Raw genomic sequence first — 57671 nt, 5'->3', positions numbered from 1 at the left:
TATCGTACTCTTTAGTCTCTAAACCACCGTCAACATGAAAATCGGCTTCAAACTTTTCCCGTAGGTCATTTACTTTATCTTCTTCCATGGATAAACCACAAGCAAAATCATGACCTCCAAATTTGGTCAATAGACTTTCTTTTAACGGATTAAGAGCATCAAATAAGTTAAAACCACTGAATGAACGACCTGATCCCTTAATCTCCCCTTCATCGTTTTTAGTTAAAACAATTGTTGGTTTATGCAGTTTTTCCACTATCTTGTTAGCAACAAGCCCCAAAACTCCTTCATGAAAATCAGGATCATATAAAACTAAAGTATTTTGCTTTTGCCAACTATTTTCACGAACTAATTCCATGCAGCAATCGTAAACCTCAGTAGTTAGCTCTTTACGCTTATTATTTAAGTCTTCAATCTGATCTGCGATCTTCTGTGCCTCAAGATCATCATCACTAAGCAAAAGCTCTACTGCCAGATTAGCATTAGCCAAACGTCCAACAGCATTAAGTCTAGGAGCAATATTAAAGCCTACATCTGTCTCATTAATCGTTTCTAGCGTTAAACCGGCATTTTTGATAAGCGCTCTTAAGCCCGGTCGTTCGGTTTGATTAAGAACATCTAACCCACGTTTTACAATAATATGACCTTCACCAGTAACTTTAACCATGTCACCAATAGTACCGATCATTGCTAAATCTAGCAATTCTGGTACAGGATCCTGCATAAGCTCACGACAAATCGTATAAGCTACACCTGCACCACAATAATCATCAAAAGGATATTCTTGACCAGGATAATTACAGTGAACAATTGCATAAGCATCTGGCTTATTTTCTTGAAAAGTATGGTGATCCGTAATAATAGTATCAACGCCATGTCCTTTAGCGTATTCAACTTCTTCAATCCCCGTTACACCATTATCTACGGTAATAATTAACTTTGTGCCATCAGCTACTATATCCTTGTAGCGATCAAGATTAGGGCCATATCCGTCTTTAAAGCGATCTGGTATAAAGTAATGAACATCCGCACCCAAAATGCTTAAGGCTTCAGTCATAATTGTAGTAGCAGTAATCCCATCAGCATCATAATCACCATAAATAGTAATTTTTTCACCATTATCGATCGCTTGATTAATCCGATCAACAGCTTTGTCCATATCATGCATCAAAGCCGGATCAGCTAAGTTTTCTTCGGTCGCATTAAACCAAAAATCCAATTTTTCATCAGTATTAATACCACGTAACGCAAAAAGCCGTGCTGAAATAGGGCTAAGTTGATACTTTTCTACTAAATCTGGCGCTAATTCTTCAGCTGTTCTTTGTTGCCACTTCATTACTTAAAAAACACCTTACATTTCATAAAAAATTAAAAGGCACTCACAACTGAGTGTCTTTATTGAAAAATCTAATTCTTATTTTAACGCAAATTTTGTCTGCATAAAAGTTCGGGGATCTTATTTCATTTTAAAGACCCGCAGGTTATCAGCGGTTGCTTTTTCTGTTTTGATCAAATTTCCGCGAATAGCCCAACGATTGGCACCCCCATCGGCACAGGTAATTAAAGTTACTATTTTCTTCTTAGTATTATTAACTAACCAAACAGCTGATGGATCAACAACCTTTTTCATATAAATTCGGTAAACATAAACCTTCTTTAAATTAGTAAGGTAAATTAATTCACCTTTTTTGACATCTTCTAGTGGTGAAAAGAGAATTCCTTTAGCAGTCATATAGTGACCAGCTAGCGGATAATTGCCTTCTCCCATTTTTTGATCTGCACGCATCGTACCGCCACCAGTAGACATAGCATCATCTGACATCCCTAACATTACAGGTAAATGCATGTTTACATCAGAGATAGCTAAAGCGCCAATGGCACCCGATGTCTTTTTTATTTGCGATCTTGTAGCTTGGGCCATATCCATCGACTTTACTTTGCTAAAATCATACATCCCTTTTTTACGTTGATTCTTTTCAACTTCTTTTTTAGTCAAGCTAGTTAAAGTCGATTGCTGGTTATGACTAATCATGTGATTGCTAATTTGTTTATTGGAGATTAGAACCACACCAACAATTAGCAAAATAACCGCAAGAATTCTAATGACGATTGTACTAACACTGGTTTTACGTTTATTTTTTGCCATTTTTACTTACCTTTAATATCGTCGTCATTCATCTTAAGTACAGCCATAAAGGCATCTTGAGGTATTTCTACCCTACCAACTGCCTTCATCCGTTTCTTACCACGCTTCTGCTTTTCCAAAAGCTTAGCACGACGATCTGGGTCACCAGTATGAATCTTCCAAGTAACATCCTTACGGTATGGCTTAATAGTTGCACGAGAAATAATTTTGGCACCAATAGCACCCTGGATATCTACTTCAAAGTTTTGACGTGGAATCAACTTCTTAAGCATAGAAGTCATTTGACGTGCACGATCTTGTGCTTCCGATCTATGAGCAATGAAACTTAAAGCATCAATTGGTTCCTTGTTAAGCAAAATATCAATCTTAACCAAATCAGTTGGACGGTATCCGGTAATTTCATAATCAAGAGAAGCATAACCCTTAGTTGAAGACTTCAAGTCATCAAAGAAGTCAAAAATAATTTCAGCCAATGGCATATTGTAAATTACATTAACACGATACTTATCAAGATAATCCATAGTGACAAATTCACCACGTTTGCGTTGGCATAATTCCATTACTGGACCAACGAAGTCATTCGGTACCATGATTTCTGCTTTAACATAAGGCTCTTGTACTTCTTGATATTCACCTGCATCTGGTAAATCAGATGGGTTATCAATTACCTTTGTAGACCCATCATTCATAATTGCATGATAGTCAACACTTGGAGCAGTCATGATCAAGCCCAGATCAAATTCTTGCTCAAGTCTTTCTTGCACAACATCCATATGAAGCAACCCTAAGAAACCACAACGGAATCCAAATCCTAACGCAGTTGAAGTTTCAGGTTCGAATTCCAAAGCTGCATCGTTTAATTGCAGTTTTTGCAAGGCTTCTTTTAAATCATCATAATCTCGGTTATCAACTGGGTACATACCGGAATAAACCATTGGTGGAATCTGACGATAACCTTCAAGTGGTTCTTCAGTTGGATTAGTTGCATCAGTAATAGTATCACCAACACGAGTTTCACGAACTGATTTAATATTGGCAGTGATATAACCTACATCCCCAGCAATTAAAAGATCCTTCTTAACTGGATGAGGGCTTGAAACACCTACTTCGGTTACTTCATATTCCTTACCCGTGTTCATAATTTTAATTCTATCGCCAGGCTTAACCACACCATCTTCAATTTTGACAGACATAACTACACCACGATAATCATCGTACTTGGAGTCAAAAATTAAGGCTTTAAGTGGCGCTGTAATATCGCCAGATGGTGCAGGAATATCCTTGACCACCTTTTCCAACATATCTTCAATGCCTTGACCAGTCTTACCTGAAACTTCAGCAGCTTCTGAAGCATCTAACCCCAACATTTCTTCAATTTCTTCCTTAGTTTTAGGAATATCTGCAGAAGGCAAATCGATCTTATTAATGACAGGTAAAATCTCCAAATCATCATCGATGGCTAAATAAGTATTGGCCAAAGTCTGGGCTTGTACACCTTGAGAAGCATCAACAACCATTAAAGCACCTTCACAGGCTGCTAGTGATCTTGACACTTCGTAAGAGAAGTCTACGTGTCCTGGTGTATCAATCAAGTGGAAAATGTAATCTTCTCCATCCTTAGCATGATATTTAACTTCAACAGAGTTCATCTTAATAGTAATACCACGTTGCCGTTCAAGTGGCATATCATCAAGCATTTGATTTTTAAGTTGGCGCTGACTTACTGTATCGGTTAATTCTAGAATTCTATCAGCGATCGTAGATTTACCATGGTCAATATGGGCAACTATGGCAAAATTACGAATATGATTTTGATAATCTTTTAATTTTTCTAAATCCATAAATTTATTCACCCTTTACTATCCCTAATATTATAGCAAAGGTCCCTAATCTTATAAAACGAATAGGTGTACAAAAATCAAATCTATTATATAGTAAATTTAGTGAGATTATATTATGAAGGTCAAATTTGAAAAGGGTTGTAAATCATTTTTAAAAAAACATTCCCATATGCAAAAAATAGCTAAACAAAAAATTTCAACCGCCATTGAAAAAGAAACTAATACTGGTATGACTAAAGTAAAATTAGCAATCAGAAATGAAGTCAATGGTTTACCATGTTACGAGTTTAGATTGAATTTAGGAAAAATAGGTTCTGTTAGAATTGCATTTACTGTTTATAATGATTTAGCTACTATATATTTCATTAATCAGATTTACAAAAATCTACCTTTACCGCAGAGGTTCAACGAATATTAGCCTAAAACAAAAATGACATTGCGAAATGCAATGTCATTTATTTTAATCTTCGCCACTTAATTTATCTTTAAGTCGTTCAAAGAATCCTTTTTCTTTTGGTGTAATATCTCCACCACCATCATGAACAAAGTCAATTAAATCTTGCTTTTGCTTTTCATTAATATGCTTTGGAATAACGATATTAACTGTAACGATTTGATCACCATTACCATTTCCACGAAGATATGGTACACCTTGACCACGAAGGGTAAATTTCTTATTCGGTTGAGTACCAGCTGGGATAGTTAACTTTTGGTCGCCATGAACAGTCTTAACAGTAATCTCATCCCCCAATGTAGCTTGAGCAAATGAAATTGGAACATCCGTATAAATATTTTGTCCACGACGTTGGAAAACCTTAGATGGTTTAATTCTGTAATTAATATACAAATCACCGTAAGGTCCGCCATTTACACCGGCTTCACCTTGACCTTGATAACGAAGCTGTTGACCATTATCAATACCTGCAGGAATATCAACTTCAATAGTATTTTTACCTTCAACAGTACCTTTACCGCCACAAGTCTTACATGGGTGTTCAATGATCACACCACGACCATGACATTTATCACAAATAGTTTGACGGCGAATCATTCCTAACATGGATTGTTGAGTAACAGTCATATAACCTGTACCATGACATTTATCACAGGTAATTGGATGAGTACCCTTTTCACAACCATTACCACCACAAGTACCACAAGTTTCGCTGCGAGTATAGCTTACTTGTGTCTTCTTGCCTTTAATTGCGTCCATAAAGTCAATAGTCAAAGTATAATCTAAATCTTGGCCACGCTGTGGTGCAGTTGGATCTACCCTTTGTTGTCTACCTTGACCAAAGATATCACCAAAAATATCGCTAAAATCACCAAAACCAGAAGTATCAAATCCGGCACCGCCAAAGCCTTGGCCAGCGCCACCAAAACCACCTTGGCCATTTACACCAGCGGAGCCAAATTGGTCATATTGTGCACGTTTTTGTTTATCATGCAAAACTTCATAAGCTTCGTTAACTTGTTTATATTTTTCTTCAGCACCAGGTTCATGGTTCAAATCTGGGTGATATTTTTTAGCTAACTTTCTATATGCCTTACTAATTTCTTGGTCACTGGCGTTACGATCTACGCCAAGCACTTTATAATAATCTTCTTGTGCCATTAATTGAACTCCTTATATTTTCAAAAGAAAAGAACTACTCAATGGGTAGTTCTTTTCTCCTTTTGTTTAATTATAAACCCATTACTTGTTTGGATCTACCTTGTGGAATTCACCATCTTGGGCACCACCATTGTTACCACCTTGTGGGCCATTTTGTGGACCTTGAGGACCTGCTTGTGGGCCAGCTTGACCTGCAGCACCTTGTGCTCCACCATTTTGTTGGTAAAGCTTAACTGCCAAATCTTGAGCAGCCTTTGACAAAGCATCCTTCTTTTCCTTCATTTCGTCCAAGTTGTTGTCCTTTTGTGCCTTCTTCAAAGCTTCAAGGGCATCTTCAACTGGCTTACGGTCACTATCAGAAAGCTTATCCTTAGTATCCTTCAAAGTCTTGTCAGTAGTAAAGATTAATTGGTCGACTTCATTTCTCAGGTCAACTTCTTCTTTACGTTTCTTGTCTTCTTCGGCATGTTCTTCAGCGTCTTTTTGCATACGCTTGATTTCTTCATCTGACAAACCGGAGGAACTCTTAATGGTAATCTTTTGTTCTTTGCCAGTACCCATATCCTTAGCAGATACGTTTACGATACCGTTCTTGTCGATATCGAAGGTAACTTGAATTTGAGGAACACCACGTGGTGCTGGTGGAATATCAGTTAATTCAAAGCGGCCAAGAGTCTTATCATCGGCAGCCATTGGACGTTCACCTTGTAATACGTGAATATCTACAGCTGGTTGATTATCTGCAGCAGTTGAGAAGATTTGGCTCTTTGAAGTTGGAATAGTAGTGTTTCTGTCGATTAACTTAGTGAAGACACCACCCATGGTTTCAATACCAAGTGACAATGGAGTAACATCAAGCAAAACGATATCCTTAACATCACCTGAGATAACACCACCTTGGATAGCTGCACCCAAAGCAACAGCTTCATCAGGGTTGATTGAGTGGTCAGGTTCTTTACCAGCCCATTCTTTAACAGCCTTTTGAACTGCAGGGATACGAGTTGATCCACCGTTTAAGATAACCTTATCGATATCATTTACAGTTAAACCTGCATCCTTTAATGCATTATCAAATGGAACCTTAGTCTTTTCAACTAAATCACTAGTCAATTCATCAAACTTAGCACGAGTAAGGTCAGCTTCAAGGTGCAATGGACCAGCTTCACCAGCAGAAATGAATGGAAGTGAAATATGAGTTGAAGATACACCTGATAAGTCTTTCTTAGCCTTTTCAGCAGCATCCTTTAAACGTTGCATAGCCATCTTATCCTTAGATAAGTCAACGCCATTTTCATCCTTAAAGTTCTTGATTAACCAATCCATGATACGGTTATCAAAGTCATCACCACCAAGGTGAGTATCACCGTTAGTTGATAATACTTGGAAGACACCGTCACCTAATTGAAGAACGGAAACATCGAAAGTACCACCACCAAGGTCGTAAACTAAAACCTTTTCATCTTGGTCTTTGTTTAAACCAAAGGCTAAAGCTGAAGCAGTAGGTTCATTGATAATTCTTTGTACATTCAAACCAGCGATCTTACCAGCATCCTTAGTAGCTTGACGTTGTGCATCGTTAAAGTAAGCAGGAACAGTAATAACTGCATCGGTTACCTTTTCACCTAAGTAATCTTCTGAGAACTTCTTGATGTATTGCAAAATGAATGCAGAAATTTCTTGTGGTGTGTATTCCTTGTCACCAACTTTAACCTTGTAATCAGCTTCACCCATGTGACGCTTAATTGAAACAATAGTGTTAGGGTTAGTAATAGCTTGACGCTTAGCTACTTCACCAATTTGAATTTCTCCATCTTTAAAAGCTACTACAGATGGGGTAGTACGGTTACCTTCTGGGTTAGTAATAATCTTTGGTTCTTTACCTTCAAGAACTGCAACTGCTGAGTTAGTAGTTCCGAGGTCAATACCAATAACTTTTGACATATATAAACTTCCTCTCCTATTGAGCAACTACAACCATTGCTGGTCTTAGTGTCCGATCTTTATATTGATATCCTTTTTGTAAAACCTGAACAACGTGATCTTTTTGATCATCATTTTCAGCTACCACAGTTTGAACAGCTTGATGCAATGTCGGATCAAATTTTACGTCTTCAGCTTCAATCTCAACGATCCCATGATCTTTTAATGCTTTAGTCAACGAATCAAGCGTCATCTTAACGCCTTTCTTCAATTGCTTAGATACATCATCATCGGCTTCTACGCTTAAAGCTCTTTCCAAATTGTCTACAGCAGGCAAAATATCTTTAGCTAAGCTTTGAGATTCATATTTAATAAGTTGAGCTCTCTCTTTTGAGTAGCGATTTTGCATATTTTGAATTTCTGCCTCGCTACGAAGATATTTATCTTCAAGCTCCTTATTTTTATCTTTTAAATCAGCTATTTCTTTAGCTAATTTTTCGTCATGATTATCTTTTTTGGCTTCCTTATCTTCAGTTGCCTTTTTCTTGGCAGCTTCAGGTGTTGAAGCAGTTTCTTTTTCATCTAAATTTTTTTCACTAGGAAACTTTTCTTTACTCACGGCTAACCTCCTCTATTATTGAAATTTACCGTAATAATCAAGCAACTTCTTGGCTAACTCATTTCTAAAGCATTCAAGAAGCCCTATCATTTGAGAATACGGCATATTCGTTGGCCCAAGTAAAGCTATTGTTCCTTTACCATGGGAGCCGACGCTATATTCAGCTGTCAGCAAACTATAATTTTTTAATAAATCATTTGGCAATTCAGATCCCAATTTTACCTTAACTGGATATTTTTCAGTTTTAGGATCAGCCTTAATATCCATCAAATTAGAAAACAAATTGTCTCGATCGATTAATTCATATAATGAACGAATATCATTTACATTGTTTTCAGATGTATTATTAAGCAAATTAATTTGCCCATCTACATACATTTGTTCACTAGCAGCATCTTTTAAAACATCTTCAACTAAACTAAATAATTCACTAGCATGATCACTGCCCAATTCATTCTTAGCAAGTTCACTTAATAATGAAACATTAATTTCTTTTAAGCTCTTGCCAACTAATTGGTCATTAATCATTCGTACTACTTTCTCAATTTCTTCACCATTAATATTATGTGGTAAAGCATAAACTTGATTTTGAACATTACCATCACTAGTAACCAGAATAGCCATCACTTGGCTAGAAGACAAAGGAACGATTCTAAAACCGGTGATTTTAACATCTCTACTCTCAGGTCCTTCAGCAAAAGCAGTATAATTAGTTAAATCGGATAAAATACGTGCTGCTTCCTGTACGATTTCATTCACTTGATGAAAGGGTCGATTCAATTGTGTTCCAATTGTGTTATAAATAGACTCTGGTAATTGAAGTGGCTCAACCAAATTATCAAGATAGTAACGATAGCCATCACTTGATGGAGTTCTACCACTAGAAGAGTGAGTCTTTTCAATTAATCCTCGCTCTTCTAACACTGCCATTTCATTACGAATAGTAGCGCTTGATACTTTAATTGGCAACTGCTTCATTACCGTCTTCGAGCCTACAGGCTCATGCGACTGTGCAAAGTCTGTAATAATTGTTTTTAAAATAAGCTCTTGACGTTCGGTCAACATAATAATCGCCCTCACTTTTTAGCACTCGTAATTCTAAGGTGCTAACAATTAATATGATACTATAAATTAGCAGAAAAGCAAGAGGAGTGCTAAAATTTATTAAAATTATTTATGAAACTAAAAAGCTGAAAAACTTAGTTTGATTTTTCTAAGTTTTTCAGCTTTTTAGTTATACATTACTTTGTGCTTCTTGAGCAAAATAATGTTTTATTTCTTTTTGGTCCTTCTCTAATTGTTTCTTTAATTCATCAAGACCGCTAAATTTAATTTCTCCTCTAGTGTATTTGTACCATTTGATTTTAATTGGTTGGTCATATATATCTTCTTTAAAATCAAAAATATGTGATTCGATAAAGATTTTTTCAGGCTGACCAATTGTAACATTATAGCCAACACTAGTCATAGATTCATACCATTTTCCATTAACTTGAGTCTTAGTCGCATATACTCCTATTTTTGGAATTACCTTGTGACTAGCCCAAACTAAATTAGCTGTCGGAAAGCCAAGTTTATGACCATTTCTTTTACCATGGCCAACAGTCCCGCTCATCACATAATGGTGACCCATTAATTGAAAAGCCAAGTCCATCTTGCCTTCTCTAATCGCTTGACGAATTTCAGTTGAACCTATTTTTTTACCATTAAACATCTGCTTAGGCATTACTACAATTTCAAATCTGCCTTTAGCAAATTTAGGCAAGTTTTTCATATTAGCAGTCTCTTTAGGACCGTAGGTATAATCAAACCCAGCTACTACCGTATCTGCGTTGAGTTTAATAATTACATTATCTACAAAGCTCTGTGCATCTATCTCGCTAAACTTTTTAGTAAATGGCATCACGGCTAGATAATCTACTCCTAATTCTGCCATTTTGTCTGCCTTTTCATCTAAAGTCTTTAAATACTTAAAATCTTTTTTATCGGCATATATTTCCTTGGGATGACGATCAAAAGTTAACACTACTAATGGTAATCTTTTTTGATCAGCAATTTCTTTAGCTTTATTTATTAAGCGTTGATGACCAAGGTGTACGCCGTCAAAAAAGCCTAAGGCAAGAATAGTTTTTGAAGATATGATATTTTCGCTAACTGGATAAGTTAAATGAATGATTTTCACAACTAATCCCTTCATTTCAGTTATTCATTTTGAAGCAACATTAAACTTGGGCGATATAATTTACCTTTCTTTTCATAAATCGCCTTGACTTTTTTATTGTACCTTAATGCAACCTTTTTAGCATCTATTTCTAACGAAATACCTGCACCGTTTTTTACTTTAAGCCATTTTCCCTCACTTAAATCAATTTGAGGATAGTCTTTAAAGAAAGCATCAATTGGCTGAATCAATTCTACCGCTTTTTCGGGATTGGCCTCAATTTCACTTAATTTAACTGCTTGAGAAATATCAAAACCAGAACTAGCTACTCTTCTTAAATAAGTCATCACTGCGGGACAGTTCATTTTTTCGCCTAAATCATTTACTAATGATCTGACATAAGTACCTTTACTACACTTAATTCGAAAATCAAATTTCTCTTGTCCTTCTGTTTCATTAAATACGGGTTTATCTGTCAAATCATATTGCAAAATATCAACTTTACGTTTAGGTCGTTCTACTGCAATTCCTTCTCGAGCATATTCATATAAATGCTTGCCGTTTACTTTTACTGCTGAATAAATTGGCGGTACTTGTTCGATTTCACCTAAAAATTCATTCATATGACTTTGAATATCATCGGAAGTAAAAGCTTGAGTTAGCTTAGTCTTTTTTAAAACTGTACCTGTTGAATCATAACTATCTGTAGCATACCCAAATAAACCACTACCAATATATTCTTTAGGTCTAGTATGCATAAGTTCAATTAACTTAGTTGCTTGTCCGATTGCGATAGGCAATACTCCGGTTACTTCGGGATCAAGTGTACCAGCGTGTCCAATTTTTCGAATATGCAAAGCTTTTCGCAAATGATATACTACATCAGCACTAGTCATCCCTTTGTCTTTATCAATAACTAAAATTCCATTTAACATAAATAATCCTTCTTTAATTCAAACGAAAAAAGCGCCTAAACGGCGCTTTTTTTATTTACTTGCCCGTTCAGCATCTTGCTTTTTAACTTCTGCAATTAAACGGTCAATTTTACTACCATATTTTACTGAATTGTCTCGTTTAAAAATTAATTCAGGGACCTTATAAACGGTTAAAGTTTGTCCTAGCGAATGACGCATCATTCCTTTAGCCTTTTCAAGTCCTTCTTGAACTTCTTTTTCTTTATTAGCATCTTCAGTTAAAAGACTGTAGTAAACAGTTGCATATGAAAGATCATTCGTGCATTCCACCGCAGTAATAGTTACCTCACTCAAACGGGGATCACGAATATTCTTTTGTAAAATTTTGGTTAACTCGCGAAGAATTTCTCCTTCTACACGACCAATTCTATGCTTCATGTTTGCCTCCTAAAAATAATTACTTAGGTTCAACTTGTTGCATTTCGTAAACTTCGAATTCGTCGCCAACTTTAATATCGTTGTAGTCCTTAATAGTTAAACCACAATCGTTACCTTGCTTAACTTCTTTGACGTCATCCTTAAATCTCTTAAGTGAAGCAATTTCACCATCGTATTTAACAATACCATCACGAATAACTCGAATCTTGGCATCATTCTTAACCAATCCCTTATCAACAAAGGAACCAGCAATGGTACCAACCTTAGATACCTTCCAAGTTTCACGAACAGTAAGGTTACCAATAACCTTTTCTTCGTAAGTTGGTTCAAGCATACCCTTCATGGCTGCAGTAACATCATCAATTGCCTTGTAGATGATACTGTACAAGCGAATGTCTACGCCTTCGGTTTCAGCTTGGCTCTTAGCAGTTGCAGTTGGACGAACATTAAATCCAATGATAAATGCGTTAGAAGCACCAGCCAAAGTTACATCTGATTCATTAATAGCACCTACGCCAGAGTGAATAATGTTTACACGAACACCTTCAACTTCAATCTTTTCAAGAGATTGTCGCAAAGCTTCAACGGAACCTTGAACATCTGCCTTTAAGACGATGTCAACTTCCTTCATGTTTTCCTTCTTCATAGTATCAAAGAGGTTATCAAGAGTAACATGTTGAACATTTTCACGAGATTTTTGCAAAGCTTGTTGTGCTCTAGCTTCACCAACTGAACGTGCTGTCTTTTCATCCTTAAATTCAACTAATTTATCAGCTGATTCAGGAACATCATTTAAACCAGTAATTTCAACTGGTTCAGATGGAGTAGCCTTCTTAACTTGACGACCACGATCGTTAGTCATAGTACGTACACGACCAAAGGTATCACCAACAACAATTGGATCACCAATATTTAATGTACCTTGTTGGATTAAAACGTCGGCTACAGGTCCACGACCACGTGACAAACGAGCTTCAATTACAGTACCAATTGCCATTTCAGTTGGGTTAGCCTTAAGTTCCATCATATCAGCTTGAAGCAAAATCATTTGCAATAAATCATCGACGTTTTGACCAGTCTTAGCTGAAATATTTACAAAGATAGTGTCACCACCGTAATCTTCAGGAATTAAATTATACTTCATTAATTCTTCAGTTACGTGTTGTGGGTTAGCACCTGGCTTATCCATCTTGTTAATAGCAACAATAATTGGAACATTAGCGCTTTTAGCGTGGTCAATAGCTTCAACAGTCTGTGGCATAACACCATCATCAGCTGCAACAACCAATACAACAATATCGGTAATTTCAGCACCACGTGCACGCATATTGGAGAATGCGGCATGTCCTGGAGTATCCAAGAAAGTAATCAAACGATCATCAAGACGAACTTGGTAAGCACCAATCTTCTGTGTAATACCACCAGCTTCATGAGCTGAAACATGGGTATGACGCAAACGGTCAAGCAAAGTAGTCTTACCATGGTCAACGTGACCCATAATAGTAACTACAGGTGGGCGCTTAACTTGGTTCTTAGACTTCTTAGAAGCTTCCATTCTCTTATTGTAAAGAGTGTCAATATCAGAAATATCTTCATGAACTTTTTGTTTAGCATTAATACCATATTCAGCAGCTAAAAGTTCAATCGTATCTTTATCCAATGATTGGTTTTGATTGGTCATAACTCCAAGCATGAACAGCTTCTTAACAATTTCAGCTGGTTCACGGTGGATCAACTTACCAATATCTTGAGCATTCATACCTTTTTCATATACTAAAGTTTCTGGTAATGGACGTTCCTTACGCTTAGTAATTTGCTTCTTTGGCTTTTGTTCTTGTTGACGCTTCTTATTCTTGCGACTATTCTTGCGACGTTTTCTTTCTGAACGATCTGAATGTTCACTATGATTATTAAAGAATTGGTTCTTCCCTTTATGTCCTGGCTTTCCCACATTCTTACCACGACCATTATTGCGTTTTTCCTCTTTAGGAGGTTCAGGGATTGAAACCTTAACTGCGGGCTTTTCATTTGTTGAAGGTTGATTCTTCTTCAAACGTGCAGGAGATGGCTTCAAAATCTTAGGACCAATAACTTTTTTCTCTACTTCTTCTGATTTCTTATTGTTGCTTTCTTTGTTAGTTTTCTTTTTATTATTAACTGGCTGTTCTTTTTTCGGATATTTTAATTGTTCATGATATTCTTTTTTAGCTTTTTTTGCTTGTTGGTTAAGTTGACCTTCCTCTGCACGTTGTTTTTGCTTAAATTGTTGCAATAAAGCTGCAGCCTTTGGTTTACCTGAACCTGAATTTGCACTATGATCACGATCATTTCTATTCTTATGATTGCGATCATTATTTTGACGACGTTTGTTATTACGTCTTCTAGGTTTCTTGGAACCTGCATTATCTTCTTGTTTCTTTTCATTCTTACGAATTGAAGAAACAAATATCTTGATTTTATTGTTCTTCTCAGCGGGGGCGGAGTTTTGGAAACTACCTTTTAATTTTGCAACTTGTGCATCATCTATTGACGACATATGATTCTTTACATCGAAGCCCAATTCCTTTGCTTTTTGGACTACAACTTTATTATCGACGCCTACTTCTTTTGCGACTTCATAAATTCTTTTCTTTGCCATCCAATCACACTCCTTCATTTATTTTTTTAATCAATGCCTTGGTAAAACCGACATCGGTTAATCCTAAAACTTTGCGTTTTTTACTGATAGCATGTGACAGCTCATCAGCTGTAAACAAGTTTATTATAGGAACATTAACTTTTCTGGCAGCACGATCAACCTTTTCTGCTGTATTAGATTGTATATCAGAAGCCATGATGACCGCTTGAATTTTTCCTTTATTAAGCTCAGTGATTACAGTCTCTGTACCGGTAATTAATTTACCTGCCCGCTGTGCTAAACCTAACAAATTAATTGCTTTTTGACTATTTTTCAAATTTATTTATCACCAAATAATTCTTTTCTTGCTTTTTGATGATCAACGTATGAGTAAAGCTCATCGTAAAAACTATCTGGAACTTTAGCTCCTAAGCTACGATCCAAAATATGCTTTTCCTTAGCAGCTTCAATCTTAGTTGGATCAAGTGAAACATATGCACCACGTCCTGCTTTTTTACCAGTAGGATCAACAGCAATATTCTTTTCTTTATCGATTACAATACGTACTAACTCTTTTTTAGGTTGCATTGTATCGGTTAATAAATCCTTCCGCATTGGGATTTTTCTTTTTTTCAAAAAATCACCTATCCTTCAGTATTATCTTCGCTTGACTTTTCTTCTGCTTGAACAGTTGTATCTTCATCTGCTGTGTCTGTATCTGCTGAACTATCTTCTTCAGCTGTAGTTTCAGTAGATTTTGCTGAATCATCTGACTTTTCGTCAACAAATTCTACTTCAGATTCTGGACGAATATCAATCTTATAGCCTGTTAAACGAGCAGCAAGACGTACATTTTGTCCCTTCTTACCAATTGCAAGTGATAATTGATAATCTGGCACAATTACTAATGCACTCTTTTCTTCTTCATCATCGCCAAATTGAACAGCAATTACTTCTGCAGGATTCAATGCATTAGCAATAAAGTCAGAAGGATCTTCTTCGTATTTAACGACATCGATATTTTCGCCGCCAAGTTCATTAACAACGTTTTGAACACGGGCACCTTTTTGACCTACACAAGTACCAACTGGATCAATATTAGGATCATTTGATTTAACAGCCATCTTAGTACGATCGCCAGCTTCACGGGCAATTGATACGATTTCAACAGTTCCATCATAAATTTCAGGAACTTCTTGTTCAAATAATCGCTTAACGACATCTGGTGCAGTTCTTGAAACGACAATTTGAGCACCCTTAGAGTCTGATCCAACATGAGTTACAAGTACACGAATTTGATCTTGTGGATTGTAAACTTCGTTTGGCATTTGATCACGTTGAGGCATTATAGCTTCAACATTGCCGATTTTAACATATACGAAGCGATCATCGCGTCTTTCAACAGTACCTGTGACTAACTCATCTTCATATTGAGAGTATTCATCAATAATATGACTTCTTTCTGCTTCACGAAGACGTTGCATAATAACTTGCTTAGCAGTTTGAGCAGCAATTCGACCAAAGTTCTTTGGAGTAACTTCAAATCGAATTTCATCCCCAACTTCATAAGCACGGTTAATTGCCAAAGCATCCTTTAGGCTTACTTCAAGACGATCATCTTGTACTTCATCAACAACTGTCTTAACAGCCATTACCTTAAAGTTGCCTCTTCTTTCGTCAAAGTCAACTTCAACATTTTGTGCTTGATTATAATTTTTCTTGTATGCAGCTACCAAAGCGGCCTTAATTGCATCAACAATAACATCTTGTTTAATGCCCTTGGTCTTTTCCAAGGTAGCAAACGCTTCTAGCATTTCTTTAGACATAAGTTTTTGATCAACCTTTCTAAAATTCAATTGCAAAACGAATCTTTGCAATTAACTTACGAGGGATAGTTATTTTCTTTCGTCTTGTTTTATCTTTTACTTCTAATACAATCTCATCATTATTATAGTATTTAAGTATACCTTCATACACTTTTTTGTCCTCAATCTTTTGATAAAGACCAATATGAACATAATCATTCAGCGCTCTCTTCCAATCGGCCTCAGTCTTAATAGGACGTTCTGCCCCTGGAGAGGATAGCTCTAAAACATATGGATCAGGAAGTGGATCAGGATCAATCGTATCAAGTTTTTCAGAAACTAATTCACTTAAAGCCGCAATTTCATCAATATCGATACCATTGGGTTGACGATCAACATAAATTCGTAAATAGTTTTGACCCTTTTCCTTAACGTATTCCATATCAACTAACATGTCACCATGCTCATCAATAATTGTTTCGACAACTGGTCGAACAAGATCTACAACTTTAGACAAAAAATTTCCTCCGTAATAAAAAGAGTGAGCAGTACTGCTCACTCGAATTTACCTATTCGAACTTCTCTATTAGTATAACATGTTTTGCAAAACAATGTAATAATAACTCCTAGAAAGTAAGTGTCAATATTTTTGCGGTAGGCTATTAGCCATTAGTCTGACCTTAATTTCTTAAATATTTATTTGATTTATTTTTCTGCTAAAATCGTTTAAATAGCTATGTCCTGCTGTTAAGCTTTCAATGGCGCCGTGATGAATGCCCAGATGAGCTTCATGCGTCTTTCTTAGGCTGGCACGAACTGCACCTTTCAATTCTTCCTGATCACCAATATCGAGCTGTCCACCTGCAAACTCACTGCTAAGCCAGTATTCCAGCTCTTTGTTTTTAATGCAAGTCAGTACACGCAGAATTCCTTCGGCACCATCTTCTGACCAGTATTTTCCTTGCCCTTTGACGCGATAAGTATATTTACGGTGATTGCTTTCACAGCAGCCAATTGCCTTAATTACGGACAAATGACGCATTTTGAATGGCTTAATATCCACCCAGCGACGATGAAGATAGCTGCGCAGGCGCCTTAAATTCTCATGATTTTCTGGCGTATTCAGCTCATCAATCAGATTGCTTTCAATCGTGTCTAAAATCACGTCAGTCAAGTGACGGTCATATTTAAACTCAACTGCACTGATCAATTTGCCTTGCATGGCCGGCATGAAGCTTAGACGATCTTTAATCTTTTTGTTCAAGTGAAAGACATCCAAGAAGTGTTCGTGCTGCCGGCAATAGCCAACTATTTCATCAAAGTCTTTCTTGGCATAGCCAGCACCGCCATCGGCATTACTGATGATTAAAGTATCGCTTAAGTCATAGGTATTGGCTAAATAAGCTTTAATTTCTTGCAAAGCATCCAAGCGGCTTAAAGAAACAAACTCTTTGGCCTGTACTCTCTTTCTGCGTGTCTTGCTTAAATTAATAATATCCTCGCAGACTTGATAGCGATGAAATTCCAGTCGCTTCTTGGTGCCTTTAATCACAACGCCATCGCCTTCAAGATAAAGCACTGGCACCTTTTTCTTTTGAGCAATACCATCGTATCTTTCCTCAGACTGCTGCTGTGCTTTAATCTGTTTGCCTGCTTGCACAATCAGCTTGCCAACTTGACTATGGCTAATATTGAAACAGGAGAGAGTATTAACAGCTAAAGCAGTATTGCGGTAAGTTGCCACGGCGCTAACCTGCAAAATATCCTTCACTGCCAAAACACTGTAACGCTTATATTTGTCATAGCCCATCAGCTTATCCAGTGGATATTTAGCCTTTTTGCCAGGACAAGCATATCTTCTGCGCCAATAGCTGATTTCACCAAAGGCAGTCACAACTGAACGCTTATTTTTCTTCTCGATCTGATAGCCTTGCTTTTTAGTCTCTTCAACTAGACCAGCATCAACTTCTTCTAGTGCTGCTGTCATCAATTCTCTAATCAGATCAAAGAAATAGCACATTAATGCCTTTTCACGGGCAATAACATTATTTTCAGACTTAATAATTTTTACGATATCAGCTATAATAGATTCCATAAAAGACCAGCTTCTAATGTGTTTTTTTCGTTAACATCAGACTACTGGTCTTTTTGTTTTAGCTCAAGTCCAAATTCAAAGGATTTGAGCTTTTTTAATTAATTATTCAACTTACCGCAAAAAATTATACACTTAGTCCTAGAAAAGTGATAATTGGTTTTCATCTGGCATACCTTCTAGTACACCATTATCTTCAAAATAATTCATGATTGTTTGAGAAACTTTGCCACGTTTTGCTAAATCTTCCTTAGATAAGAATTTCTTTTCAGCACGAGCGGCCACAATTTGCTTAGCTGCATTATCACCTAAGCCAGGTACGGCATTAAATGGTGCCAAAATAGTGTGCTTATCTAAGATCTTGAAGTCCGTAGCTTCAGATTGGTCAATATCAACCATTTTAATCTTGATGCCACGTTCAAGACATTCATTAGCAATTTCTAAGACTGTTAGCAAACTCTTATCTTTTGCTGAAGCATCGTTTCCCTTATCTTGAATCTCTTTCATTGCCGCCTTCACGGTGTTTTTACCATGACTCATTGCAACTAAATCAAATAAATCAGCACGCACTGAGAAGTAAGCAGTGTAATAAATTTCAGGATAATATACTTTAAACCAAGCAATACGCAAAGCCATTAAAATATACGCAGTAGCGTGAGCCTTAGGGAACATATACTTGATCTTCAAACATGAAGGAATATACCAATCAGGAATATTTTTATTTTTCTTTAAAATAGCCATATTTTCATCACTGATACCACGGCCGTGACGAACAGATTCCATAGTTGAAAAGGCAACTTCAGGCTTAACTCCCCAGTGAATCAAGTCCATCATGATGTTATCACGACAACCAATAACATCCTTCAATTTGCAAGTACCATTATTGACTAAATCTTCAGCATTGCCTAACCATACGTCAGTACCATGTGACAAACCCGAAATCTGCAGTAATTCCGCAAATGTTGTTGGCTTAGTTTCTTCAAGCATCCCTCTAACAAAACGAGTACCAAATTCAGGCACACCTAAAGTACCGGTTTCTGACTGAATTTGTTCAGGTGTAACCCCTAAAATCTTAGGACTTGAAAATAGAGACATAACGCCTGGATCGTCTGGAGGAATAGTCAATGGATCAATTCCCGAAAGATCCTGTAAGTGACGAATCATAGTCGGATCATCGTGACCCAGGATATCAAATTTCAAAATGTTATCGTGAATGGAGTGGAAGTCATAGTGCGTAATCAACCATGCTGCATTAACATCGTCGGCTGGATAAGATACTGGCGTAAAGTCATAAATATCCATATCATCAGGAACTACAACAATACCAGCCGGGTGTTGACCAGTAGTTCTTTTTACACCACGAATACCGCTAGCTAATCGATCTAATTCCGCATTTCTTGCCTTCAAATCACGCTCTTCATCAAAGTGTTTTGCGTAACCATATGCAGTTTTATCTGCAACAGTGGCAATTGTACCGGCACGATAAGAATTATCTGGACCAAACATTACTCGAATAAAGTTATGGGCTACAGGTTGATAGTCTCCTGAGAAATTCAAATCGATATCAGGAACCTTATCCCCATGGAATCCTAGGAAAGTTGCAAATGGAATATCTTGACCATCTTTAACCAATTGAGTGCCGCATTGAGGACAAGCCTTGTCTGGTAAGTCAAACCCGGAACCATATTCACCATTTTCAAAGAATTGCGAGTATTTACACTTAGGACATCGATAATGTGGTGCAAGTGGATTAACCTCAGTAATTCCTGACATAGTAGCTACTAAACTAGATCCTACAGAACCACGTGAACCTACCAAATAGCCATCTTTATTAGACTTAGCTACCAAACGCTGAGAAATTAAATAAATAACCGCGTATCCATTTGAAATAATTGAATTTAGTTCTAGATCAATTCGATCCTTAACAATCTTAGGTAACGGCTTACCGTAAAGCTCATAAGCCTTATCATAAGTTAATTTCTTCATTTCTTCATCAGCATGAGCAATATGCGGTGGATACAATCCATCTTTAATTGGCTGAATCTCAGAAATTTCATCAGCAATCTTATTGGTATTGTCTATAACAATTTCTTTAGCTATGTCTTCACCTAAAAAACTAAACGCATCAAGCATTTCTTGTGTTGAATAAAAATGCAAGTCAGGTTGCGGCTTATTTCTATTTGGATTAGAACGTTGAGCTGAGATTAAAATAGTTCGATAAATAGCATCATGAGGTTCAACATAGTGTGCATCCCCGGTTGCTACAACCGGCTTATTTAATTCTTTACCCAGCTTATAAATATTTCTAATAATATCTTCAAGCTGCGCCTCGTCTTTAATTAAACCATCTTCGATTAATTGAGAATAATTTGCAGGTGGTTGAACTTCCAAAAAATCATAAAACTTAGCCTTTTCTCTAGCTTCGTCATAACCCTTTTGCATCATTGCTATGAAAACATCGCCTTGCCAACAACCTGAACCATAAAACAGCCCTTCATGCAAACGAGCTAAATCAGATTTAGGTGTACGCGGAATTCGATAAAAGTCCTTGGTACTTGCGATTGAAACCAGCTTATAAAGATTCTTTAATCCTTTCTGATCTTTAGCTAAAACGGTCATATGAGATGGACGAGCACGTTTATAAACTTCACCATGTGCGGCATAGCCATTCAAATTATTTAAATTGTCTTCATTGTACTTTTTCTTAAAAGCATCTAACAGTTTATACATTAAATAACCAGTTGCTTCCGCATCTTGATTAGCTCTATGGTGATGCTCCAAAGAAACATTATATTTCTTTGCCAATGAATCCAGAGTATGACGGTTCTGCTCTGGGTGAAGCAAACGAGAAACCTCTAGCGTATCAACAACTGGCTGAGTAATTTCACTAAGGCCCGCTCTTCTTAATGCTGCATTAACAAAACCAACATCAAATTGAACATTGTGTCCACATAGAGGACGATCACCATAGAAATCTTGGAATTGCTTAATAACTACATCTTCATCATCAGCGGCACTAACCATCTCGTCGGTAATTGAAGTTAAGTTAATAGTTTGTTCACTCAAAGGATGGTGCGGATTAATAAATTTATCAAACCTTTCAATAACTTCACCATTCTTCATCTTAACCGCACCAATTTCAATGATAGTGTCATAAACTGATGATAAACCGGTAGTTTCAACGTCGAAGATAACAAACTCACGATCTTCATATGTCATTGGAGCAGGATTAATAACCAATAATGCATGGTCATCAATCATATTTGCTTCAACACCATATAAAATCTTAGTACCAGTAGCTTTACCTGTACTATAAGCTTCAGGGAAAGATTGCACATCACCATGATCTGTTATCGCAATGGCTTTTTGACCAAACTTCTTAGCAGTTTTAATAAAATCACTTGGGGCGTTAGTTGCATCCAATTGACTCATATTGGTGTGCAAATGAAGTTCTACCCTCTTTTGCTCACCTTCATACTTTTCCGTTCGACCAATATGTTCTACTGTTTCAAAACTACTAATATTGAATACTACATCATGAACCCATTGATCATCCATGGCTGATCCCTGCATTTTAGCCCAGGTACCAGGCTTAATAGCAGCCATTTGTTCAATTTGTTCCTTATTTGAAGCAAACTTTTTAAAAGCGATCGAATTAGTATAGTCCGTAATTTCACCTGTAAAAATTACTGAACCATTTTTCAACTCTCTGCTTTCAATATTAAAAATGTTACCTTCGATTACAACATTTCTTGTGCCGTCTTCAACATCTTGAATTTGTGTAATCGGAGCTTTTTCATCTAATTTCCGACTGCCATAACTAGTACGCTTGGTTTGGTATTGCTGTTTTGGTTTCGGCTTCGGTTTTTCTGGAGTATTATTAAAAGCTTCTTGCATGCTCTTTTCATGTTCCTGCTGAAGTTCCTGCAGACTCTCTAAACTATTTTGCAAATTAGTCTGATCCACTTCAGTTATAAATTTCAAATTAAAGAAACCGAAGTCACGCATTTTCTCAGCTAGATCATCTAAAGCCTTCTGTTCAATTAATCCATCAATTACATTATTATCGACTGGAATGACCCAACGACCATTCTCTTTTTTAGGCTTTTGTCCAGCTAAAAATTCTCTTGCAACTGGGGATAAAATATTCGAATTTTGTACTGCATAATGCCAGTAATCAGGCAAATATTTATCAGACCCATCAAATGTACCAACAAAAAATCTTACATTTACAAATGCAGAAAAAGTTTCTTCTATTGCTTTTCTTAATGCTACATACGTGTCATATTTCAAAGGAGTATCAAAAAAAACATGGATATCCCACCTATGTTCTTTAGCGTAAACATCCACGTTTTCAACCTTTCCCTTTTGAAGAAGATCATTATCTTCAAAACTATTTGGAAAATGAACTTGTTTGAGCAATTTTAAGAAAAGATCATTTTTATTTGCCACAAAAATTATCCTAACTCTTGATTTACAAACTTATCTAATTCATCAATTAACATTTCGGTTGCCTTGTCATCAGTAGGTCTCTTAACCTCAACGATACCATCAGCAGCCTTTTTACCAACCGTAATTCTAATAGGTGCACCTACTAAATCTGCATCAGCAAATTTAACACCAGCACGTTCCTTACGATCATCGTATAAAACATCATACTTTTCACTGAACTTCTTTTCAAGTTTTTCAGCTAATTCAGTTTGATCTTCTTTGTTCATCTTCATTTGAACAATATGAATTGCAAACGGAGCGATTTCCTTTGGCCAAGCAACACCATGTTCAGTCAAGTGTTGTTCTACAGCTGCTGAAAGCATTCTAGTAACACCAATACCATATGAACCCATGATAACTGGCTTAGCCTTACCATTTTGATCTAAGAAATCGGCACCCATGGTCTTAGTGTAATAAGTTCCAAGCTTGAAAATGTGACCAACTTCGATTGATGTTGTGAATTTAAGTGGTAAATGATCTACAGGATCTGGTTCACCTTCATTTGCTATTCTAATATCAACAAATTCATCAACCTTAAAGTCACGATCTAAGTTAGCATTTTCAAATTGGTAATCTGTTTCACCAGCACCAACAACTACGTTGTAAAGATCCTTAACAGTTTCATCAGCAATAATCTTATCAGCCCAATCAGCATTAACTGGACCAACGCCGCCCTTTTCACTGCCAGTAATTTCTTTCAAATCAGCTGTATCTGCTTCATGAACTTCATCAGCATCAAGAACGTGACCAAGTTTTACTTCATTAATTTGCTTATCGCCACGAATTAAAACTAAAACTTTTTGATCATCAGCAATGTAAAGAATGCTCTTAACAATTCTAGTTGCTGGAACGTTCAAGAACTTAGCTAATTTTTCAATTGTATCGCAGCCTGGAGTTGCAACCTTAGTAAGTTCTTTAGCATCTTCTGGTTCTTGCTTAAAGGTATCAATACTTTTAGCCATTTCAAGGTTAGCAGCATATGTACCCTTTTCATTAGTAGCAATGGTGTCTTCACCGATAGCAGCAGGAGCTTGGAATTCAGTTGAATTCTTACCACCCATTGTACCTGAATCAGCAATTACAGGGTGCACAGTTACACCAGCACGCTTAAAGATACGCTTGTATGCACTCTTTTGATCATCAAATTGTTCATCCAATTGGTCACGAGTTGCAGCAAAACTGTAACCATCAAGCATTACAAATTCACGACCACGAAGCAAACCAAAACGAGGACGGTTTTCGTCACGGAACTTAGTTTGAATTTGGTATAAAGCTAATGGCATTTGCTTGTAACTCTTAAGATTCTTAGCAATGATTTCTGTAAAAGTCTCTTCATGAGTAGGTCCAAGCAAACTTTCACGACCATGGCGGTCCTTTAACTTGAACATTTCAGCACCGTATTTTTTGTAACGGCCTGATTCTTGCCATAAAGTAGCTGGCAACAAGTGAGGCATAATCATTTCAGGAACATTGATTTTTTCCATTTCATCTTCAATAATTCCTTCAGCCTTACGCAATACTCGATAACCTAATGGAAGATAAGCATAAACGCCGGCTGTAACCTGACGAATATATCCCCCTCTAATCATTAGCTTATGACTTTCTGCCACAGCATCTGATGGAGCTTCCTTTAAAGTTGGCATAAAAAATTTCGATTGACGCATTACTTTCTCCTAAAGTAAAAAACAAAACTATATTAATTAATTATTATTTTATGAAATAGCGATAAATATCATTGCCTGTAACTGCAATAATCAATACTAACAATAAACCAAAGCCAATTAATTCAACAATTGCTTCATGTTCTTCTGAAATTGGTTTACCGCGAACTAATTCAATTAAGTTCAATAAAAGTTTACCACCATCTAAGCCTGGAATTGGAATTAAATTAACAATTCCTAAATTAATTGAAATCATTGCTAAAAAGGCTAACACATACGTAAAGCCCATTTGTGAAACCTGCGAAGTTTGAGAATAAATTCCTACTGGTCCAGATAACTTGTTAAGACTGAAATGTCTAAACAAATTTCCTACTGCGTTAAAAATCAAACCCGTCGTGGAAACTGCTGTATCCCAACCTCTTTTTAATTTCACACCAGCATTTTCGTTGCTTTTAGCAACAATACCAATTTGATAAACTTTTTGTTTTTGAACAAGGTGAGCCTTCGGTTTAATCACTACAGTTCTAGTAGAACCATCTTTACTTAATTCAAACTTAAGACTTTTGCCTTTACTTTGGTTAACTTTTTCAGTTACTTGTTCAAAATTATTAATCTTTTGACCATTAATCACTACAATTCGATCACCTGACTTAATTTTAGCAATTTGGGCAGGTGAACCATTAGTAGTAGATTGAATAGTAGTTGTTGCAGGGCCTGGTACTGTAAATGTCCAAATTAAGAACACCACAAAGCCCAGCAAAATATTCATGAAAGGGCCAGCAAAATTAGTTGCTAATTTTTGCCAAACCTTTGCTTCATTAAATTGAGTATCACGAGGCGCAATAATTAGCTCTGTACCATTTTTTTCAATGATGGTTGCATCATGGTTAACATGGTAAGTTACTGGCTTGTTTTCATCGCCATTCTCATATCCCTCAATTATTAAGTCATCTACTAAATCTGCTTTAGTAACTTGTACAGGAATACCTTCAATTGGCATATCAGACTCAGAAGCATCTATTCTAACGACTTCATCCTGATCATTTAACTGTAAAATCACAGTCATGCCTGGATCTAGTTTACTTTCATCATCAGAACCTGCTAATCGAACATAGCCACCAAGTGGTAACCATCTAATCGTATAAGTAGTAGGATTCCTTCTAATCTGAAATAACTTAGGTCCCATACCAATTGAAAACTCTTGAACAAGTATACCGGATTTTTTGGCTACAATAAAATGTCCAAATTCATGAACAAAAACTAATAGACCAAAAACAATTAAAAAGATTAGTATACCTTTCAATAAATTTCTCCTAGTGAACAATACCTAAGATAGCTGCTACTACAGGTAAAACAAATAACATACTATCAAATCGGTCTAAAATACCACCATGTCCTGGTAAGATCTTACCAGAGTCTTTGACACCGTAGAAACGCTTATATGCTGACTCAACTAAGTCTCCCATTTGGCCTACGATTGAAAGGAAGAATGCCAAAATTACCATAGTTAATTCGGAGACTCCAAAGACAATGTTAAAGTGACGCAAAATAGCTAAGTAAATTGCACTACAAATTAATGCACAAATAACTGCACCAATGGATCCTTCCCAAGTTTTATTAGGACTAATTACTGGCCACAACTTATGTTTACCGATTTTGCGACCAATCATATAAGCACCAATATCAGTTGACCAAACAACTACAAATACATATCCCAATAAAGCCAAACCATTTTGTGGGTAAGCTCTAATAGCTGCCATGTAGTGGAAGCCAATTCCAATGTAAAGGGATGCTAAGATATAAACACCAACATCATCAAAAGTGGTCTTATTTTTAGAAAGTACTGTCCAAGTTAAAAACAGCATAATAATTCCAAAGAATACTCCAAACTTAGTTATGTTAGGTGGAAATGCCTTAAAAAATGAATCAGGCACGGTCCAAGTCAATGTTGCAAGCAATGCTAACAAGAAATCAAATGAGACCAATATTTGCTTTTTCATTAAAAAGATTTCACTAATGCCAACTGCAGCAAATAATACAGTCAACCAATCCATCCAAAGGCCACCTGCAAGCACAATTGGAATAAATAAAATCAAGGCAATAACTGCCGTAATTACACGTTGTTTCATATTAACTATCCGATTCGTCTACCTTACCAAAGCGCCGATTACGGTGCTTATAATCATCTACAAATTTTCTTAAATCATCTTCATCAAAATCTGGCCAATTTTTATCACTAAAAGCTAATTCTGAATATGCTAACTGCCATAATAAAAAATTAGATATTCTTTGTTCGCCTGATGTTCTAATTAATAAATCAGGATCTTGATATTTACCAAAATTCTTAGTCATCAAATGTTGTGAGATCATTTTTTCAGTAATATCTTCGCTTTTTAATGCACCAGCTTCAATCATGCCACCTAATTCTTGCATTGCAGTAGTTATTTCTCTTCTAGAACCATAATTAAAAGCAAAATTAAGGATTAAGCCAGTGTTATTAGCAGTTTCTGACATTGCTCGTTGTACTATTTGATAAGTTTTTTCTGGCAGCTCATCTAAGTACCCCATAATGTTAACTTTAACGTTATTTTCCATTAAAGTAGGCATGTATTTATCAAAGAAACGCACAGGAAGATTCATTAGATATGCAACTTCCTCTTTAGGTCTGGCCCAATTTTCAGTAGAAAAAGCATATAAAGTTAAGACTTTAATTCCTAACTTATCTGCAGCTAATGTGATTCGCTCAACATTATCCATGCCCTCACGATGTCCTACAAAGCGAGGCTTATGTCTTTTCTTGGCCCAGCGTCCATTGCCGTCCATGATAATAGCTAAATGATTTAATTCATTATCTGTCTTGCTCATGCTTAACCTTGAGTAATTTCCTTACGCTTTTCATCAGCAAGTTGATCGATCTTCTTGGTAGAATCATCAGTTATTTTTTGAACTTGCTTTTCTAAATTGCGTTGTTCATCTTCGGTAATGTTGCCGTCTTTTTGTTCTTTCTTCAAAGCATCCATAGCTTCACGACGAACATTTCTGACAGCAATTTTAGCATCTTCAGCATACTTTCCTACTTCTTTGGCGATTTCTTCTCTTCTTTCACCAGTAAGTTGTGGAATAACCAATCTAATTACTTTACCATCGTTAGCTGGAGTTAAGCCTAAATTTGAAGCCAAAAGTGCGTGTTCGATATCATCCAAACTATTTTGATCATATGGAGTAATGAGTAAAACACGTGGTTCAGGAATAGTAATACTTGACATTTGAGTTAATGGGGTTGGAGCACCATAATATTCAACTTGAACATTGTCAAGAAGAGCTGCGTTAGCTACACCTGCACGAATTGAAGCTAATCTCTTTTGATAAACCTTAATAGATTTATCCATATTATCTTGAGCTTTTTTAATTGTTTCGTTATTCATTATTTGTCACCTCTAATAACAGTACCAATATTTTCACCCATAACAACCTTCTTAATGTTGCCTGGTGTATTTACATTAAATACAATTAATGGGATTTCAGTATCCATTGAAAGTGAACTTGCGGTTCTATCCATAACCTTCAAGTTCTTTGAAATTAAATCAAGTTGAGTTAATTCAGTGAACTTAGTAGCTGTTGGATCAGTCTTAGGATCAGCTGAATAAACACCATCTACGCCATTTTTGGCCATCAAAATTACATCAGCACCAATTTCAGCAGCACGAAGAGCTGCAGTGGTATCAGTTGAGAAGTATGGGTTACCTGTACCACCACCAAAAATAACTACGCGACCCTTTTCAAGATGACGAAGTGCTCTTCTTCTAATGTAAGGTTCAGCAATTTGTCTCATTTCAATTGAAGTTTGCATTCTGGTAGGAACACCAACTTTTTCAAGACCATCTTGTAATGCTAATCCATTCATAATAGTAGCAAGCATGCCCATGTAATCAGCTTGTGCACGTTCCATACCTAACTTAGCGCCAGTTTCACCACGCCACATATTACCGCCACCACATACGATGCCGATTTCAACGCCTAAATCATAAACAGACTTAATTTCCTTAGCTAAGTGACCAATTACAGTTGGATTAATTCCATTTCCTTTATCACCTGCTAAAGCTTCACCTGATATTTTTAAAATGATACGTTTATATTTAACTTGACTCATAGTGACCTCCTCTAATAGCTTTAATTATTCTACCATATCTAACTCAACAATGTCTTGATAGTAAAAGCAAACAAAAGAAAAAATAAAAAGGAGAAGCACTTACTGTACTCCTCCTTTCTACATATTTTGTAATTAAAATTACTTCATTTGTTCGCGAACTTCAGCAGCAAAGTCTTCTTGCTTCTTTTCGATACCTTCACCAACTTCGAAACGTTGGAAAGCAACTAACTTAGCTCCCTTTTCCTTCAAGAATTCGCCAACAGTCTTGCTATCATCCATAATGTAGTCTTGTGATAAAACTGCAAAATGCTTATCTACTTGAGTGTTGTCATCGATAAAGCGTTGCATCTTACCAGGAATAATTCTGTCCCAGATCTTTTCTGGCTTACCTTCTTCTTTAAGTTCAGCCTTGACGTCTTCCTTAGCCTTAGCTAAAACGTCATCAGTTAATTGCTTTTCTGAACCATAAACAAGGTGTGGTAATGGCTTCTTGTGTACCAATGCACGACTTTCATTGTCTTGGTCGATCTTGTGGTTCATTACAGCTAATTGATCAGTAATAAATTGATCATCTAATTCTTCAGGTGAAATAACCTTTGGCTTCATAGCTGCAATGTGCATTGCCAAGTGCTTAGCAGTAGCTGCATCGGCACCTTCTAAAACAGTAATAACACCGATTTGGCCACCATTGTGTTGGTAAGCACCAAATTCTTGGTCATCATTCTTCTTTTCCAAAGCGAAACGACGTAAAACAATCTTTTCACCAATGGTAGCAGTTGCATTAACAAATGCTTGATCTAAAGTTGAACCATCGTCCATCTTTAATTCCTTAGCTGCTTCCATATCAGCAGGTTGACCTTCAGCAATGGTCTTAGTTGCATCCTTTACTAAGTTAACAAACTTATCATTTGAAGAAACAAAGTCAGTTTCTGAGTTAACTTCAGTAATAGCTGCAACATTACCATTAACGTAAACACCAGTCAAACCTTCAGCTGCAACACGGTCAGCCTTCTTAGCAGCTTTAGCCATACCCTTATCACGAAGATATTGGATAGCTTTGTCCATGTCACCGTCAACTTCTACCAATGCCTTCTTAGCGTCCATAACGCCAGCACCAGTACGTTCACGTAATTCTTTAACTAATTTTGCAGTAATTTGTGCCATTAATAGATCCTCCTACGGAACTAACAGTAAAAACTAGTCTTCTGGGTTTTCTTCAGCGCTAACGATTTCTTCTGAACCATCAGCATTTTTCTTAAAGTCAACCTCAACAGATTCGTCATCTTGACCTTGCTTACCTTCTACGATAGCGTCAGCCATAGCACCAGCAATTAAGCGGATAGCACGGATAGCGTCATCGTTTGATGGGATAACTACGTCAATTGGATCTGGATCAGTGTTAGTGTCCACCATAGCTACAACTGGGATACCCAAAATGTTAGCTTCGTGAACAGCGATCTTTTCCTTCTTAGGGTCTACTACGAACAATACATCTGGGATTCTTGGCATATCTTCGATACCACCTAAGAATCTTTCAAGCTTGTCCATTTCCTTAGTTAAAAGTGCAACTTCCTTCTTTGGAAGAACATCAAAGGTACCGTCTTGTGACATTTCCTTTAATTGCTTTAATCTCTTAACACGGCTTTGGATAGTAGTCCAGTTAGTCAAGGTACCACCTAACCAACGTTGGTTTACGTAGTATTGACCTGCACGAGTTGCTTCTTCAGCAATTGAGTCTTGAGCTTGCTTCTTAGTACCTACAAATAAGAATACGCCACCGTCTTCGGCAACAGTCTTAATAAAGTTGTAAGCATCATCTAACATCTTGATAGTCTTTTGCAAGTCAATGATGTAGATACCATTTCTTTGAGTGAAAATGTAAGGAGCCATCTTTGGGTTCCATCTTCTAGTTTGGTGACCGAAGTGGACACCAGCTTCAAGCAATTGCTTCATTGTAACAACGTCTGCCATATTTATATTCCTCCTATGGTTTTATATCCTCTCAAGCGTTCATTTCATCATCAAACCACTACCTAGGGCACCACGATGATGATCGCTCTTGATGTGTTTTAAAATTATATGCTCACACAGCATACTCGCATATTTTACAAAAAATCTTTTTATATTTCAAGCTAAAAATCAATATTATGTTCTCTTAAGAATTTTTCTTTCCAAGAACGGGAATGATACTTAAACCAATACTCTCTCTTCAAAGCTAAACGCTTATCATCGAATTGTTCATGATAGATCATGCGAACTGGTCGTCTTGACTTGGTATATTTAGCCCCTTTACCAGAATTATGCATTTTTAATCGATGGTCTAAATCATTAGTAAAACCACCGTAAAAACTGCCATCATTGCAAAGCAAAACATAAAAATAATACTTGCCGTACGCGTCATGTTTAGCCTTATCTTCAGGAGTTTCTCGAACAATTCTCTGAATCAATGGTTTAAACTCATCATTTTTATCATGAACTTCAATTGCATCCCTAAGTTCCGTTCCATCGGTCCCAGTATGCTTGACAGCTTCCACAATAATCAAATTTGCATCATCTCCGCGGTGAGACACAAATGGCTGCACTAACTTTACACTTAGATCATGTTTCATGCAGTAGTAACAGATCTCGCCTAATCGTTCAGGACGATGCACCATGAACATCTTCCCTTTCATTTTTAATAATCCACTGGCAACTTCAATAATCTGCTCTAAATTAATTAGTAATTCATGACGGGCAATTGCCTTTTTTCTATCAGGATTAACTTCATGTCCCTCAGGTGTCTTAAAATATGGCGGATTAACAGTGACTACATCATAGCTATCTTTACGCAAAAATTTTGCGGCATTCAACACGTTATCCTTATGCACTGCTATGCGATTTTCCATTCGGTTGAGTTCAATAGAACGTTTAGCTTGAGAATATATCTCATCTTGAATCTCAATTGCATCATAATGTGCTCGATTAAAATAAGCCATATAAATAGTAGCAGCACAATTTCCTGCACATAAGTCTACAACTTTGTCTCGATCACGAATTTGATTCTTAGCCCAATAAGCTAAAAGCAATGTATCCATAGAAAAGCTAAAGGCAGTTTTATCTTGGATAATCCGCAAATCATCACTATACATATAATCAATTCGTTCATTATCTTTAAGTTCTACCATAAAAATATTTGCCTTTCTTGTCTATCTATTTTTATAATATTACAACAATTGGAGGAACAAAAAAGATGTTTTATAAAATAATCCGTCCGATTGCCCGTTTTATTGTATGGGTATTAAATGGACATTTACACATTCATCATAAGAATCGTTTGCCTAAAGGCAACTATATCTTAGTTGCACCTCACCGTACTTGGTGGGAACCTATTTTATTTGCTTTAGGTGCCAGTCCAATGGAATTTATGTTCATGGCGAAAATAGAACTGTTTAAAAATCCGGTTTTACGTTTTATTTTAGATCATGCCCATGCCTTCCCTGTTGACCGGAAGAACCCTGGTCCATCTGCATTGAAGATTCCAGTTAAAGGGTTAAGAAAAGGTGAACTATCACTCATCATTTTTCCATCTGGCACAAGACATTCAGCTGAATTAAAAGGTGGTGCGCTTTTAATTTCTAAAATGTCACAAAAGCCAATGGTTCCAGTGGTTTATCAAGGGCCTTTATCCTTCAAGGGTTTATTAAAACGAAAAGGATTAGAGGTTAATTTTGGTGATCCAATTACTATTGATCGCAAAACTAAATTAACCCATGAAAATGAAAAAATCATTTATCAGCAATTAGAAGACGCTTGGAAGAAATTAGATGATGAACTTGATCCTAATTTTCACTATGTTGCCAAGTAAAAGATGCTTAACTCACTTATTGAGTTAAGTATTTTTTATTGCTTAAAAATTTTAGTGTTAAAATAAGTAATTAGGTTTAATAATTAGTGGAGGAAATTACATTGTTAGAAAAAACATTTTACAAAATGATGCTCAGTAAGTCCTTCCCTTTTCCCGTTAAAGTAACTTATTGGGACGGTAAAAGCGAAGTATATGGTAACGGTACCCCAGAAATTGAAATGGTTTTCAATGAAAAAATTCCAATGGGCGACATTACAAGAAATGCATCCCTAACACTTGGTGAAGCATACATGGACAAGAAAATTGAAATCCATGGCAGCATTCAAAAATTAATTGACGGCGCATACGAAAGTGCCGACAGTTTCATGCGTTCATCCAAATTCCGTAAATTCTTGCCTAAAACTAAACATACTGAAAAGCAAAGTGAAGAGGACGTTCAAAGTCACTATGATATCGGTAATGATTTCTACGAACAATGGCTTGACCCAACCTTGACTTATTCATGTGCTTACTTTACGGACGATAATAAAGATGATCTTGAACAAGCTCAGATCGCCAAGGTACATCACATTTTAAACAAGTTACACCCACAAAAAGGAAAGACTTTGCTTGATATTGGTTGTGGCTGGGGTACTTTGATGTTCACTGCAGCTAAAGAATATGGTCTTAAAGTTACCGGTGTTACTTTGAGTGAAGAACAATACAAGTTAGTTCAAAAGAAGATTTATGACGAAAACTTGCAAGATGTTGCCGAAGTTAAACTTGAAGATTATCGTGAATTAGGTGATCAACAATGGGATTACGTCACTTCAGTTGGTATGTTTGAACACGTTGGTTCTGAAAACTTGGGTGAATACTTCAATGATGTAGCTAAATACTTAAAGACCGATGGTGTAGCCTTAATCCATGGTATTACTCGTCAACAAGGCGGTGCCACTAATGCTTGGATTAACAAATACATCTTCCCAGGTGGTTACATTCCAGGTTTAGTTGAAATTATTTCTAGAATTGAAGAAGCTCACTTGCAAATTAGTGACATTGAAATGCTCCGTCGTCACTACCAAAGGACTTTGGAAATTTGGGACAAGAACTTTAACAATGCTCGTCCTGAAATTGAAAAGAAGATGAGCGAAAGATTCTGCAGAATGTGGGATATGTACCTTCAAGCATGTGCTGCCAGCTTTGAATCAGGCAACATTGATGTTGTACAATATCTTTTAACTAAGGGCCCATCTGGTAAGAACTTGCCAATGACTCGTGATTACATGCTTAATAATAAATAAGTGCAAACCAAAAATGGCTACTGGAAAAATCCAGTAGTCATTTTTATTTTGTCTAAATTACCAAATAGTAATTCTATCTTCAGGATCAAGCCACATGCCATCATCAGGCTTAACATCAAATGCAGTGTAGAAATCGTCTTGACATTGAACTGGGATATTTACACGAGTTGGTTGTGGTGCATGAACGTCAACTTGCACTTCAGTTTTAATTGCTTCTGGACGTTGCTTTTGCATCCAGCTTCTTGCATAATTTTCAAACAAGTCTTTCAAATCAACATTGTCGTTCTTACCAGCTTGAACAGCACAAGCAAGCCCTGCCAAGTCAGCAATATTTTCTCCTACTACTTGCTTACCGTTAATCTTAGCTGGACCGTATTGCAAGCCATCAAAAATATCAACCATTTGGCCAATCCGCTTATTGAATTCAGCGAAGTCTTCATCAGTCCACCAGTTATTCATATTTCCGTGTTCATCAAATTTAGCACCACTATTATCAAAGGCATGAGAAACTTCATGACCAATAGTTGCACCGATACCACCGTAATTTGCACCACGGGATTGATGAATATCATAAAATGGCGCTTGCAAAATACCAGCTGGGAAAGTTAAATCATTTCTTTGTGGATCATAACAAGCATTGTTCAAGTTTCCTGGCATGAGCCATACTGAACGATCTACTGGCTGAGTTAATTTATCGAGCATATACTTGGTGCGTACCGTTGCCATTTGAGCTTCATTTTCATAAAGACTCCTTTCTGGGTCAATTTGCAAAAGATCATAAATCTTTTCGATTTTTTCTGGATAACCAATCTTAAGTACTAAAGCTCTTAATTTAATAATTGCCTTTTTCTTAGTATCTTCAGATAACCAATTATTATCATTGATTCTTTGCTCATATACTTTAAGCATATTGTGGATCATATCTTCGACATCGTGTTTAGCTTCTTCACCAAAGTATTTCTTACCATAAAAAATACCAACAACTTCATCAAAAGCACCATTAGCTAAACGATAGGCTTGCTTAATTTGAGAAGGCAATTCTGGCGTACCTGAAATTGCTTGGTTAAATGGAAATGCAGCGTCACGGAAATCTTGTGACAAGTACTTAGCTACGCTATTAATATATTTAACCAGCATCCAGCCTTTAATTTCATCAAAGTTTGCCGGATTAATTAATTCATCAGCATGGTCAAGGAAACGTGGTTCCATTACAATTACTCGTTCAACTTTTTCAGGCAAAATTGTCTTTAAAAAGTCAGCCATATCAAATGACTTAAACTTAGCTAAGAATTCAGTCAAAGAAACCGGATTATAGATTGCAGCATAATCTGACCATTCTTCAGTAGACTTGACGACCTTGGATAATTTTTGATCAAAGGCTAAAGCATTTTGAACATAAACACGTGCTTCTTCTTTACCAATACCTGCCATCTCTAACAAGTTGATACTTTGTTTTTCTAAAATATCAAGTAATTTTTTAGCTTCAGGTGTCTTATAAGTAGTTGTATCTGGTAAAAATGTGCTTGGACCACCAAAATGCAAGACATTAACATCTGTATTTTTCATGTCAGCATCTACATCAAATACAAAAGGCAAGGCATATGGACCCATGAAGAGCTCTGTTGCATTATCCTTAAATTTATCAAAGTTAGTTAAATCAAGGATCTTTTGTAAATCATTTTGAATTGGGTTTGCCTTTTCAGCATCCCTTTTATCAAAATTCTTCGCAATCTTATACAAGGCAATCGCCTTATCGAAGTCACGAATATCTGGCATCTTTTCCTTACCAGACGCAATATCCGCAAAATCTTTCATCATGCGTTTTTCAATTTTAATATCTAATTCAGTATTTACTCCGGCAGAAGTTTGATCTGCAGGAATTTCTGCTTTAGACAACCATTCGGAATTGACGGCTAAATATAAATTATCTTGTGGCTTAGCGTTTAAATCAGGTTCAGCAACATCCCCTGCACCGCCACGTACAGCTAAATATCTTCTCATATTTGCTCCTTATAGAAATATTCATAATTATTTAATCATTCAAATTCATTATAGCAAAAAGAACGTCTGAGGATTAACCAAACGTTCTTCCGCATTAATTTTCGCCTTCATTTTTTTGCAAGGTATATAAATTGTAATAATAGCCTTTCTTGGCAAGCAGTTCTTCGTGATTACCTCTTTCAACAATTCGACCTTGATCAAGTACAATAATTTGATCAGCATCTGCGATAGTCGAAAGTCGGTGTGCAATTGCCAAAGTCGTACGACCTTTACGGAGTCTCTTTAACCCTTCCTGAATTAAAGTTTCCGTTTCTTTACCTACATTTGCGGTTGCCTCATCTAAAACTAAAATCTTAGGATCTGTTACCAAAGTTCTAGCAAAAGAGATCAATTGCTTTTGACCTTGACTTAATTCTGCACCGCCTTCAATTACCTTGGCGTGATATTTACCAGGCATCTTTTCAATAAATTGATCTGCTTGAACAGTCTCAGCTGCCTTTTTAATCTGATCATCTGTAATTTCTTGATTATACAAACGAATATTAGATGCAATATCACCATAAAACATGAATGGTTCTTGTAAGACCAGGCCTAATTTTTTACGTAATTCTTCTTTAGGATATTTTCTAATATCAACGTCATCAATTAATACTTGCCCTTTTCCAAATTCGTAAAAACGCATCATTACATTAATAATTGAGCTTTTGCCCGAACCGGTGTGTCCCACGATTCCAAGAGTCTCACCCGGATTAACTACAAATGATACATCATGCAAAATCTCATGCTTGCCATCATAAGAAAAGCTAACATGCTTAAATTCAATTTTCCCTCGATTGATAGTTAAACCTGCTTGAGCATCTTGCTGTGGTTCATATTGTTCATCATCTAAAATTCTAAAAATTCTTTTACCTGCGATAATCCCATCTTGGAAAAAGGTCATCTGATCCATCATAGTAGAAATAGGATTAAATAATTGTGAGATATATTGTGAAAATGCATAAACAACACCTGCAGGTACAAAAACTTCTCTTAAAGGAAAGCCAAAATACATTAATGAAACAGCTAATGCAAGCGAATAAAGCAAACTTGTTAAAGGTGAAAGCAATAATGAATTTACCCGGATCATATTAAACCGCGTCTGCATTAAACCACCATTTTCACCTTCAAAATGGTTAGTCATTCGCTTTTCTTGATTAAACTGCTGAATGATTGATACGCCTTCGATTGATTCATTCAGATTCGCATTAATTCTACTTAAACGTTCTCGATAATTACGATAAAGACGGGAACTTTTTTGTGAATAAAGCCAGATCACAAATAGCAAAATAGGTACAAAGACCAATACAATCCAACCCGCAACCACATTAGTAGTAAACATGGCCACTAGCGCAGTTACAACTGAAAATAGACCAATTACTACTGTTGATAAAACAGTTAAGAAATTACTGAGAGTCATCGTATCATTGGTAACTCTAGAAACGATTGAACCAGCTGGTGTTTGATCAAAATAACGCATTCCCAATTGATGCAATTTTCTGTATAAAGCTCGACGTACACTCTCCAATGTTTTTTCCGAACCTAACGCAAAGAAATACTGATATGTAAATTGAATTATTGCTTTAAGAAGCGAACCTATCGCATACAGTAAACCCGCAAACAAAATAATTTGAACTGAGGTACTTTGATGAAGCAAAAAATGATCTAAAAAATACTGCAAACCTCTAGGCAATAAGATATTGATGACACTTACTAAAAATGCACCACATAGAGCAATAATCATTTCAGTTTTGAATTGCTTAACAAACTTCATCAAGCGTTTAAAAATGGTCACTTGTTCTTTAAATGGGACTGCCTTAGCCCAGATTGACTCTTGTTGTTCATCATTCATTTATATCTTCACCTCCATTTTCTTGTCTGCGCCACATTTCTGCATACCAACCGTTTTCAGCTAAAAGCTGTTGGTGATTGCCTCGTTCAACAATTTGCCCATTTTTCAATACTAGAATCAAATCCGCATCCATAACTGAAGTCAAACGATGAGCTGCAATCATAGTCGTCTTATTTTCTCTTTCTTTTCTCAATGCTGACAAAATTTCCGTTTCAGTTTTTGCATCTACAGCTGATAAAGCATCATCTAAAATCAAAATCTGAGTGTCTTTTAATACGGCACGAGCAATTGACATTCTTTGTCGTTGTCCACCAGACAATGATAGTCCATTTTCTCCTACTAGAGTTTGATAGCCCTTAGGCATCTTTAAAACATCTTCATGCAAATCACTCTTTTGTGCTGCCAAAGCAATATCTTCTTGATCCGCATCCTCTGAAGAAAATGCAATGTTTCTTCCAATACTAGTAGAAAATAGGAAATTATTCTGTGGTACATACGAGATTTGACTAAGCAACAATTTTAACGGAATTGTTCGAATATCTTTACCATTCAATGTAATTTGACCATCATACTGATCAAATTCTCTTAACAGCAATTCAATAATTGTTGTCTTTCCTGCGCCGACTCGGCCAACTAAGCCAAGTGTTTGTCCTGGTCTCAATTTAAAATCAATATTCTTCAAAACAGGAATATCTTTTTCATCTGGATATGCAAAGGTCTTTATTTGGTAATCCAAGTCTCCCTGTAAATCTTCCGCGGAAAGCGTGTTATCTGCATGTGCATCCGTAATCAATGGCTTTTCTTGCAAAAGCTTTTCTACACGATCATAACTAGCACTACCACGCTCTAAAATATTGAACAAATAGCCAATGGCAAACATCGGCCAAACCATATTAGAAATATAAGCAATGAATGATACCAATTGTCCAATTGATAAAACATGGTGAGTTACTAGTAAGCCACCATAAATAATTGTGATTACATAAGTAGCTCCAATAATTGCCGTACCTAAGGGATCAAATAATGAATCCCACACAAAAACTTTTTTATTGATTTTAATCGTATCATCGACCATTTTATCGAAAGCAGCTGTATCTTCTTTGCCTTGATCAAATGTCTTTAATACTTTAATCCCAGTAATTGATTCTTGAGTTTTATTATTTAACCGTGAGAATGCTGCTTGTGATTTATCAAATGCATCGTGTAAATGATCACCTAATTTCCAGGCACCAAGAGCCAAAAATGGCAAAGGCAACAATGCAACGATCGTTAATCGCCAATCCACAAAAATAATCATGGCAACCATTGTCGATAAACCCATGACTAATGAGTCAACTAGAGTCAACACGCCATCACCAGCTACATTTTGAATGGCACTCACATCATTGGTGGCATGAGCCATCAAGTCTCCAGTTCGGTGTCTCTGATAAAAAGTTCGATCCATGATCATGAAATGATCAAACAGTTTTGAGCGCATTTGACGTTCAAGCTCAGCAGCTCCACCCCAAATTTGCTTTCGCCAAAAGTAACGCAAAATATAAAGAGTAAAAGCAGCCGCTAAAACGGCAATAATTAATGCAGCATATTTGCTCCAGGAAATGTGACCCTTGTCTAATTGGTCTGCCGTTAAGCCTAAAACTCTCGGAGGAATTAAGTTAGCTAGTGAAGTCAACGCTAAAAAAGTAATTCCAATAATATAGCGCTTCTTTTCCTGTTTAAAAAACCATCCTAATTTGCTAAAAATACCCACTTTTTAACCTAATTTTCCTAAAAAAGTATAAAAAAAGAGTAAAGGAAAAACCTTTACCCTTCAATCCAACAAAAAATCAAATTATTTTTGTTGGTGTTTCATCATGTTCATTACTTGGTGAACCTTCTTGTTAGAAGGCTTTTGTCCCATTTGAGACATCATAGCAACAATCATGTCTTCACTAATTGGAGGATTTTCCTTAAAATATTTCTTCATGTATGCTCTTGCACCATAAAAACCTGCAACAGCGCCGACCAAAAGTGCAATAATAATCAAAAAAATTGCTAAACCTAAATTCATATTAATCCTCCATAACTAACAATAATATCTTACATAAATTTTCATCTTTTTTAAAGACTTAATTAATCTTTTCTAAGACCTTTTTTGCGTTGTGCACGCTTGGCTCTTTCGGAAGTTACTTCTTTGCCATTCTTATCAATAATTACCATATTTTCAACATCTTGCTTAAAGGCAGCTCTGAAGTTGGCAAGGAATTTTTTGTGAAGTTCTTTACGTTCTTGTTCCTCTTCAGGAGTCAAACCTTCCTTTTCTTTCTTATGGTAAAGTTCGTTAATTCGATCTGTTACCTTTTTTTCCTCTTCTTTACTCATTGCATCTTTATTCATATATATTCACCTCGCATTAACAATCTTTAGTCTACAGTATTTTATACAATAAAAAAAGATACTTTTCATAGAACATTCGTTTGAGACTATGCTATTTTTTTGTTAAAATAAGCATAAATAAAATCTTTTTTACAATAACGGAGAAAAATTATGTCTAAGAAAAACAGTGATACCAAACAACTAGAAATTTTACGCTATATTTATGATACTGTCGACCATCGTGGCTTTCCACCAACAGTTCGGGAGATTTGTGCTGCAGTTAAGCTATCTTCTACGTCTACCGTTCACGGGCATTTGGCTCGATTAGAACGCAAAGGCCTTTTAATCAAAGATGCAACTAAACCCCGTGCACTCGAAATTACCGATGAGGGTAAAAAAGAATTAGGCATCAAGCCAAAGAGAATTCCAGTTGTTGGCGTTGTTGCTGCTGGACAACCAATTTTAGCAGTTCAAGACATAGATGAATACTTCCCACTTCCACCAGATCTTGAAAATGATGCTGGTGAACTCTTTATGTTAAAAATTCACGGTGAAAGCATGATCAATGCCGGCATTTTAAACGGCGATAATGTTATCGTCAAAAAACAAAACATCGCTAATAATGGCGAAATCGTAGTAGCTATGACTGCTGAAAATGAAGCCACTGTTAAACGTTTTTATAAAGAAAAAGATCATTACCGTTTGCAACCAGAAAATGATACAATGGCTCCAATTATCTTACCTGAGGTAACTATTTTAGGTAAAGTGGTTGGTCTTTACAGAAACAATATCGATTAGTAATCAAACCTAAGCTAATGGCTTGGGTTTATTTTTTTTGCCAAAATTTTAGTTAATTCATCTTCAAAAACTGGCAGCCATTTTTCTAAATATCCTGCTCGCGTTGGATGAATTTCATCAGCCATGTAAAGAGCTGGTTGGTCTTTAAAATCAGGATTATTATATAAATCCAAGACTTCAATATTCCATTTTTGAGCCAATTGATGTGCTGCTTTTACCATTTGTTCATATAACTTATTTTCAAAATATGGATTAGTATAAATCATAATTGGACAATGCCATGTAGCTTGAGCTTGACTGATGATATACTCCATCGCACCGATGATTGTTTGCGTATCAAAATGGTCATCATCACTAACTTTGCCTAATTTCTGGTTGGTACGTGCATCATTAGTAGAAAGCTGTAAAACCAACATATCAATTGGAGTTTTAAGATTTTCCTTGAAACGAGCAACATAGGAATCACCATGATAACTAGTGTCTTGATCTACTAATGTAGTTCCATTTTCCGCATCTTTAATGGCCGCAATGCCATCTTTTTTCCATAAATAATCAACGAAAGATTCACCTAAAGCCCCGAAGCCAAAAGTTACAGATGAGCCCAAAAATAGAATCTTTTTATTTCTAAGTGGGCTATCAATCGTTTTGACATTATTTAGGCTATATTTGCGACTGTTACCTGGTAAATATGCTAATTCTGTATAGGCTCTTTGATGCAAGGGATGCTCATCTAAGTCCATACGTAATTCATTAAGAGCGATATCGGATAGATCATTATTTTGTCTAATTGGAATTAAAAAAGTTTCGTTACTCATTGTTTTCCCTTTCTTTATCGATATAAGGTTTTATTACTTCCCAATCTTTTACAATATCATCGCTTAATTTACGATTATAAAAAACTGCTGCAGGGTGATATTCCGGAATGACCGTGTACTTCTTTTTTGACCAAACATAGCCATCTTTAGCTGTATTAAGTTCAAGGATTGGTGTGTTTTCAATAACTTTGCCATGTTCAGCCGAAATTTTGTGACCTGGGCCAAGTAATCGTTCTAAGCCAGTGTTTCCTAAAGCAACAATAATCTGAGGATCCGCATAAGATATTTCATAATCAAGAAATGGTGCATGCGCGAGTACTTCTTTTTTAGTTGGTTTACGATTAGGTCTTTTAATTACCTCTTTATTTTCTCGTTTGCTGAAAACTTTTTTCACGCTAAATGGACGGCTACGAACCGCACTAGTGATATAAACCTGATCTCGTGATAAACCAGTTTGCTTCAAGGATTTATCCAGTTCTTTGCCGGCATCACCACTAAATGGGATATTGTTAACAATCTCATTACGTCCTGGTGCTTCACCGACAATCCTTAACAAGGGATGCTTTGGTCCACTACCTGAATTTATTCCTTCCAAGCGCATGCCTTTAGACCGTTCTTTTACTTCCTCTAATAATTTCTTAGGATAATCCATCATCTCACCTGATTTCTTTTTTAATATATTTATTATAATATTAATCAAAAATATTTTACATTTAAAAGAAACATAGTATAATATAATCAATTTAATATAAATTAAAAGCCGCCATTGTGGATAAATGGCGGCTTTCGCTTTAATTCCACACTTAGCATCTATCTTTGTGAAATTCACTTCACAATAGCAATTTATTGATATAATGGCATTTTTATCCCATTTAATCAGACATTGTGATATATTTTTGATGTTACACAGAAGTTTCACCTAGCTGCTTTTCACAATTTGTAAATATAATAACAGTTGTATAAAATTAATATATAAAATTCTTGTAAAAACAAAAAAGCTAGTTCCAAATGGAACTAGCTTCTTCATATCGACGTTATGATTAACGACGTGCTTCAGCAATTCTTGCTGACTTACCGTGACGTTCACGTAAGTAGTAAAGCTTAGCACGACGTACACGACCATGACGCTTAACTTCAACCTTAGCAACACGTGGGTCGTTAACTGGGAAGGTTCTTTCAACACCAACACCTGAAGCAATCTTACGAACAGTGTAAGTAGCACCGATGCCAGTACCCTTCTTCTTAATTACAACACCTTCGAACAACTGAATACGTTCGTGAGTACCTTCAACAACACGTACGTGAACAGTAACAGTATCACCTGCACGGAAAACAGGAATATCGTCACGAATTTGTTCTTTAGTCAATTCTTGAATTAATGGATCCATAATATATTTTTCTCCTTCTTCGGCATTCATTCACGCACCAGCGCCAGCGGAACACCCATAACTTTATTTAATGGCATTTGCCACGAAGAATAGTTTAACAAATCAAGCCAGCTTAATCAAGCTCTGACTTAATTTCTTCAAGCATTTTCTTTTCTTCATTAGTAAGCTGGCGATCTTCTAGCATGTCTGGACGGTGAAGATAAGTAGCCTTAAGTGCTTCTTTATGACGCCACTCGGCTATCTTTTGATGATTTCCACTAGTTAATACTTCAGGTACTTTCTGCCCTTCAAAATCAGCTGGGCGTGTATATTGCGGATATTCTAATAAACCATGTGAGAAACTCTCTTCAACTGGGCTGGCAGCATTACCTAAAATGCCAGGCAAAAGACGTACAGTAGCATCAATCATGCTCATGGTTGGAAGCTCTCCCCCAGTTAACACATAATCACCAATTGAAACAGTCTCATCAGCTAAGTCGTAGACTCTTTGATCAAAGCCTTCATAGTGACCACAAATAAAAGTTAATTCATCTTCTTTGGCCCAATCTTGAGCTATTTGTTCATTAAAAGTCTTTCCCTGAGGGGCAGTGATAATTACCTTGCCAGTAGAAGGTAAAGAATCCAAAGCCTTTTTTATTGGCATAATTTGAAGCACCATGCCAGCACCACCACCATAAGGAGTATCATCAACATGATGATGTACATCTGTTGTGAAATCACGGAAATTAACTAAATTTAGATCCCACTTGCCATCTTCTAGACCATGCCCTAACATTGAGACCTGCAAAGGCGTAAACATATCTGGGAAAAGTGTTAATACATTAATCTTCATCCCGTAACCCCTCCATTAACTCTACATAAACCTTTTTGGCAGCTACATCAACTTTTTTAACGACATCGGCAATATTGGGAATCCAATATTCTTTACCGTCATCTTCATGCACAAGCCAAATATCATTTGCACCAGGAGACTGGATATCAACAATTTTACCGATTCTTTTACCAGTTTCTTCATCAATTACATCACAATCAAAAATGTCTTTATAATAATAAACGCCATCAGGCAATTCGCCGCGATCTTCTTCACTTACTACTAAAATCTGGCCACGCAATTTTTCTGCCTGATCAATATCGGTAATCTCTTTAAATTGAATCAACCAAGATTGTTTAAAAGGGCGACTTTTTTCAACCGTTAATGTGCGGTTAGTGTCACTTCTGAGTGATAGGTGCATCCCTTCAGTAAAACGCTCTTCAGGGAAGTCTGTAATCACATTAACCTTAACTTCTCCATTTAGTCCATGAGTCGTCAAAATTCGCGCGACATCAAAATATTCCATATATTTCTCCTTTTTAAGTAAGAAAAAAAGCTTGAGCACTTAGCATCAAGCTTTTAATCATCACAAGATTACTTGTTGTATTTTGCGTCGTGCAACTTAGTCATCAAGCCTGCACCTGAAAGAAGTGATCTTACAGTATCTGAAGGTTGTGCACCCTTTTGTAACCAATCAAAGATCTTGTCTTCATCAAGCTTCAATTCCTTTGGTTGTGAAACTGGGTTGTAGTAACCAACTTGTTCGATGAAACGACCATCACGTGGCATACGTGAGTCTGCAACAACGATTCTATAGAATGGCTTTCTCTTGGCACCAGCGCGGTGCATACGAATTTTAACTGACATAAATTAATTTCCTCCTAAAACTTAACAATTAATAATATACCACCAAAACAAATAGGTGTAAAGTGTTTTTCCTTAACACCCTTTATTTTTTATGAATGGAATCTCTTAATCTTACGCATACGCTTCTTTTTGTTCTTCTTAAAGTTCTTATTCAGGCGTCTCATAGCCATCTTAGCCATTGGTGAATCCATACCTGGCAAGTTGCTTAACCCCTTCATGTTTCCTTTAGTCATCTTGCTCATCATATCGCGCATTTGCTTAAATTGCTTAATCATGCGGTTAACTTCTACAACAGGACGACCAGAACCAGCAGCAATTCTTCTTCTACGACTTGGATTCAAAAGATCAGGATCTTCTCGCTCTGCTTCAGTCATTGAATAAACAATGGCAATAGTATGGTCGATTTGTTTTTGATCAACATTAAGATTCTTTAATTGAGGATTATTTGCCATTCCAGGAATCATCTTCATAATTTGATCAAGTGGACCCATTTTTTGCACTTGCTTCAATTGATCAACAAAGTCATTGAAGTCAAATGTATTTTCACGCATCTTTTCAGCGACTTTTTCAGCTTCCTTGGCATCGTAATCTTGTTGTGCCTTTTCAATTAAGGAAAGCATGTCACCCATACCAAGAATTCTGGAAGCCATTCTATCTGGGTGGAAGATATCTAAATCACTTAATTTTTCACCTTGACCAGTAAACAGAATTGGCTTACCAGTAACTGCACGAATTGAAAGTGCAGCACCACCACGAGTATCACCATCTAACTTGGTCAAAATTACGCCAGTAACGTCAAGACGCTCATCAAAGCCTTTAGCAACATCTGTAGCTGCCTGACCAGTCATTGCATCAACTACCAAAAGAATGTTGTCTGGTTGTGCAACCTTCTTAACACGCTCCAATTCTTCCATCAATGGTTCATCAATTTCCAAACGCCCGGCGGTATCGATTAAGACATAGTCATTCTTGTTTTTATCAGCTTCAGCTAAACCATCTTGAACAATTTTAGCAACGTCTTTTTCGCCATCTTCACTAAAAACAGGCACCTTTAATTGTTCACCAATTTGCTTTAACTGATCAACAGCAGCAGGACGATAAATATCTCCGGCAATTAAAAGTGGACGAGCTTTTTGCGTCTTTTGTAAATGATATGCTAATTTACCAACGGTAGTAGTCTTACCAGTACCTTGCAAACCAACCATCATAATAATAGTTGGAATATGCTTAGACTTATTTAAAGGAACTGCCTCTTCACCCATCATCTTCGTCAATTCTTCATTAACGATCTTAATTACTTGTTGACCTGGGTTTAAGCTTTCTTGAACCTCTTTGCCGAGAGCTTCTTTCTTAATAGTCTTAATAAAGTCCTTAACAACTTTAAAGTTAACATCGGCCTCGAGCAATGCTAGTCGAATTTCACGACTTGCCTTATTAATGTCTTCTTCTGAAACTTTACCTTTACCAGTTAAATTTTTTAATGCTTTTTGAATTCTTTCACTTAAATTTTCAAAAGCCATGGGTTTACTCTCCCCTCAATTGATTTAATAAATTGGTTATTTCTTTTTTAGCAGTTTTACTATCATTATTATCTATCGACAAAAGTGCATCCGCCAGCACATCCTCAATATGATTATTATCGCGCCGCATATGCAATTTTGCTTCATAATTTTGCAAAATCTTGCTCGAGCGCTTTAAATTATCATAAATAGCTTGTCGAGACACATCATGATTGACCGCAATCTCACCTAATGATAGATCATTATAATAATAATCTTCAAAATAAGATTGCTGTCCCTTAGTTAATAAAGAACCATAATAGGCATATAAGTCGCCTAATTCTTCATTTTTAGTTAATTCATCCATTAATTTTCACCAGTCTTTAGTATATCAAAAAAATGATACTACCAAAAATGTTAATTGCTATTTATGCTATATAAAGGAAATTTATCTTTTTTCTCACTAAAACACAAAATTTTAACTACTTTCAGTTGATTTTTTAACTTATTTTTAATTATAATTAAGTAATCTTATTTTAAACATAAAGGGGAGTTGTATTGTGAATCTTTGGCAACGAATGAACAAAAAAGAAGATCCACGTGTTTATGAAAATAAAGATGGACACTTGGTTCGATCATTAAAGGTTAAAGATTTCTTAGCCTTAGGGGTTGGGACTATCGTCTCTGCCTCAATCTTTACCTTGCCTGGTGAAGTTGCTGCCCTACACACCGGACCAGCGGTTGCAATTTCATTCATTTTGGCTGCAATTGCTGCCGGTTTGGTAGCTTTTGCTTACGCTGAAATGGCCGCTGCCATGCCATTTGCAGGATCCGCTTATTCATGGATTAACGTAGTATTTGGAGAATTCTGGGGCTGGGTAGCCGGATGGGCTCTTTTAGCTGAATACTTTATTGCTTCGGCGTTTGTTGGATCTGGTCTTTCCGCCAACTTTAGAGCATTGATCGCGCCTATGGGATTAAAGCTACCAGCTTCTTTATCCAATGCTTTTGGTACCAATGGTGGAATTATTGATGCAATTTCACTTATTTCTATCCTATTAGTAGCACTCTTAATTAGTCATGGGGTATCAAGAGCTGCTCGTGTAGAAAATGGATTAGTTGTTCTTAAAGTTTTAGCTATCTTGCTCTTTATTGTAGTTGGTTTAACTGCATTAAAGGGTGCTAATTTTACACCATTTATTCCTAAATATCGTCCTACTGCCCATGGACCATTTGGTGGTTGGCAAGGAATCTATGCTGGTGTATCAATGATTTTCTTGTCTTACATCGGCTTTGACTCTATTGCAGCTAATTCTGCAGAAGCTATTAATCCGCAAAAAACAATGCCTCGTGGTATTTTAGGTTCATTGGCTATTGCTGTTACGCTTTTTGTAGGCGTAAGTTTAATATTGATCGGTATGATGCCATACAAGATGTATGCTAACTCTGCAGAACCTGTTGGTTTGGCTTTGCGTTATGCTGGGCACCCAATTGTTGCTGTAGTTGTTCAAACTATCGCGGTTTTGGGAATGTTCACTGCATTGATCGGAATGGGTATGGCAGGTTCAAGATTAATCTATTCATTTGGTCGCGACGGGATGCTACCTAAATGGTTAGGTAAGTTAAATTCTGACCGTCGTCCTAATAATGCACTTTGGACTTTGACCATTGGCGGTATTTTGCTTGGTGCTTTCTTCCCATTCTCCATGCTGTCTCAATTAGTTTCAGCAGGTACTTTAATTGCTTTCATGTTTGTATCATTGGGCATCTACAGATTACGTCCACGTGAAGGCAAGGATATTGATGATCCATCATTTAAGATGCCATTTTACCCAATATTGCCCGCTTTAGGATTCTTAGCTGCATTAATCGTCTTCTTAGGTTTAGACTATCAAGCTAAACTTTACGCCGGCATTTGGTTCATATTAGGTTTAATTATTTACTTCTGCTATTGCATTCATCACTCAGTTTTAGATAAGAAAAAATAATTTCTAATAAAAAAGGCTCTTTGTCAAATCCTGTTGATAGAGAGTAAATGAATAGAATCAGGCAGTCATTAAAAGGCAGTTTGGTTCTTTTTCTACCTTAAGTCAAGTAATATCAATAATTTAATAGATTATTTTATTAGAATTATTGGTACGAATGAAGCTAATTGAAACTGTCAAATCTTTTGTGTAAATAGATCTTTCTCATAGATTGATTTTTTATTCTTTATTTAATCAAAGTAAGATTCTAAGGTGTCCTGAACCTGACCAAAGCCTTTGTGAATTCGGTTGAAGTAGCGGTCATTGTAACTCATTGCTTGAATGCCAATAAAAGTATCAAGCGACTGTTCAGTCGGAAACTCTGCTTTAGGCTTAGCCTTGCGCTTAATGACGCTGTTAAAAGATTCAATCATGTTGGTAGAGTAAATTGAAGCTCTGATCTGCTTAGGATAATTATAGAAGACCAGCAGGTCCGGCTCGATGTCTTTCAGGTTTCTTATGACATGATTATAACTCTTGTCCCATTTGGCATAGAAGGCATGCAATACATCAACAGCAGCTGCTTTATTGGCTTGCTGGTGAATCTGCTTGAATTCGTTCATAATTGCCTCGCGATCCTCCACGCGTACTTTAGCGCAGATATTACGCATGACATGAACCAAGCAACGCTGGAAATGAGCTTGAGGATAGGTCTTTGCCAGTGCTGTCTTCATGCCCACAACGCCATCTGAAAGAAAAAGCTCTACTTGCTCTAAGCCGCGAGACTTCATGCTTTGGAGCAGCTCCGTCCAGACTTCAATGTTTTCATTGGGCGCAATGCAGTAGTCGATAACTTCCTTTTGGCCATTAGGTTTGATGCCAATGGCAATATAGACAGCTTCACGTTCAAAAGTTTCTCGGCGCAGAGGAACGTAGGTAGCGTCTAGATAAACGCAGAAGAACTTATCGCTAAGCTTACGCTTGTGATAGGCCTCTACCTTGGGGATCATCTGCTTAGAAATATTGGATACTTGAGCGGGGCTGTAATGGCTGCCATACATTTTTTCAATCAAATCAGCTATCTCTCTGGTAGTTACACCTTTAGAGTAAAGCTTGATGATCATGTTTTCCAAGACATCGGAGTGCTGCTTGTAGTCAGGCAGCGTGTGCTGATGAAACAGGCCGTTGCGGTCTCGTGGCACCTGGATTTCAATTTTGCCAAACTGCGTATCCACCTTGCGAAAGTAAGCACCATTGCGTGAATTGCCGGTATTCCAGCCGTCTCTTGCATAAGGATTATAACCTAAAAAGGCAGTTAATTCAGCTTCTAACAAGTCATTAACTGCTTGTTGTAATTCTTTACGCAATAAATCATTAATTTTGTCTTGATTGAATAGAGCTTGAGCCATATTTTTGGTAAAATCATTCATGAAGGAGTTCTTCTTTCTGTATGTGTTTTTTGTTCAAACCAATCATACGAGAAAGGAACTCCTTTTTCTAATATTTTAAGAAATTAATTTAAGGAATCATTCATCCTTACACAAACTATTTTACAGTCTCAGCTAATTAAGTTAGAAAACTAAATTTATTAATAATTATATGTAACACAAATAAGCCTATGAGTACTTGTAGTTTTTTCATAGGTTGTTATACTGAAGTTGATCATTTGATTTCAACTAAAGTCTTTGGTTATGTGTGGCTACGTTGTAATCATATAATTGATCATGTTTGATAAGAGCAAACATTGTACGTATCAGTTTATGAACTGATGCAATGGCGATTTTCTTATAGCCCCGGCTATTTGAAGATCGTTTTTTCTTATCATAATAATCAGTGATATGACAAGGCTGAGTAGCTTTGACAGTTTCCATTTGAGTAATTGTTCGATAAAGAATCTTTCTAGCTAAGTGATTGCCATGTTTGGTTATTCCTAAATGACTGTCCTTTTCACCTGATTGATAGCGGCCTGGATCAATGCCAACAAAGGCATCAATTTGGGCTGAAGTATCAAACCGTCTTAAATCACCTAATTCGGCTACCAACCTAACAGCAGTAGTTTTGGCAATGCCAGGAATACTCTCATAGATATTCAAAGACCGTGCATTTGCTTGCATAGCAAGCTTTTCCATATAATTGATCACATTATCTCTTTCGGCACTTAGAGAAAGCAAATTGGCAATATTACGCTGAATTGCTCGAATAGTAATACTGCTTTCATTGTCATATGGATAAGCTTGTCTGGCTAAGGCATAGAGCCTAGTTGTTAAATAATGAGCTCTTTGTCTGCCAATTCCTGAAATGGCCAACAAACTTTGAAAGACCTGGTTTTCATTGTGATTTAAAACATATTGGGCATGCGGGAATAAGCTGACAATCGTCCAATAAACTCTGCCAGATGAAGTTGAAAGGATACTCTCTATCTGAGGAAAAGTAGACTGCAAATTACGATGGAGCTGATTTTTATTGATTATCAGGGCTTGAGTAAGCTCTTCGTAATAACGACTCGCATTTTGCAGTTCATGATATTCCTTAGGTTGAGGAGCACGCAATTTTTGTGGCGCATTGAATTGAATTAAAGCTAACCGATAAGCATCAACTTTATCGGTTTTATTATGCCTTAGATTATTGTCCATCAGCTTCTTAGCCTTTAAGGGATTAAGCTTTAAATACTTGATATGATAATCTTCTAAAAAAGCCTGTAAACTCAATGAATAAACTCCCGTAGCTTCAAAAACTACTAAAGGCGTGATCAAGTATTGATTTAAACGATCCAATAGATCTTGATAGCCAAAGGAATCATTAGTAATCTTAAAGGTTTCACCTTGCTTAATTCGATCAATTACTACACAAACTGTAGACGATTTACTGCTAACATCAATGCCAAAGATAATATTTTGTTTCATCATTCTAACCTCCAAGTGAAGACAAACAGTTTTATCAACCTATTAATTCTCATTTTCTGAACTCGGCATCAAGTGCCCACAGACTTCGAAGAGACTTATAAATAGGCGGTAAAGCAGTCCGTTTTCTTTGCGACGTTACACGTCCAAAAGAACCAAGACTTTATTTGCTTTATCTTCACTTTCTATTTTAGACAAAATAAAAAGTGCCAGATCATGAATCCGTCGATTCATAATCCAACACTAGGTTAGTATGTTTTCTTTAAACAAGTTTTCCTCTAAACGAATTCTGGTTAAGAGATTGGTAAAATTGGAATAGCCAAAAGCTGTTCGTTCGATTTGTTTGATTTTGCGATTGAAGCCTTCAAGACAGCCGTTAGAATAAGGCAGAGCTGCTCCGTTAAGCACAGCTGTTAGATTATGCTTAAAGGTTAATAGTGTTTTGTGCATTAAAGTTCCAATTTGATCTTGGCAGTTGATTAACGATTTGAGCTCATGCGTATTGCCAGTTTCAACGGCTTGAATAAAGCTTTGCATCAGGTTATATGAATTCTCTAAAGCAGTGCTGGTGTTAATGCCTTCTGTAACTACTTGTGCTTGAGTTAAGCAGTCTTTGTAATGCCAGTTGTAGCGAGGATGAATCTTTTCGAGTTCATCATACTTTTTTAAATATAGTTTCCAGGGAGATTTGAGCAGCTGATACTCTCTGGATTTCTTGTCAAAGGTCTTCATGACTTGGACTCTCAGTGAGTTGAAAGAACGCGTAAGCATTTGAATCATATGAAAACGATCGATGACAATCTGAGCGTTAGGAAAACAAGCTCTGACGATATCTTGATAGTAAAAATTAAGATCCATCGTTACCGTTTTAACGTTGGCTCTAGCTTGGGGTGAGAAACGACCAAAATATTTAAGCAGGGTCTTCTTATAGCGTGTTCTAAGAATCTGAACGACTTGATGATTGTCACCATTTAAACAGATAAAGTGCAGCTGACGATCAACGCCCTTGAACTCATCAAAAGCTAAATGAGCTGGCAAGTATTCATAGCTGTCAAGAAAATGATGCGAACAGCTGCCTAGAACTCTTTGGACGGTATTGACAGAGACATTGTTTTCTCTAGCAATGCTGGTCATGGAACTGTCTTCAGTCAAAGCAGATAATACCTTCAGTTTGGATGCATTAGAAATAGAGCAGTATTTGTTTACTAATTCTGATTGAGCCATTGACCAGCGATTGCAATCGCGACATTTAACTCGCTGTTTAGCTAGTCTGATAATTACCGGTAAACTTGCATTAGCTGTCAAATAGTGAATATTAGTAATCAAATGACCATTATGCAGGAGAGCCAAGGAGCCACAGCAAGGGCAAGCGGGTTGAATTAATTCGGCTTCATAGATTTTATGCTTTTGCAGTTTGATCGATTTATAGAAATAATCTTTAAAAACAATATTTTTATCTTTAATATCAAGCGCAAATTTAATACAATTATTTAAAGAGGACATAGTACACACCTTTACTTATAAAATGTTTAGTGGAATAGATTTTTTATTACAGAGGACTATGTCCTCCTTTTTTATTGCAATAAAAAACCTGTTAACAGCTTATCATATTGATAAGCAATCAACAGGAAAAATTATAGAGCCATAAAAATAAAAAAAATCAACTGTTTGTATGGTGAAATACAACAGTTGATCTTTTTTTGCTTAATTTTCTTCTTTTTCTAGCATTTTCTTTAAAACATTAACCAAACCCATAGTCTCATCTTTGCTAAGCATTTGAGTAATAGTTTGATCGGTTTCTACACGATGTTTTTCCACCTTTTTGCAGAGTTCTTTGCCACTTTCAGTAGAAATCACGGTACCATTATCATCGGTAACTAAATCTTTAGCAACTAGATTCTTTACTAATTCTTCTACTTTGTCTTTTGTTACATGAAGTTCTCTAGCCAACTTTTCATATGTCTTACCATGTTTATGGTGTTCCAACTCAATCAAAATTTCTAGTTCATTAGCAGTAATGTTAAAACTCTTTAAATCAGAGTCCATTTATTTTTCTACTTCGTTACTAAGTCTAGTAAAAAATGAGCCAATCGTACTTTCTGTCATCGTCTCAGGTCCTTTCAATTCAATAACTTAATTATACTAGTCTAAGAAAAAACAGCTCAACAAAGTTGAACTGTTTTTTGAATTTCAAATTAAAGATTTTCGTCCATATTGAAAGTTAACTTAGACATGTTAATGGAATCAATCATCATTTGACCCCAAAGCTTTTCAGTTTCCTTACGAGTATGAGCAACTGTCTTTTGGTTTTCCTTAGTCAAGTAATCAGTCAATTCTTCACCTGACTTGCCATCAGCACCCTTAATAATTTCTTCAACACGACCTCTGAAGTAACGGTTAAGTTCAATCAAGTAAGTTGTATCAAGTTGAACAAATTGTGGGTAATGACTTTCAACAAGTGCAGCAAATGACTTGTAGTACCACCATGCATCATTCATATTGTAATCCATTGAAGTATTGTTGTATGAAGGATCAGTATCGTTCATATTAGTAAAGAATGGTACAAATGGGGTAAAGGTTGGACCACCAATACATAACCACATAATAGCAGCACGATCAGCTGGCACATCACTTCTAATTTGCAAGATATGAGCATTTTGAGTACGGTTTAAACCAATCGGACGATAACGGTGCTTTTCTTCTTCAGTACCCTTGCCAAATGGATCATATGGAGTGTCTTGGTAGTGTGAACCCAATGCAAATTGGATGTCTTCCTTAGTGATCTTCTTAGCAGCTTTACGGATAAATGGAATATCACCATCTTGTGGATCTTGTTCAATTTCTGGATTAAACAACTTTTGAATGTACCATTGACGGTTAGTATTATAGTGACGATCTTGTTCAGTATAAGTACCGAAGATGTGGCGGAAATTCCAACCTTCGTGATCAGGGTTCAAGTGATGGTCTTCTACAAATTCTTGAATTCCTTCACTCCACATAAAGTAGTCAGGATTGTCAAAATCAACTTGTTCAATAGCTACACGGTTACCAGTTGCAGCATAGCAATCATCAGGAATTCGTTCAGCAACCCAGTGGTGACCAGTAACAATTTCCATGTACCAAATTTCATCTTTATCACTGAAAAGAACTGAGTTACCAGCTGGTGAACCATACTTAGCAATTAATTTACCCAAGTATCTAACACCATCTCTAGCTGAGTGAATGTATGGCAAAACTGAAGTTTGCATACAGTCTTCATCCAAACCATCCTTAACAAGTGGATCGAATGCTAAAGTACGTTCATTGCCATATGTTGATTCAGTACATGACATAGCAACGTTTTCTTCATTAATACCACTTTCATCGTAGTAACCACGATGCTTGTAATCTACATTTGGTACTGCAGGAACACGTTGTGCATCTTCTGGCAAATCCATTTCGAATTCATTAAGCCATGATTTAATGTGTTTCTTTTCACCATGACGAGCTGGTTCAATAATAAATTTTTGTGGGGTAATTGGACGGAATGTATCATCATTACGCGCAATCATTGTAGTACCATCAATTGAAGCATTTTTACCTACTAGAATGGTAGTACATGCACTATATTCTTTCATAAAATTCTCCTTATAACTATATATTATAATTTTACTTTATCACTAGACTAAGCCATGGAAAAGACCAATTGCATAATTTGCGGCATCAAAGTCTGCTAAATCTTCTGCTTTTTCGCCTAATCCTACTAGCTTAACTGGTAAGTTCATTTCATTACGGATAGCCAAAACTACCCCACCTTTAGATGAACCATCTAATTTAGTTAAAACAAGACCTGTCAATTTAGTTGTCTTATCAAAATCCTTAGCTTGAAGCAAAGCATTTTGCCCAGTTGAACCATCAAGAACCAATAATGTTTCAGTTGGTTGATCCGGCAAAAGTTTCTTAATTATTCTTTGAATCTTTTCCAGCTCAGCCATCAGGTTCTTCTTGTTTTGCAAACGACCAGCAGTATCAACTAACAGATAATCAGCGTTTTCCTTAATCGCACGTTCAGTTGCATCATACACAACAGAAGCAGGATCAGCTTTCTCTTTACCAGTTACTACAGGAACGTCAACACGTTTGCCCCATTCAACTAGTTGTTCAACGGCACCGGCTCTAAAGGTATCGGCTGCAGCCATAATAACTGACTTACCCTCATCCTTGAAGCGCTTAGCAAGTTTACCAATGGTAGTTGTTTTACCAGCGCCATTAACGCCAACAAACAGATAAACATTTGGTTTATCTTCGGGATGATAAATCAGCTTTTCATCTTCGCTGTTGCCATCTTTGTCATATAGGTCCACCAGTTTTTCAACGATAACCTTTTTCAGATCATCACGAGATTTAGCATTTTGCAATTTTGCCTCTTCACGTAATTCATCGGTTAGTTGCTCTGCGGTTTCATAACCTACATCAGATTCAATTAATAAATCTTCCAAGTCATCGAAGAAATCTTCATCAACAGTTCTAAATTTAGCAAAGAAAGCATTGAGGCGGGCACCAAAACCTTTATTGGTTTTTTCTAGTCCCCTTTCATAAAGTTCTTCTTGCGAAAAATCCTCATCTTCTTCTACTTCTTCAGTTTCTTCCTCTTCAGTAGTTTCAGATTCTTGAGGTTCTGGTTCTGCATCCTGTTTTTCTTCAATTTCAGTAGTTTCTTCAGATTCTGGCTCTTCCTCATCCTCTGCTACTTCTTCTGAAGCTTCAGACTCGTCATCCTCTTTAATAGGTTCTGTTTCTTCCTCTTGCTCACCAGATTCAGCATTTTCTTCAGGTTGTTCTTCCTGATTAGTTGCCTCACTATCTTCTTGTTCTTGCTCTACTTCATCTTGCTTTTCTTGTTCTTCTTTTTTCTCTTCTTCGTCATCTTTTTTACCAAAAAGCGACTTCTTAATTCGATCAAATAATCCCAATTATTTCACCCCATTTTTATTTTTCATTTCTTTTAATGATACTGATAATACTTGAGATACACCAGATTCTTGCATTACTACACCGTATAATTGATCTGCTTGTTTCATTGTTCCTCGTCTGTGAGTAATTACAATAAACTGCGTCTTCAAATCATACTTAAGTAAAAATTGAGCAAATCGAGTTACGTTTGCATCATCAAGTGCGGCTTCAACCTCATCAAGCAAACAGAATGGTACTGGATTTACCTGCAACATTGCAAATAATAAAGTTATCGCGGTTAATGCACGCTCACCACCGGAAAGTAAACTTAAGCGTTGCAATTTCTTACCAGGTGGTTGGGCAATAATTTCAATTCCTGTTTCTAACAAATTATTTGGTTCGGTTAATTCTAATTTGGCTTTTCCTCCACCAAAAACAAGTGGGAAAATATTTTTGAAGCTTTCAGCTACAGCTTCAAAGGTTGCCTTAAAGCGACTCTTAACTTCTTCATCTAATTCATTCATAGATTTTTCGAGATCATCGCGAGCTTTAAGCAAGTCATTTTGTTGACCATTCAAGAAATCATATCGCTTTTTAACGTCTTCATATTCTTGAATAGAATCCAAATTAACTGGACCAATATCTTCAATTGACATCCGATGCAACTTAACACTTTTGGCCAATTTATCTCGAGTTTCTTGATCATTTTTACCTTCAGCTTGAGCAATAGCTGCCTCAAAGGTCAAAGCATAATCATCTCGAAGAGTTTCTAAACGTTGGTCAATTAAACTATTAAACTTTGCAATTTTAACAGAATAATCTTCCTGTTCAATGGCCGCATCTTTACGCAAATCATAATTTCGACTAGCTACCTGGTCCAATTGATTAATTTGTGCATCAAATTGTCCTAATTGTGAACTAAGTTCATTCAATCTGTTTTGCAATTCTTCATGCTTTTGCTTAATTTTGGTCTTTTGATTCTTTAAATCGGCATTCTTTTTAACAGAAAGCTCTCCGTTTTGATTAAGACTGGCCAACTTTTCCTTTAAATCAGCAGCTTGTTTTTGATTATTATCAATTTGATTTCGCTTATCTTTTTCTTGAACGGCTAAGTTTTCTAACTTATTAGCAAAAACTGCAATTTGTGGATCTAACTTAGATAATTCACTTTGTACACGTTGACTTAAATTATTAAAGTTCTTAATCCGGGACTGCAATTCATTCATCCGACTCTTCTTCTCTTCGCCCTGCTTAGATAAAAGAGTCTGTTTATCATTTGCATCTGCAATCTGTTTTTGCAATTCAACTATATGATCATTACGCTCCTTTACACGTGATTCGTATAAAGTATTGGCATCTTGTAGCCGCTTAACTTCTTTTTCCTGATTTTGAAAAGAAATAGCTACTTCATTAATCGTTTGATTAATTTCTTGCAAAGAATCATGCAATTCTTGCAATTTTTTGTCTACTTCAACGCTTTGATCGACTAAAGCTTTTAATTGTGCCTGGTCTTCCTTAAAGGAGCTGATCAAACTTTTAATTTGTTGTTCTAGTTGATTGATTTCGGTTGCCGTTTGCAAAGGAGAGTTATTACGCAGGTTCTTTTGTCCACCAGTCATAGAACCACCTGGTGAGACTACATCCCCGTCTAAAGTAACTATGCGATAACGGCCGATCCGTTGAGAAATTGCCATCGCATTTTCGATCGAATCTACAATCACAACGCTGCCTAACAAATAATTAATTGCTGCAGTAATATTATGATCTGTCTTGCTTTCTACCAAATCACTGGCAATTCCCTTAAATCCATTGAAGGACTTCAAGGTCGTTACTGTCGATTGGGGAATTGTATATTG

At 36.4% G+C, this 57671-nt stretch carries 51 protein-coding genes (2 of these 51 cut by a window edge); 5 read left to right on the top strand and 46 right to left on the bottom strand.

Features of this window, described 5'->3' with window-relative positions; translation table 11 throughout:
* From recJ to lepA, 3 genes are all read right to left on the bottom strand, one after another.
* Positions 1 to 1336, bottom strand: partial view of a single-stranded-DNA-specific exonuclease RecJ gene (gene recJ, locus AADV52_RS02105; protein WP_014918644.1) — the 5' portion only. 938 nt of this gene lie to the left of the window's left edge; the window shows 1336 of its 2274 coding nt (coding positions 1-1336); the start codon lies at positions 1334 to 1336; its stop codon lies beyond the left edge, outside the window.
* A gap of 120 nt (positions 1337 to 1456) precedes the next feature.
* Positions 1457 to 2146, bottom strand: coding sequence for a class A sortase (locus AADV52_RS02100; RefSeq protein WP_014918643.1), 690 nt, complete (start codon positions 2144 to 2146; stop codon positions 1457 to 1459).
* A 2-nt stretch (positions 2147 to 2148) separates the two neighbouring features.
* A complete protein-coding gene (gene lepA, locus AADV52_RS02095; protein WP_014918642.1) occupies positions 2149 to 3987 on the bottom strand; it encodes a translation elongation factor 4 in 1839 nt (612 codons plus the stop codon).
* A gap of 115 nt (positions 3988 to 4102) precedes the next feature.
* Here lepA and AADV52_RS02090 point away from each other — a divergent pair, with 115 nt between their 5' ends.
* Positions 4103 to 4405, top strand: coding sequence for a hypothetical protein (locus AADV52_RS02090; RefSeq protein ID WP_014918641.1), 303 nt, complete (start codon positions 4103 to 4105; stop codon positions 4403 to 4405).
* Positions 4406 to 4447: 42 nt separating this feature from the next.
* Here the strand turns inward: AADV52_RS02090 and dnaJ are convergent, their stop codons facing one another.
* The 23 genes from dnaJ to AADV52_RS01975 all read right to left on the bottom strand — a co-directional run bounded on the left by dnaJ (position 4448) and on the right by AADV52_RS01975 (position 31634).
* Positions 4448 to 5602, bottom strand: a complete 1155-nt coding sequence (gene dnaJ / locus AADV52_RS02085) for a molecular chaperone DnaJ (RefSeq protein WP_014918640.1) — start codon at positions 5600 to 5602, stop codon at positions 4448 to 4450.
* An 81-nt stretch (positions 5603 to 5683) separates the two neighbouring features.
* On the bottom strand, positions 5684 to 7543 hold the full coding sequence (dnaK, locus tag AADV52_RS02080; protein WP_014918639.1) for a molecular chaperone DnaK: 1860 nt from the start codon (positions 7541 to 7543) through the stop codon (positions 5684 to 5686).
* Between the two features lie 16 nt (positions 7544 to 7559).
* Positions 7560 to 8141, bottom strand: coding sequence for a nucleotide exchange factor GrpE (gene grpE, locus AADV52_RS02075; protein ID WP_014563432.1), 582 nt, complete (start codon positions 8139 to 8141; stop codon positions 7560 to 7562).
* Positions 8142 to 8156: 15 nt separating this feature from the next.
* Positions 8157 to 9206: a heat-inducible transcriptional repressor HrcA gene (gene hrcA, locus AADV52_RS02070; RefSeq protein ID WP_014918638.1), complete on the bottom strand. Its 1050-nt coding sequence runs from the start codon at positions 9204 to 9206 to the stop codon at positions 8157 to 8159.
* A 169-nt stretch (positions 9207 to 9375) separates the two neighbouring features.
* Positions 9376 to 10338 carry a riboflavin biosynthesis protein RibF gene (gene ribF / locus AADV52_RS02065; protein WP_041808695.1) on the bottom strand — a complete coding sequence of 321 codons (963 nt, stop codon included), beginning with the start codon at positions 10336 to 10338 and terminating at the stop codon, positions 9376 to 9378.
* Positions 10339 to 10343: 5 nt separating this feature from the next.
* Positions 10344 to 11237: a tRNA pseudouridine(55) synthase TruB gene (truB, locus tag AADV52_RS02060; RefSeq protein ID WP_014918636.1), complete on the bottom strand. Its 894-nt coding sequence runs from the start codon at positions 11235 to 11237 to the stop codon at positions 10344 to 10346.
* Positions 11238 to 11288: 51 nt separating this feature from the next.
* Entirely contained in the window at positions 11289 to 11654 is a 366-nt protein-coding gene (locus AADV52_RS02055) for a ribosome-binding factor A (protein WP_014918635.1), read from the bottom strand.
* A gap of 19 nt (positions 11655 to 11673) precedes the next feature.
* The gene (gene infB, locus AADV52_RS02050; RefSeq protein WP_014918634.1) at positions 11674 to 14292 is read right to left on the bottom strand and encodes a translation initiation factor IF-2; all 2619 of its coding nucleotides are present in this window, start codon (positions 14290 to 14292) and stop codon (positions 11674 to 11676) included.
* Positions 14293 to 14296: 4 nt separating this feature from the next.
* Positions 14297 to 14608, bottom strand: coding sequence for a L7Ae/L30e/S12e/Gadd45 family ribosomal protein (locus AADV52_RS02045; protein WP_014918633.1), 312 nt, complete (start codon positions 14606 to 14608; stop codon positions 14297 to 14299).
* 2 nt (positions 14609 to 14610) lie between these two features.
* A complete protein-coding gene (rnpM, locus tag AADV52_RS02040) occupies positions 14611 to 14907 on the bottom strand; it encodes an RNase P modulator RnpM (protein WP_012212001.1) in 297 nt (98 codons plus the stop codon).
* Between the two features lie 8 nt (positions 14908 to 14915).
* A complete protein-coding gene (gene nusA, locus AADV52_RS02035) occupies positions 14916 to 16097 on the bottom strand; it encodes a transcription termination factor NusA (RefSeq protein WP_041808981.1) in 1182 nt (393 codons plus the stop codon).
* A 19-nt stretch (positions 16098 to 16116) separates the two neighbouring features.
* Positions 16117 to 16593, bottom strand: a complete 477-nt coding sequence (gene rimP / locus AADV52_RS02030) for a ribosome maturation factor RimP (RefSeq protein ID WP_014918631.1) — start codon at positions 16591 to 16593, stop codon at positions 16117 to 16119.
* A 171-nt stretch (positions 16594 to 16764) separates the two neighbouring features.
* On the bottom strand, positions 16765 to 18171 hold the full coding sequence (locus tag AADV52_RS02025; protein WP_126096177.1) for an ISLre2 family transposase: 1407 nt from the start codon (positions 18169 to 18171) through the stop codon (positions 16765 to 16767).
* Between the two features lie 138 nt (positions 18172 to 18309).
* Positions 18310 to 22620, bottom strand: a complete 4311-nt coding sequence (locus tag AADV52_RS02020) for a PolC-type DNA polymerase III (RefSeq protein WP_014918630.1) — start codon at positions 22618 to 22620, stop codon at positions 18310 to 18312.
* 5 nt (positions 22621 to 22625) lie between these two features.
* On the bottom strand, positions 22626 to 24323 hold the full coding sequence (locus AADV52_RS02015) for a proline--tRNA ligase (protein WP_014918629.1): 1698 nt from the start codon (positions 24321 to 24323) through the stop codon (positions 22626 to 22628).
* A 43-nt stretch (positions 24324 to 24366) separates the two neighbouring features.
* Entirely contained in the window at positions 24367 to 25623 is a 1257-nt protein-coding gene (gene rseP / locus AADV52_RS02010) for an RIP metalloprotease RseP (RefSeq protein ID WP_014918628.1), read from the bottom strand.
* Positions 25624 to 25633: 10 nt separating this feature from the next.
* The gene (locus AADV52_RS02005; protein ID WP_014918627.1) at positions 25634 to 26449 is read right to left on the bottom strand and encodes a phosphatidate cytidylyltransferase; all 816 of its coding nucleotides are present in this window, start codon (positions 26447 to 26449) and stop codon (positions 25634 to 25636) included.
* 1 nt (position 26450) lies between these two features.
* Positions 26451 to 27185 (bottom strand): isoprenyl transferase, encoded by a 735-nt coding sequence (locus AADV52_RS02000; protein WP_014918626.1) that lies wholly within the window; start codon positions 27183 to 27185, stop codon positions 26451 to 26453.
* Between the two features lie 2 nt (positions 27186 to 27187).
* Positions 27188 to 27745: a ribosome recycling factor gene (gene frr / locus AADV52_RS01995; RefSeq protein ID WP_012212007.1), complete on the bottom strand. Its 558-nt coding sequence runs from the start codon at positions 27743 to 27745 to the stop codon at positions 27188 to 27190.
* Complete coding sequence (gene pyrH, locus AADV52_RS01990; RefSeq protein WP_014563421.1) at positions 27745 to 28470, bottom strand: UMP kinase; 726 nt, start codon at positions 28468 to 28470, stop codon at positions 27745 to 27747. The genes frr and pyrH overlap by 1 nt, the downstream gene beginning before the upstream one ends.
* 138 nt (positions 28471 to 28608) lie before the next feature.
* Positions 28609 to 29634, bottom strand: a complete 1026-nt coding sequence (tsf, locus tag AADV52_RS01985; protein ID WP_014918625.1) for a translation elongation factor Ts — start codon at positions 29632 to 29634, stop codon at positions 28609 to 28611.
* Between the two features lie 33 nt (positions 29635 to 29667).
* Positions 29668 to 30441 (bottom strand): 30S ribosomal protein S2, encoded by a 774-nt coding sequence (gene rpsB / locus AADV52_RS01980; RefSeq protein ID WP_014918624.1) that lies wholly within the window; start codon positions 30439 to 30441, stop codon positions 29668 to 29670.
* Between the two features lie 161 nt (positions 30442 to 30602).
* Positions 30603 to 31634 (bottom strand): GIY-YIG nuclease family protein, encoded by a 1032-nt coding sequence (locus AADV52_RS01975; protein WP_014918623.1) that lies wholly within the window; start codon positions 31632 to 31634, stop codon positions 30603 to 30605.
* A 65-nt stretch (positions 31635 to 31699) separates the two neighbouring features.
* Here AADV52_RS01975 and AADV52_RS01970 point away from each other — a divergent pair, with 65 nt between their 5' ends.
* Together AADV52_RS01970 and AADV52_RS01965 are read left to right on the top strand one after the other, a co-directional pair.
* The gene (locus tag AADV52_RS01970; RefSeq protein WP_014918622.1) at positions 31700 to 32314 is read left to right on the top strand and encodes a lysophospholipid acyltransferase family protein; all 615 of its coding nucleotides are present in this window, start codon (positions 31700 to 31702) and stop codon (positions 32312 to 32314) included.
* Between the two features lie 101 nt (positions 32315 to 32415).
* Positions 32416 to 33597, top strand: a complete 1182-nt coding sequence (locus tag AADV52_RS01965) for an SAM-dependent methyltransferase (RefSeq protein WP_014918621.1) — start codon at positions 32416 to 32418, stop codon at positions 33595 to 33597.
* 57 nt (positions 33598 to 33654) lie between these two features.
* On the opposite strand, the gene AADV52_RS01960 is transcribed toward AADV52_RS01965, so the two are convergent.
* From AADV52_RS01960 to AADV52_RS01940, 5 genes are all read right to left on the bottom strand, one after another.
* On the bottom strand, positions 33655 to 35598 hold the full coding sequence (locus tag AADV52_RS01960) for a M13 family metallopeptidase (protein WP_014918620.1): 1944 nt from the start codon (positions 35596 to 35598) through the stop codon (positions 33655 to 33657).
* A 94-nt stretch (positions 35599 to 35692) separates the two neighbouring features.
* Positions 35693 to 37486, bottom strand: a complete 1794-nt coding sequence (locus AADV52_RS01955; RefSeq protein ID WP_014918619.1) for an ABC transporter ATP-binding protein — start codon at positions 37484 to 37486, stop codon at positions 35693 to 35695.
* Positions 37479 to 39236, bottom strand: a complete 1758-nt coding sequence (locus tag AADV52_RS01950) for an ABC transporter ATP-binding protein (RefSeq protein WP_014918618.1) — start codon at positions 39234 to 39236, stop codon at positions 37479 to 37481. The genes AADV52_RS01955 and AADV52_RS01950 overlap by 8 nt, the downstream gene beginning before the upstream one ends.
* 81 nt (positions 39237 to 39317) lie before the next feature.
* Positions 39318 to 39536 carry a YneF family protein gene (locus AADV52_RS01945; RefSeq protein ID WP_012212011.1) on the bottom strand — a complete coding sequence of 73 codons (219 nt, stop codon included), beginning with the start codon at positions 39534 to 39536 and terminating at the stop codon, positions 39318 to 39320.
* Between the two features lie 62 nt (positions 39537 to 39598).
* Positions 39599 to 39862, bottom strand: a complete 264-nt coding sequence (locus AADV52_RS01940) for a DUF896 domain-containing protein (RefSeq protein ID WP_014918617.1) — start codon at positions 39860 to 39862, stop codon at positions 39599 to 39601.
* Positions 39863 to 40012: 150 nt separating this feature from the next.
* On the opposite strand from AADV52_RS01940, the gene lexA reads away from it, so the two are divergent.
* Positions 40013 to 40639, top strand: coding sequence for a transcriptional repressor LexA (lexA, locus tag AADV52_RS01935; RefSeq protein WP_014918616.1), 627 nt, complete (start codon positions 40013 to 40015; stop codon positions 40637 to 40639).
* Between the two features lie 14 nt (positions 40640 to 40653).
* Here lexA and AADV52_RS01930 read toward each other — a convergent pair whose 3' ends face one another.
* From AADV52_RS01930 to ylxM, 8 genes are all read right to left on the bottom strand, one after another.
* A complete protein-coding gene (locus AADV52_RS01930; protein WP_014918615.1) occupies positions 40654 to 41454 on the bottom strand; it encodes an SGNH/GDSL hydrolase family protein in 801 nt (266 codons plus the stop codon).
* Complete coding sequence (locus AADV52_RS01925) at positions 41447 to 42106, bottom strand: uracil-DNA glycosylase (RefSeq protein WP_014918614.1); 660 nt, start codon at positions 42104 to 42106, stop codon at positions 41447 to 41449. The genes AADV52_RS01930 and AADV52_RS01925 overlap by 8 nt, the downstream gene beginning before the upstream one ends.
* 388 nt (positions 42107 to 42494) lie before the next feature.
* Complete coding sequence (gene rplS, locus AADV52_RS01920; protein ID WP_014918613.1) at positions 42495 to 42842, bottom strand: 50S ribosomal protein L19; 348 nt, start codon at positions 42840 to 42842, stop codon at positions 42495 to 42497.
* Between the two features lie 112 nt (positions 42843 to 42954).
* On the bottom strand, positions 42955 to 43674 hold the full coding sequence (trmD, locus tag AADV52_RS01915) for a tRNA (guanosine(37)-N1)-methyltransferase TrmD (RefSeq protein ID WP_014918612.1): 720 nt from the start codon (positions 43672 to 43674) through the stop codon (positions 42955 to 42957).
* On the bottom strand, positions 43664 to 44179 hold the full coding sequence (gene rimM / locus AADV52_RS01910) for a ribosome maturation factor RimM (RefSeq protein WP_014918611.1): 516 nt from the start codon (positions 44177 to 44179) through the stop codon (positions 43664 to 43666). The genes trmD and rimM overlap by 11 nt, the downstream gene beginning before the upstream one ends.
* Positions 44180 to 44247: 68 nt before the next feature.
* A complete protein-coding gene (gene rpsP, locus AADV52_RS01905; RefSeq protein WP_003627549.1) occupies positions 44248 to 44520 on the bottom strand; it encodes a 30S ribosomal protein S16 in 273 nt (90 codons plus the stop codon).
* 89 nt (positions 44521 to 44609) lie between these two features.
* Positions 44610 to 46040: a signal recognition particle protein gene (gene ffh / locus AADV52_RS01900; protein WP_014918610.1), complete on the bottom strand. Its 1431-nt coding sequence runs from the start codon at positions 46038 to 46040 to the stop codon at positions 44610 to 44612.
* A 4-nt stretch (positions 46041 to 46044) separates the two neighbouring features.
* Complete coding sequence (gene ylxM, locus AADV52_RS01895) at positions 46045 to 46386, bottom strand: YlxM family DNA-binding protein (RefSeq protein ID WP_003627552.1); 342 nt, start codon at positions 46384 to 46386, stop codon at positions 46045 to 46047.
* A 193-nt stretch (positions 46387 to 46579) separates the two neighbouring features.
* Between ylxM and AADV52_RS01890 the strand changes: the two genes are divergently transcribed.
* Positions 46580 to 48007, top strand: coding sequence for an APC family permease (locus tag AADV52_RS01890; protein WP_014918609.1), 1428 nt, complete (start codon positions 46580 to 46582; stop codon positions 48005 to 48007).
* 227 nt (positions 48008 to 48234) lie between these two features.
* On the opposite strand, the gene AADV52_RS01885 is transcribed toward AADV52_RS01890, so the two are convergent.
* The 7 genes from AADV52_RS01885 to smc form a co-directional block, all read right to left on the bottom strand.
* On the bottom strand, positions 48235 to 49413 hold the full coding sequence (locus AADV52_RS01885) for an IS256-like element IS1201 family transposase (RefSeq protein ID WP_126096176.1): 1179 nt from the start codon (positions 49411 to 49413) through the stop codon (positions 48235 to 48237).
* A 246-nt stretch (positions 49414 to 49659) separates the two neighbouring features.
* On the bottom strand, positions 49660 to 50889 hold the full coding sequence (locus AADV52_RS01880; RefSeq protein ID WP_013854585.1) for an IS110-like element ISLhe4 family transposase: 1230 nt from the start codon (positions 50887 to 50889) through the stop codon (positions 49660 to 49662).
* 237 nt (positions 50890 to 51126) lie between these two features.
* On the bottom strand, positions 51127 to 52386 hold the full coding sequence (locus tag AADV52_RS01875; RefSeq protein ID WP_014918605.1) for an ISL3 family transposase: 1260 nt from the start codon (positions 52384 to 52386) through the stop codon (positions 51127 to 51129).
* 201 nt (positions 52387 to 52587) lie between these two features.
* Complete coding sequence (locus AADV52_RS01870; protein WP_014918604.1) at positions 52588 to 52929, bottom strand: MarR family winged helix-turn-helix transcriptional regulator; 342 nt, start codon at positions 52927 to 52929, stop codon at positions 52588 to 52590.
* 149 nt (positions 52930 to 53078) lie between these two features.
* Complete coding sequence (locus tag AADV52_RS01865; RefSeq protein WP_014918603.1) at positions 53079 to 54500, bottom strand: C69 family dipeptidase; 1422 nt, start codon at positions 54498 to 54500, stop codon at positions 53079 to 53081.
* 42 nt (positions 54501 to 54542) lie between these two features.
* The gene (ftsY, locus tag AADV52_RS01860; protein WP_014918602.1) at positions 54543 to 55835 is read right to left on the bottom strand and encodes a signal recognition particle-docking protein FtsY; all 1293 of its coding nucleotides are present in this window, start codon (positions 55833 to 55835) and stop codon (positions 54543 to 54545) included.
* Positions 55836 to 57671: the 3' portion of a chromosome segregation protein SMC gene (gene smc / locus AADV52_RS01855; RefSeq protein ID WP_014918601.1), read on the bottom strand. It continues 1734 nt past the right edge of the window; the window shows 1836 of its 3570 coding nt (coding positions 1735-3570); the start codon falls outside the window, past its right edge; it ends in the stop codon at positions 55836 to 55838.

Source organism: Lactobacillus helveticus (assembly GCF_046109915.1).
Taxonomy (GTDB): Bacteria; Bacillota; Bacilli; order Lactobacillales; family Lactobacillaceae; genus Lactobacillus; species Lactobacillus helveticus.
This window is presented reverse-complemented; position numbering and strand designations above follow the sequence as displayed.

What these genes read in the sequence shown, in the direction of transcription:
- AADV52_RS01960 (WP_014918620.1), bottom strand. Translation starts at nt 35,598, where the DNA reads ATGAGAAGATATTTAGCTGTACGTGGCGGTGCAGGGGATGTTGCTGAA.
- truB (WP_014918636.1), bottom strand. Translation starts at nt 11,237, where the DNA reads ATGTTAAATGGAATTTTAGTTATTGATAAAGACAAAGGGATGACTAGT.
- frr (WP_012212007.1), bottom strand. Translation starts at nt 27,745, where the DNA reads ATGAATAACGAAACAATTAAAAAAGCTCAAGATAATATGGATAAATCT.
- dnaK (WP_014918639.1), bottom strand. Translation starts at nt 7,543, where the DNA reads ATGTCAAAAGTTATTGGTATTGACCTCGGAACTACTAACTCAGCAGTT.
- dnaJ (WP_014918640.1), bottom strand. Translation starts at nt 5,602, where the DNA reads ATGGCACAAGAAGATTATTATAAAGTGCTTGGCGTAGATCGTAACGCC.
- AADV52_RS01925 (WP_014918614.1), bottom strand. Translation starts at nt 42,106, where the DNA reads ATGGATTATCCTAAGAAATTATTAGAGGAAGTAAAAGAACGGTCTAAA.
- rpsP (WP_003627549.1), bottom strand. Translation starts at nt 44,520, where the DNA reads ATGTCAGTTAAAATTCGTATGCACCGCGCTGGTGCCAAGAGAAAGCCA.
- rplS (WP_014918613.1), bottom strand. Translation starts at nt 42,842, where the DNA reads ATGGATCCATTAATTCAAGAATTGACTAAAGAACAAATTCGTGACGAT.
- AADV52_RS02015 (WP_014918629.1), bottom strand. Translation starts at nt 24,323, where the DNA reads ATGCGTCAATCGAAATTTTTTATGCCAACTTTAAAGGAAGCTCCATCA.
- AADV52_RS02090 (WP_014918641.1), top strand. Translation starts at nt 4,103, where the DNA reads ATGAAGGTCAAATTTGAAAAGGGTTGTAAATCATTTTTAAAAAAACAT.
- AADV52_RS01970 (WP_014918622.1), top strand. Translation starts at nt 31,700, where the DNA reads ATGTTTTATAAAATAATCCGTCCGATTGCCCGTTTTATTGTATGGGTA.
- AADV52_RS01940 (WP_014918617.1), bottom strand. Translation starts at nt 39,862, where the DNA reads ATGAATAAAGATGCAATGAGTAAAGAAGAGGAAAAAAAGGTAACAGAT.
- nusA (WP_041808981.1), bottom strand. Translation starts at nt 16,097, where the DNA reads ATGTCTAAAGAAATGCTAGAAGCGTTTGCTACCTTGGAAAAGACCAAG.
- ffh (WP_014918610.1), bottom strand. Translation starts at nt 46,040, where the DNA reads ATGGCTTTTGAAAATTTAAGTGAAAGAATTCAAAAAGCATTAAAAAAT.
- AADV52_RS01870 (WP_014918604.1), bottom strand. Translation starts at nt 52,929, where the DNA reads ATGGACTCTGATTTAAAGAGTTTTAACATTACTGCTAATGAACTAGAA.
- trmD (WP_014918612.1), bottom strand. Translation starts at nt 43,674, where the DNA reads ATGAAGATTAATGTATTAACACTTTTCCCAGATATGTTTACGCCTTTG.
- AADV52_RS02055 (WP_014918635.1), bottom strand. Translation starts at nt 11,654, where the DNA reads ATGAAGCATAGAATTGGTCGTGTAGAAGGAGAAATTCTTCGCGAGTTA.
- rpsB (WP_014918624.1), bottom strand. Translation starts at nt 30,441, where the DNA reads ATGGCAGACGTTGTTACAATGAAGCAATTGCTTGAAGCTGGTGTCCAC.
- AADV52_RS01880 (WP_013854585.1), bottom strand. Translation starts at nt 50,889, where the DNA reads ATGATGAAACAAAATATTATCTTTGGCATTGATGTTAGCAGTAAATCG.
- AADV52_RS01875 (WP_014918605.1), bottom strand. Translation starts at nt 52,386, where the DNA reads ATGTCCTCTTTAAATAATTGTATTAAATTTGCGCTTGATATTAAAGAT.
- AADV52_RS02000 (WP_014918626.1), bottom strand. Translation starts at nt 27,185, where the DNA reads ATGAGCAAGACAGATAATGAATTAAATCATTTAGCTATTATCATGGAC.
- infB (WP_014918634.1), bottom strand. Translation starts at nt 14,292, where the DNA reads ATGGCAAAGAAAAGAATTTATGAAGTCGCAAAAGAAGTAGGCGTCGAT.
- AADV52_RS01885 (WP_126096176.1), bottom strand. Translation starts at nt 49,413, where the DNA reads ATGAATGATTTTACCAAAAATATGGCTCAAGCTCTATTCAATCAAGAC.
- AADV52_RS01945 (WP_012212011.1), bottom strand. Translation starts at nt 39,536, where the DNA reads ATGAATTTAGGTTTAGCAATTTTTTTGATTATTATTGCACTTTTGGTC.
- rimM (WP_014918611.1), bottom strand. Translation starts at nt 44,179, where the DNA reads ATGGAATATTTTGATGTCGCGCGAATTTTGACGACTCATGGACTAAAT.
- AADV52_RS02005 (WP_014918627.1), bottom strand. Translation starts at nt 26,449, where the DNA reads ATGAAACAACGTGTAATTACGGCAGTTATTGCCTTGATTTTATTTATT.
- AADV52_RS01955 (WP_014918619.1), bottom strand. Translation starts at nt 37,486, where the DNA reads ATGAATGATGAACAACAAGAGTCAATCTGGGCTAAGGCAGTCCCATTT.
- AADV52_RS01930 (WP_014918615.1), bottom strand. Translation starts at nt 41,454, where the DNA reads ATGAGTAACGAAACTTTTTTAATTCCAATTAGACAAAATAATGATCTA.
- AADV52_RS01975 (WP_014918623.1), bottom strand. Translation starts at nt 31,634, where the DNA reads ATGGTAGAACTTAAAGATAATGAACGAATTGATTATATGTATAGTGAT.
- AADV52_RS01865 (WP_014918603.1), bottom strand. Translation starts at nt 54,500, where the DNA reads ATGAAAGAATATAGTGCATGTACTACCATTCTAGTAGGTAAAAATGCT.
- pyrH (WP_014563421.1), bottom strand. Translation starts at nt 28,470, where the DNA reads ATGAGTCAAGTTAAATATAAACGTATCATTTTAAAAATATCAGGTGAA.
- lepA (WP_014918642.1), bottom strand. Translation starts at nt 3,987, where the DNA reads ATGGATTTAGAAAAATTAAAAGATTATCAAAATCATATTCGTAATTTT.
- ribF (WP_041808695.1), bottom strand. Translation starts at nt 10,338, where the DNA reads ATGAAGGGATTAGTTGTGAAAATCATTCATTTAACTTATCCAGTTAGC.
- lexA (WP_014918616.1), top strand. Translation starts at nt 40,013, where the DNA reads ATGTCTAAGAAAAACAGTGATACCAAACAACTAGAAATTTTACGCTAT.
- AADV52_RS02100 (WP_014918643.1), bottom strand. Translation starts at nt 2,146, where the DNA reads ATGGCAAAAAATAAACGTAAAACCAGTGTTAGTACAATCGTCATTAGA.
- tsf (WP_014918625.1), bottom strand. Translation starts at nt 29,634, where the DNA reads ATGGCACAAATTACTGCAAAATTAGTTAAAGAATTACGTGAACGTACT.
- ylxM (WP_003627552.1), bottom strand. Translation starts at nt 46,386, where the DNA reads ATGGATGAATTAACTAAAAATGAAGAATTAGGCGACTTATATGCCTAT.
- AADV52_RS02025 (WP_126096177.1), bottom strand. Translation starts at nt 18,171, where the DNA reads ATGGAATCTATTATAGCTGATATCGTAAAAATTATTAAGTCTGAAAAT.
- hrcA (WP_014918638.1), bottom strand. Translation starts at nt 9,206, where the DNA reads ATGTTGACCGAACGTCAAGAGCTTATTTTAAAAACAATTATTACAGAC.